This window comes from Rhodococcus sp. (in: high G+C Gram-positive bacteria) (assembly GCF_049299235.1).
Lineage (GTDB): Bacteria > Actinomycetota > Actinomycetes > Mycobacteriales > Mycobacteriaceae > Rhodococcus.
In genome coordinates this window covers 1-57,671 of sequence record NZ_JBAQXC010000387.1, presented here as the reverse complement: position 1 = coordinate 57,671, position 57,671 = coordinate 1, and the positions used below count along the sequence as shown (strand labels likewise).

47 protein-coding genes, 1 pseudogene and 1 CRISPR repeat array (1 of these 49 running past the window's edge) are annotated in these 57,671 nt (G+C 67.6%); of the genes and pseudogenes, 15 read left to right on the top strand and 33 right to left on the bottom strand.

The genetic code is table 11. From position 1 onward, the window contains the following. Window positions 1-3,969: direct repeats of the CRISPR family, unit length 29 nt; unit sequence GGGCTCATCCCCGCGTCCGCGGGGAGCAC (it extends 281 nt beyond the left edge of the window). 47 nt (window positions 3,970-4,016) lie between these two features. The 12 genes from cas2e to nadA all read right to left on the bottom strand — a co-directional run bounded on the left by cas2e (window position 4,017) and on the right by nadA (window position 17,179). Further along, a complete protein-coding gene (cas2e, locus tag WAX14_RS23850; protein ID WP_422630517.1) occupies window positions 4,017-4,379 on the bottom strand; it encodes a type I-E CRISPR-associated endoribonuclease Cas2e in 363 nt (120 codons plus the stop codon). A gap of 8 nt (window positions 4,380-4,387) precedes the next feature. Then, window positions 4,388-5,347 (bottom strand): type I-E CRISPR-associated endonuclease Cas1e, encoded by a 960-nt coding sequence (gene cas1e / locus WAX14_RS23845; RefSeq protein ID WP_422630513.1) that lies wholly within the window; start codon window positions 5,345-5,347, stop codon window positions 4,388-4,390. 1 nt (window position 5,348) lies between these two features. Then, on the bottom strand, window positions 5,349-6,023 hold the full coding sequence (gene cas6e, locus WAX14_RS23840; RefSeq protein WP_422630512.1) for a type I-E CRISPR-associated protein Cas6/Cse3/CasE: 675 nt from the start codon (window positions 6,021-6,023) through the stop codon (window positions 5,349-5,351). Between the two features lie 3 nt (window positions 6,024-6,026). After that, the gene (gene cas5e, locus WAX14_RS23835; RefSeq protein ID WP_422630511.1) at window positions 6,027-6,719 is read right to left on the bottom strand and encodes a type I-E CRISPR-associated protein Cas5/CasD; all 693 of its coding nucleotides are present in this window, start codon (window positions 6,717-6,719) and stop codon (window positions 6,027-6,029) included. Next, complete coding sequence (gene cas7e, locus WAX14_RS23830) at window positions 6,716-7,849, bottom strand: type I-E CRISPR-associated protein Cas7/Cse4/CasC (RefSeq protein ID WP_422630510.1); 1,134 nt, start codon at window positions 7,847-7,849, stop codon at window positions 6,716-6,718. Before cas7e ends, cas5e begins: the two co-directional genes overlap by 4 nt. Then, window positions 7,846-8,403, bottom strand: coding sequence for a type I-E CRISPR-associated protein Cse2/CasB (casB, locus tag WAX14_RS23825; RefSeq protein ID WP_422630509.1), 558 nt, complete (start codon window positions 8,401-8,403; stop codon window positions 7,846-7,848). The genes cas7e and casB overlap by 4 nt, the downstream gene beginning before the upstream one ends. Before the next feature lie 113 nt (window positions 8,404-8,516). Beyond that, window positions 8,517-10,142, bottom strand: coding sequence for a type I-E CRISPR-associated protein Cse1/CasA (casA, locus tag WAX14_RS23820; protein WP_422630508.1), 1,626 nt, complete (start codon window positions 10,140-10,142; stop codon window positions 8,517-8,519). Next, window positions 10,139-12,856, bottom strand: a complete 2,718-nt coding sequence (gene cas3, locus WAX14_RS23815; RefSeq protein ID WP_422630507.1) for a CRISPR-associated helicase Cas3' — start codon at window positions 12,854-12,856, stop codon at window positions 10,139-10,141. The genes casA and cas3 overlap by 4 nt, the downstream gene beginning before the upstream one ends. Before the next feature lie 424 nt (window positions 12,857-13,280). Further along, window positions 13,281-13,562, bottom strand: coding sequence for a hypothetical protein (locus WAX14_RS23810; RefSeq protein ID WP_422630506.1), 282 nt, complete (start codon window positions 13,560-13,562; stop codon window positions 13,281-13,283). A 117-nt stretch (window positions 13,563-13,679) separates the two neighbouring features. Then, window positions 13,680-14,546 carry a carboxylating nicotinate-nucleotide diphosphorylase gene (nadC, locus tag WAX14_RS23805; protein WP_422630505.1) on the bottom strand — a complete coding sequence of 289 codons (867 nt, stop codon included), beginning with the start codon at window positions 14,544-14,546 and terminating at the stop codon, window positions 13,680-13,682. Window positions 14,547-14,549: 3 nt separating this feature from the next. Next, complete coding sequence (locus WAX14_RS23800) at window positions 14,550-16,151, bottom strand: L-aspartate oxidase (RefSeq protein ID WP_422630504.1); 1,602 nt, start codon at window positions 16,149-16,151, stop codon at window positions 14,550-14,552. Further along, a complete protein-coding gene (gene nadA / locus WAX14_RS23795; protein WP_422630503.1) occupies window positions 16,148-17,179 on the bottom strand; it encodes a quinolinate synthase NadA in 1,032 nt (343 codons plus the stop codon). The genes WAX14_RS23800 and nadA overlap by 4 nt, the downstream gene beginning before the upstream one ends. A 78-nt stretch (window positions 17,180-17,257) precedes the next feature. Between nadA and WAX14_RS23790 the strand changes: the two genes are divergently transcribed. Next, window positions 17,258-17,974 (top strand): NUDIX hydrolase, encoded by a 717-nt coding sequence (locus WAX14_RS23790; RefSeq protein ID WP_422630502.1) that lies wholly within the window; start codon window positions 17,258-17,260, stop codon window positions 17,972-17,974. Window positions 17,975-17,979: 5 nt separating this feature from the next. Here the strand turns inward: WAX14_RS23790 and WAX14_RS23785 are convergent, their stop codons facing one another. Next, window positions 17,980-19,233 carry a patatin-like phospholipase family protein gene (locus tag WAX14_RS23785; protein ID WP_422630501.1) on the bottom strand — a complete coding sequence of 418 codons (1,254 nt, stop codon included), beginning with the start codon at window positions 19,231-19,233 and terminating at the stop codon, window positions 17,980-17,982. Between the two features lie 264 nt (window positions 19,234-19,497). Between WAX14_RS23785 and WAX14_RS23780 the strand changes: the two genes are divergently transcribed. After that, window positions 19,498-21,261, top strand: coding sequence for a cutinase family protein (locus WAX14_RS23780; protein WP_422630516.1), 1,764 nt, complete (start codon window positions 19,498-19,500; stop codon window positions 21,259-21,261). A gap of 54 nt (window positions 21,262-21,315) precedes the next feature. Here WAX14_RS23780 and WAX14_RS23775 read toward each other — a convergent pair whose 3' ends face one another. After that, on the bottom strand, window positions 21,316-21,576 hold the full coding sequence (locus WAX14_RS23775) for a hypothetical protein (protein ID WP_422630500.1): 261 nt from the start codon (window positions 21,574-21,576) through the stop codon (window positions 21,316-21,318). 1 nt (window position 21,577) lies between these two features. Then, a complete protein-coding gene (bioB, locus tag WAX14_RS23770) occupies window positions 21,578-22,591 on the bottom strand; it encodes a biotin synthase BioB (protein WP_422630499.1) in 1,014 nt (337 codons plus the stop codon). 160 nt (window positions 22,592-22,751) lie between these two features. Here bioB and WAX14_RS23765 point away from each other — a divergent pair, with 160 nt between their 5' ends. From WAX14_RS23765 to WAX14_RS23740, 6 genes are read left to right on the top strand one after another with little or no spacing between them, the layout of a single operon-like run. Then, window positions 22,752-23,378, top strand: a complete 627-nt coding sequence (locus WAX14_RS23765) for a TetR/AcrR family transcriptional regulator C-terminal domain-containing protein (RefSeq protein WP_422630498.1) — start codon at window positions 22,752-22,754, stop codon at window positions 23,376-23,378. A gap of 42 nt (window positions 23,379-23,420) precedes the next feature. Then, complete coding sequence (locus tag WAX14_RS23760; protein ID WP_422630497.1) at window positions 23,421-24,716, top strand: SWIM zinc finger family protein; 1,296 nt, start codon at window positions 23,421-23,423, stop codon at window positions 24,714-24,716. Beyond that, a complete protein-coding gene (locus WAX14_RS23755) occupies window positions 24,713-26,182 on the top strand; it encodes a DUF5691 domain-containing protein (RefSeq protein WP_422630496.1) in 1,470 nt (489 codons plus the stop codon). Before WAX14_RS23760 ends, WAX14_RS23755 begins: the two co-directional genes overlap by 4 nt. Beyond that, window positions 26,179-27,282 (top strand): ATP-binding protein, encoded by a 1,104-nt coding sequence (locus tag WAX14_RS23750; protein ID WP_422630495.1) that lies wholly within the window; start codon window positions 26,179-26,181, stop codon window positions 27,280-27,282. Before WAX14_RS23755 ends, WAX14_RS23750 begins: the two co-directional genes overlap by 4 nt. A 2-nt stretch (window positions 27,283-27,284) precedes the next feature. Further along, window positions 27,285-29,498 (top strand): DUF5682 family protein, encoded by a 2,214-nt coding sequence (locus WAX14_RS23745; protein ID WP_422630494.1) that lies wholly within the window; start codon window positions 27,285-27,287, stop codon window positions 29,496-29,498. Next, window positions 29,495-30,652, top strand: coding sequence for a VWA domain-containing protein (locus WAX14_RS23740; protein ID WP_422630493.1), 1,158 nt, complete (start codon window positions 29,495-29,497; stop codon window positions 30,650-30,652). Before WAX14_RS23745 ends, WAX14_RS23740 begins: the two co-directional genes overlap by 4 nt. 64 nt (window positions 30,653-30,716) lie before the next feature. Here WAX14_RS23740 and WAX14_RS23735 read toward each other — a convergent pair whose 3' ends face one another. Together WAX14_RS23735 and WAX14_RS23730 are read right to left on the bottom strand one after the other, a co-directional pair. Continuing rightward, on the bottom strand, window positions 30,717-31,283 hold the full coding sequence (locus tag WAX14_RS23735; protein WP_422630492.1) for a class I SAM-dependent methyltransferase: 567 nt from the start codon (window positions 31,281-31,283) through the stop codon (window positions 30,717-30,719). 152 nt (window positions 31,284-31,435) lie between these two features. Beyond that, window positions 31,436-32,383: an alpha/beta hydrolase gene (locus WAX14_RS23730; RefSeq protein WP_422630491.1), complete on the bottom strand. Its 948-nt coding sequence runs from the start codon at window positions 32,381-32,383 to the stop codon at window positions 31,436-31,438. Window positions 32,384-32,553: 170 nt separating this feature from the next. On the opposite strand from WAX14_RS23730, the gene WAX14_RS23725 reads away from it, so the two are divergent. The 4 genes from WAX14_RS23725 (at window position 32,554) to WAX14_RS23710 (ending at window position 36,088) form a co-directional block, all read left to right on the top strand. Further along, window positions 32,554-33,210 carry a TetR/AcrR family transcriptional regulator gene (locus WAX14_RS23725; protein WP_422630490.1) on the top strand — a complete coding sequence of 219 codons (657 nt, stop codon included), beginning with the start codon at window positions 32,554-32,556 and terminating at the stop codon, window positions 33,208-33,210. A 123-nt stretch (window positions 33,211-33,333) separates the two neighbouring features. Beyond that, a complete protein-coding gene (locus WAX14_RS23720; RefSeq protein ID WP_422630489.1) occupies window positions 33,334-34,191 on the top strand; it encodes an SDR family oxidoreductase in 858 nt (285 codons plus the stop codon). After that, a complete protein-coding gene (locus WAX14_RS23715) occupies window positions 34,188-35,324 on the top strand; it encodes a hypothetical protein (RefSeq protein WP_422630488.1) in 1,137 nt (378 codons plus the stop codon). Before WAX14_RS23720 ends, WAX14_RS23715 begins: the two co-directional genes overlap by 4 nt. Before the next feature lie 89 nt (window positions 35,325-35,413). Then, window positions 35,414-36,088, top strand: a complete 675-nt coding sequence (locus WAX14_RS23710) for a Pr6Pr family membrane protein (protein WP_422630487.1) — start codon at window positions 35,414-35,416, stop codon at window positions 36,086-36,088. Window positions 36,089-36,094: 6 nt separating this feature from the next. On the opposite strand, the gene WAX14_RS23705 is transcribed toward WAX14_RS23710, so the two are convergent. Then, the gene (locus tag WAX14_RS23705) at window positions 36,095-37,339 is read right to left on the bottom strand and encodes an alpha/beta hydrolase family protein (protein WP_422630486.1); all 1,245 of its coding nucleotides are present in this window, start codon (window positions 37,337-37,339) and stop codon (window positions 36,095-36,097) included. A gap of 53 nt (window positions 37,340-37,392) precedes the next feature. Beyond that, on the bottom strand, window positions 37,393-38,664 hold the full coding sequence (locus tag WAX14_RS23700) for a lipase family protein (RefSeq protein ID WP_422630515.1): 1,272 nt from the start codon (window positions 38,662-38,664) through the stop codon (window positions 37,393-37,395). A gap of 358 nt (window positions 38,665-39,022) precedes the next feature. Here WAX14_RS23700 and WAX14_RS23695 point away from each other — a divergent pair, with 358 nt between their 5' ends. Beyond that, a complete protein-coding gene (locus WAX14_RS23695; RefSeq protein ID WP_422630485.1) occupies window positions 39,023-41,758 on the top strand; it encodes a LuxR C-terminal-related transcriptional regulator in 2,736 nt (911 codons plus the stop codon). Here the strand turns inward: WAX14_RS23695 and WAX14_RS23690 are convergent. After that, the gene (locus WAX14_RS23690) at window positions 41,731-43,350 is read right to left on the bottom strand and encodes an MFS transporter (RefSeq protein WP_422630484.1); all 1,620 of its coding nucleotides are present in this window, start codon (window positions 43,348-43,350) and stop codon (window positions 41,731-41,733) included. The genes WAX14_RS23695 and WAX14_RS23690 overlap by 28 nt on opposite strands. A gap of 286 nt (window positions 43,351-43,636) precedes the next feature. Between WAX14_RS23690 and WAX14_RS23685 the strand changes: the two genes are divergently transcribed. After that, window positions 43,637-44,623 carry an ABC transporter substrate-binding protein gene (locus WAX14_RS23685; protein ID WP_422630483.1) on the top strand — a complete coding sequence of 329 codons (987 nt, stop codon included), beginning with the start codon at window positions 43,637-43,639 and terminating at the stop codon, window positions 44,621-44,623. An 8-nt stretch (window positions 44,624-44,631) separates the two neighbouring features. On the opposite strand, the gene WAX14_RS23680 is transcribed toward WAX14_RS23685, so the two are convergent. From WAX14_RS23680 to WAX14_RS23635, 10 genes and pseudogenes are all read right to left on the bottom strand, one after another. Then, entirely contained in the window at window positions 44,632-45,270 is a 639-nt protein-coding gene (locus WAX14_RS23680) for a pyridoxamine 5'-phosphate oxidase family protein (RefSeq protein ID WP_422630482.1), read from the bottom strand. Window positions 45,271-45,360: 90 nt separating this feature from the next. Then, a complete protein-coding gene (locus tag WAX14_RS23675) occupies window positions 45,361-46,101 on the bottom strand; it encodes a (2Fe-2S)-binding protein (protein ID WP_422630481.1) in 741 nt (246 codons plus the stop codon). Then, window positions 46,094-46,873, bottom strand: a complete 780-nt coding sequence (locus tag WAX14_RS23670; protein WP_422630480.1) for an ABC transporter ATP-binding protein — start codon at window positions 46,871-46,873, stop codon at window positions 46,094-46,096. Before WAX14_RS23670 ends, WAX14_RS23675 begins: the two co-directional genes overlap by 8 nt. Then, on the bottom strand, window positions 46,870-47,973 hold the full coding sequence (locus WAX14_RS23665; RefSeq protein ID WP_422630514.1) for a FecCD family ABC transporter permease: 1,104 nt from the start codon (window positions 47,971-47,973) through the stop codon (window positions 46,870-46,872). The genes WAX14_RS23670 and WAX14_RS23665 overlap by 4 nt, the downstream gene beginning before the upstream one ends. A gap of 5 nt (window positions 47,974-47,978) precedes the next feature. After that, entirely contained in the window at window positions 47,979-48,992 is a 1,014-nt protein-coding gene (locus WAX14_RS23660) for an ABC transporter substrate-binding protein (RefSeq protein ID WP_422630479.1), read from the bottom strand. A gap of 277 nt (window positions 48,993-49,269) precedes the next feature. Beyond that, window positions 49,270-50,025, bottom strand: coding sequence for a succinate dehydrogenase/fumarate reductase iron-sulfur subunit (locus WAX14_RS23655; protein WP_422630478.1), 756 nt, complete (start codon window positions 50,023-50,025; stop codon window positions 49,270-49,272). A gap of 1 nt (window position 50,026) precedes the next feature. After that, window positions 50,027-51,943 (bottom strand): fumarate reductase/succinate dehydrogenase flavoprotein subunit, encoded by a 1,917-nt coding sequence (locus WAX14_RS23650; protein ID WP_422630477.1) that lies wholly within the window; start codon window positions 51,941-51,943, stop codon window positions 50,027-50,029. Between the two features lie 39 nt (window positions 51,944-51,982). Further along, window positions 51,983-52,792, bottom strand: a complete 810-nt coding sequence (locus WAX14_RS23645; protein ID WP_422630476.1) for a hypothetical protein — start codon at window positions 52,790-52,792, stop codon at window positions 51,983-51,985. After that, the gene (locus tag WAX14_RS23640; RefSeq protein ID WP_422630475.1) at window positions 52,789-53,076 is read right to left on the bottom strand and encodes a hypothetical protein; all 288 of its coding nucleotides are present in this window, start codon (window positions 53,074-53,076) and stop codon (window positions 52,789-52,791) included. The genes WAX14_RS23645 and WAX14_RS23640 overlap by 4 nt, the downstream gene beginning before the upstream one ends. Window positions 53,077-53,301: 225 nt before the next feature. Continuing rightward, window positions 53,302-54,390: pseudogene (locus tag WAX14_RS23635) on the bottom strand (thioesterase domain-containing protein); the annotation flags it as partial. A gap of 675 nt (window positions 54,391-55,065) precedes the next feature. Between WAX14_RS23635 and WAX14_RS23630 the strand changes: the two are divergent. Beyond that, window positions 55,066-55,707 (top strand): class I SAM-dependent methyltransferase, encoded by a 642-nt coding sequence (locus tag WAX14_RS23630; protein ID WP_422630474.1) that lies wholly within the window; start codon window positions 55,066-55,068, stop codon window positions 55,705-55,707. 51 nt (window positions 55,708-55,758) lie between these two features. On the opposite strand, the gene WAX14_RS23625 is transcribed toward WAX14_RS23630, so the two are convergent. The 3 genes from WAX14_RS23625 to WAX14_RS23615 form a co-directional block, all read right to left on the bottom strand. Further along, window positions 55,759-56,298: an NADPH-dependent FMN reductase gene (locus WAX14_RS23625; RefSeq protein ID WP_422630473.1), complete on the bottom strand. Its 540-nt coding sequence runs from the start codon at window positions 56,296-56,298 to the stop codon at window positions 55,759-55,761. A gap of 35 nt (window positions 56,299-56,333) precedes the next feature. Continuing rightward, window positions 56,334-57,029 (bottom strand): dethiobiotin synthase, encoded by a 696-nt coding sequence (gene bioD / locus WAX14_RS23620; protein ID WP_422630472.1) that lies wholly within the window; start codon window positions 57,027-57,029, stop codon window positions 56,334-56,336. Further along, window positions 57,026-57,671: aminotransferase class I/II-fold pyridoxal phosphate-dependent enzyme (locus tag WAX14_RS23615; RefSeq protein WP_422630471.1), on the bottom strand; the 646-nt coding region annotated here is incomplete at its 5' end. The genes bioD and WAX14_RS23615, both read right to left, overlap by 4 nt.

Sequence of the window (57,671 nt, the reverse complement as noted above, 5' to 3'; positions counted from 1 at the left end):
GATCGCCGAGCATCCGTCGCTCGGGGGCTCATCCCCGCGTCCGCGGGGAGCACTCCACCGGATCGGCACCCGGATCGCCGTACGTGGGCTCATCCCCGCGTCCGCGGGGAGCACGTCAACCGGGTTGACATACTCGCGTCAACCTGGGGCTCATCCCCGCGTCCGCGGGGAGCACTTCGAGGCGGATATCCCGGCGACGAACGCGCCGGGCTCATCCCCGCGTCCGCGGGGAGCACTCGCTGCGGTACACGCCGTACAACTCGGGGATGGGCTCATCCCCGCGTCCGCGGGGAGCACGTACCGCTGCCGCTGCCCGTATTGCTGCCGTTGGGCTCATCCCCGCGTCCGCGGGGAGCACCAACTCTGTTGCCGTTGTAGTCGGACCGGGTGGGGCTCATCCCCGCGTCCGCGGGGAGCACTTATGCATCAAGTGTTTGCATTCCTACATACGGGGCTCATCCCCGCGTCCGCGGGGAGCACAGACCTCCGTTGCCGTCGAACGCAGGCAAGCCGGGCTCATCCCCGCGTCCGCGGGGAGCACCTGTTGTCGACGATGACGATTCTGGCGTGGTTGGGCTCATCCCCGCGTCCGCGGGGAGCACGCGCACGGCCGAGGCCTGGTGCCGTCGCCGACGGGCTCATCCCCGCGTCCGCGGGGAGCACATCACGATCCCGGACAGTGTGGATCCTGTGCAGGGCTCATCCCCGCGTCCGCGGGGAGCACTCGACGTCGGTGCGCCACCACCGCAGCGGCGAGGGCTCATCCCCGCGTCCGCGGGGAGCACTCAGGCAGAGCGAGCAGGAACTCCCGCACCTCGGGCTCATCCCCGCGTCCGCGGGGAGCACCTGTTCGACAACGTGCTATTCGCCTACCAGCAGGGCTCATCCCCGCGTCCGCGGGGAGCACCGCACCGATCCGACCGGACTCGAGGGCGCACCGGGCTCATCCCCGCGTCCGCGGGGAGCACCCTGTCGAAAAAACCGTCATTCGGGAAACGCGGGGCTCATCCCCGCGTCCGCGGGGAGCACGTCCCCACCGTCGACGTCGTGAAAGCACACCAGGGCTCATCCCCGCGTCCGCGGGGAGCACTCGATTGATATTTGGGAGGAGACGGGCCGCCGGGGCTCATCCCCGCGTCCGCGGGGAGCACTGATGCAGTTGTCGACGTCTTCGATGCCTCGGAGGCTCATCCCCGCGTCCGCGGGGAGCACGTACACGCGTTTCTCACCGGTCGGGGTGGTCAGGGCTCATCCCCGCGTCCGCGGGGAGCACGCCGCGGTCATTCTTGCCGTTGAGTCGTCGGCGGGCTCATCCCCGCGTCCGCGGGGAGCACGCGGGACTGTCCGCGACCGATATCGCGGACCGGGGCTCATCCCCGCGTCCGCGGGGAGCACACCTATGTTCCGGCCGAACGGCTGGTGGATCAGGGCTCATCCCCGCGTCCGCGGGGAGCACTACCGGCAGCTTTCCGGCGGTGGTGATGCCGAGGGCTCATCCCCGCGTCCGCGGGGAGCACCAGGCAACCGCACTCGCCGACGCCTACAAGCTGGGCTCATCCCCGCGTCCGCGGGGAGCACTCGAGCGCAGACCCGAGCACGGTGAGCATCTGGGGCTCATCCCCGCGTCCGCGGGGAGCACCGTGTCGACAGCGCATCGTGCGGGATGACGCAGGGCTCATCCCCGCGTCCGCGGGGAGCACGTTCGCGGACGGTGGCGACACCACCGTCGGCGGGGCTCATCCCCGCGTCCGCGGGGAGCACTCCGACCCGAGCACACCATCGGCCCGGTTGAAGGGCTCATCCCCGCGTCCGCGGGGAGCACCGGACCCTTCTGACGAACCCGACGAGATCGAGGGGCTCATCCCCGCGTCCGCGGGGAGCACCGCTTCGGCGCCTTCTTCTCGTACTTGACGACGGGCTCATCCCCGCGTCCGCGGGGAGCACTCGGTGTATGCGAACACCGGGCGGACCGTTCCGGGCTCATCCCCGCGTCCGCGGGGAGCACCGCCTCCGCTGCCTTCGTGACCTCTTCCTGCAGGGCTCATCCCCGCGTCCGCGGGGAGCACGTAGCGATGCTGCCTGTCAGGTACGGCGTCCAGGGCTCATCCCCGCGTCCGCGGGGAGCACGTCCCGGTTGATGGCACCGATCAACGCCGAATGGGCTCATCCCCGCGTCCGCGGGGAGCACTCGGCGGCGTCGGTCGATGCGGGCAACACCGAGGGCTCATCCCCGCGTCCGCGGGGAGCACGCGCGTAAGCGCGCCGGGATCAAGCCGCCGCCGGGCTCATCCCCGCGTCCGCGGGGAGCACCTGAACCTGGGGACGATCCTCGTCGGCGATCTGGGCTCATCCCCGCGTCCGCGGGGAGCACACCCACGCCAAGCGGGACATGCGCAAGATCCAGGGCTCATCCCCGCGTCCGCGGGGAGCACTGACGATGTCGCCGACCCGGTAGCGGCGGCCGGGGCTCATCCCCGCGTCCGCGGGGAGCACCGGCCATACGCCCAGCGGGACAGCTCGCCGTAGGGCTCATCCCCGCGTCCGCGGGGAGCACTCGGCGGCACCCGCACGTGGCATCGGCTCGCCGGGCTCATCCCCGCGTCCGCGGGGAGCACGACAGTGTTGCGATCGCCGGGGCGGTCGGGCTGGGCTCATCCCCGCGTCCGCGGGGAGCACTCGGCGGGCGGTGATACACGAGCACATGATCGGGGCTCATCCCCGCGTCCGCGGGGAGCACCTGTCGCCGATCGTGAGCGGCATGACACCGCCGGGCTCATCCCCGCGTCCGCGGGGAGCACGGTCTCAACTCGAGCTTCGGTGGCGTGAGCATGGGCTCATCCCCGCGTCCGCGGGGAGCACTTCCGCTTCGGACCACTGGGCGCCGGCGGGTTGGGCTCATCCCCGCGTCCGCGGGGAGCACCGCCAGCCGGAGCAACCGACGTCGGCGACAGTGGGCTCATCCCCGCGTCCGCGGGGAGCACGAGGACGAGCGCGACGGCCTCGAGGAGGGCGAGGGCTCATCCCCGCGTCCGCGGGGAGCACTCGTGGATTACGGACATGGAGACGGATGGGCCGGGCTCATCCCCGCGTCCGCGGGGAGCACCCGGAGCGACACCATCCACGCGGCGATGTGCGGGGCTCATCCCCGCGTCCGCGGGGAGCACGGCGCCGACCGCAAGCCCGGGACTGTCGACGGGGGCTCATCCCCGCGTCCGCGGGGAGCACACGCGGCCGTGCGCGGTGATGATGTCGGCGACGATGGCGGCGATGGGCTCATCCCCGCGTCCGCGGGGAGCACTGACGGCGACATGAACCTCCGCCACGTCCTGCGGGCTCATCCCCGCGTCCGCGGGGAGCACGGTGACCTCGCTGATCGTGGCATCACGTCGCCGGGCTCATCCCCGCGTCCGCGGGGAGCACTTGGCTCGGATGAAGATCTTCGCCAGTTCAGCGGGCTCATCCCCGCGTCCGCGGGGAGCACGCGTTGCGCCCGGCGCTGTTCGAGCTGGCTGCGGGCTCATCCCCGCGTCCGCGGGGAGCACTCCCGCGGAGCCGGGGTTCACGCCGCCGGTGGGGGCTCATCCCCGCGTCCGCGGGGAGCACTTCCCCCTCGACGATCCGGTACCCGCCCGCAAGGGCTCATCCCCGCGTCCGCGGGGAGCACCCCCCCACGCTGGCGTCGTCCCCCACGCTGGCGGGCTCATCCCCGCGTCCGCGGGGAGCACCCGGTGTCGGATCTGATGGTGATTCTGGGTCGGGGCTCATCCCCGCGTCCGCGGGGAGCACCGTCACAATCTGGGTCGTGTTCCGGTGGTGCAGGGCTCATCCCCGCGTCCGCGGGGAGCACCGCGGCGGGCACGGTGCTTGTCGGCGCGTTCGGGGCTCATCCCCGCGTCCGCGGGGAGCACCCTGCGACACGAGCGAACACGGCGATCGCGCTGGGCTCATCCCCGCGTCCGCGGGGAGCACCCTTCATGACCTGGGGTTCTTCCGAGCCGCACCCGATTCTACGTTCACTACTCTCCGGTGCGATCACCCCCCGATCGATTCCGCGACTTCCTGTAGCGACTTGCCTTACTCCAGCCAGCCCGGGGCGTCGCGGCAGAATCCAGCGCCTCACCGGTATGCGGCCGACGCACGAGGGCGATCCCATCGACATCGACAGGTTCCCAATCGTAGCGGTGCACAAGAAACTGAAGCCGCTGTTCGTTTTGAGCCGGAAACACCATGATCGCACGCCCATCCTTGACCAGGTCCTTCACACGCACCCATACGAGGTCGCGAACTCGTCGCGGCAGGACACCGACGAACACCCCTGGGCTGATCTCGAGAAGCCAGCGCGTCAAATGTCCACGCAGCCCCGCAGGGCAGGCCGTCACGATGAGCACTACCACGGGACATCTTCACTTGGGTCATCGAACGACTGTCCGCTCGCAACTGCTGGGCCTTTGTCGTCCCAGAGATACACAACGTCGGCTTCCCATTCCGATGCTTCCTCAGACTGGCCAGGAAGAAGAAGCGACTTGATGTCCTGTGCACACCGCGGCAGAAGCTTCTCCCTGTGTATGACATCGCGAACCGAACGTCGAGTCGCGCCCGGAATGTCGTCGACTCCGGCGGCGGCTATGTCGAACGCCACCGGGATCGCGACCTCGGCCTTGTACAAGTCCGCGATGTCGTAGACGAATGACCGGTCATGCCCCGTATGAACGAAGCCGAGGCCGGGCGAGCAGCCCATCGCGGCGATGACGGCGTGCGTCATTCCGTACAGACATGTCGTTGCCGCCGACAACGCCTGATTCACTGCATCACCGGCCGTGAAATCGTTCGGATCGTAGTCTCGCCGTACCCATTCGACACCGGTGCGATCGGCGTGTTCCCGATACGAATTTCGCACCCGTGCGCCTTCTCGGCCGCGCAACTGCTGCATCGTCAACCCCGACACATCTTCGCCCGGGAAGCGCATTGCATACATCGCCCGGGCGACCGCGAGCCGCGAGTCCCGGGCGGACACAGCTTTGGCTTGCGCTTCCAGCAGCCGACTGGTGCGCCCGAGAGGACGCCCGTGGGCGTAGTAGCGCACTCCCTGCTCTCCCACCCACACTGCGGTGGACCCGGACTCGGCCATCAGCACCATGGCTTGATGCGTGACGCGAGTACCCGGACCGAGTAGCAACGCACCGATCGTTGCGGTCGGAATATGTACGACACCGCGTTCGTCGGTTGCGGTGATCGCGTTCCCGTCGCGGTGGACCGTGCACCGTTCGAGGTAGAGGAACGAGACGCGGTCGGCGGCACGAACCAGCTCGCTGGGCCTTGTCGGCGGAGGACCGGGCGTGTTCTTCACGTCAATGTCCGCTCGCGAGGGGCGCAAGAGTGAGCAGTCCGCATCCGTATGCCTTCGCCCGCCCGAGCCCTTGGGTCAACGTGCGGGCCAGCGCTTCAGGATCGGATACCTCCAGGATTCCATCGAATGTCGCCGAGCTGACCACCACACGATGGCCGCCTTTCCCGAATCGGAGCATCGAGCGGTCGACGACTTGCAGAGCGGGCTCGCCATGGGAACCGTCGGGTACCCGAAATCCCGATCGTTCAGTACGATCCAGCAGCCATCTCTGCTGCTGTTCGACAGTGACATGTGCGAGTGGTTTTGTATCGGACCAGTCCCGTCCGGTCTTGTATCCGTTGAACACCGGGTTCGCGGTGAGACGGAACGCCCACCGCTGCCCCTGTTCGAGCCGGGTGAGAAGCGGGCGATAGTCACGGGTCTGCCACATCTCACCGGATTGCCATCCGGCTTGCTCCACAACGTGGCTCAGGTCGGGTTCGAGGGGGCTGACCAGATACAGCGACACTTCGTGGTCACCTGACCGGTCTACTCGCCACAGCGCACGCCCACCGGCCGATTCGAGGGAACCTGGCGGGAAAGCCGATTGGACGGCTGCGTGCATCGCCTGTGGTGACGACAGAAGTTTTGCGGCTCCACTGCGTCTGCCGTTGATCGGCATCTTCGTCAGATACATTGTCTACGCACCCCCCAATGCGGACATGGGATCATGTGCAACCAAACGGGATTCGAGGTTGTCGACCTCGACATACTGCTCCGTCACAGATCGCCATTCGTAGCGTCGATATCGAGGATCGAAACTAACCGGATGATCACGCACCAATTCATCGTGCACGGAATCCACACCGTCCATCACGATCCGCAACCGGACTCGGGATGCCTGCTTCTGCCGAAACCACGACGCCGCTTGCCACGGATACGATTCGAGAGCCGGGAGCAGTTGCTGGTCAGTCACCTCGAGCATCAGCGGCAGGCTGGGCGGGCACGACCGCCTCCCGAGATAGAGAGGAAACGTCGGCCGGCGGAGCGCCTCCGAAAGACCCTCGACGAGGGAATCATCACCCTCGACCGCCGCGACGAACACCGCATCGCCGAGGTAATAGCGATACGACAAAGGCATGGATTTCTTGCCGTCGAGGCTGCGCGCAACCTGAAAATCACGGACCAGCGACCCCGGTTGATCGACCCGGACACCGAACGACAGTTGGGCAAGTTCTTCGAGTTCATCGGTTCGCCGCATCCCTCGGGCCGCGGCCAGGAGGCCGACAACGCCGCTCTTGGTCGGTTCCTGTCGCGTCTCACGTCGGGTGAATCGGCTCGATGCACCCCACGCTTGCATCGGTCCGGCAAGCCGGATCAGTAGCGTGCTCATTCCGATTCGCCCAGGTGGTCGCCGACGTACTGCTCGATCTTCCCTACCAGGGCGTTCATGTCGGCGCGGTCGCCGAATCCGTCGAGCGCTACCGCGGCATCGCCGATACCGGTCACCCAGATCTCCGCTGGCGGTCCATATGCTCCGGAAATATCTTCGTGCCGTGCAACCAGTTTCGATGTTGCACTTCCGACAATGCTCTCGCTGTCCATGACGGTGACGGGAGTTTCGAATGCGCCCACCAGATTCACCGGTTGGTCGGAACGAACGCATACGACGACAGCGTCCGGGACGGTGCGGTTGGCGAAGGTGTTCTGCTTACCTGTCGGCATCGACAGTGCCAGCGACTCCACGAATGCCGCTGCTGCTCGGGCGGTCGCGGCGGCGTCGTTCAAGTTCGCGTGGAGTCCGTCGATGTTCAGGGTCGCGTAGCGATACAGCGTCGACGAATTGAATTCGATCGTGCCGATCATCCCGGCCCCCGATTGGTCGCGTTCCTGAAAATCGTCGACAGCCGTGAAGTAGTCGAACTCGGGATCGACGGCGTGAACACTGATCGCGTGTGCGACCTGTGCGGCCGCGTCGACGTTGAGTTCGGGATCATCGGCGACCATGCGACCGAACAAGGCGACGTCGAAGCTGTGGTCGGAGTTGATGGCTGCTTTCGCATCCTTACCCGCGATATTGGCCTCGGATCGGTGTGCTGCGATCGCCAGTTCGGCAAGCCGCGTATATTGCGCTGTACTGAGGAACAGCAGGTATCCGGATTGCTCGGCGGGCTTGGGCGTATCGTCGGAGGCCTTCTTCGGGGCTTTCGGACTCGCCAACTTGATTCCGGCCGCCGTCAACGCTTTCGCTGCGAGAGCCTGAGCCGTCGCCTCGTCGACGGATTCGTCGAGCCTTTCGATTTCGTCACCGAGCAGTTCGACGACTCGCTTTGTGCGCCGACCGATATCGCTCGCGTCGAGGGTCGCATTGAAACGCATTCGGGTGGCGCGCTTCCATGCCTGACTCGACACACGTGCCCGTCGGACCCCACCGAAGATTGCGGATTTGGGGCTTCCCGTGTCGTCGCGGTTGAGGTTGCTCGGGGGGACGGACTGCAGGATGTGAACGTCAATGTAGGTCACGCGTGGTCCTCGTTTCGTGTGTCGCTGGTCGATGTTTGATCGTGTTCGGCTGGCGTGTCGGTGTCTGCGGTGGTGGCTCGATGAAAGTCACGTCCCCACCGCAGTCGCACACGATCTGCGCTGGTGCGGCTGTGGAGTTGCCGGAGATCGACAGCCAACTGGCTGTAATCCAGGGGAATGTTCTCCGTACGGAGCAGCATGATGAGCGCACGAAGATGGTGGGAAACACCCGCTGCGGATCCTGCCGTCGCAACAGCCTGAAATCGGTTGCGTACCGCTTCGTCACGCCCCGTTGCTTTCACGAGTCGACGGGCCGCGGCACCCAATGAGATTCCCGGCTGATGGGCCGCTGTGGATTTCGACTGCTGATGCAGCGCATACAGCGTGATGGCTTCGTGTGCGGCGCGCTCGTAGTCGGTGGGGCTGTCGTCGCTCCATCGGCCCTGCGGGACCAGTTCGGGCGGTAGCGCCCCGAGGGTGTCCGCCCACACCTGCGGCACACTGCCAGGCTCCGCGGTAACCGCTCGACGAAGTCTGGCCAAGCACGCAGTCACTGTCGAATCATGATGATCTGCCAAGGCTCGTCCTTGCAGAGAGCCGACCGTCGAACGCACTGCCGTTCGAAGCAGCTCGTCGCGGGTCGCCGGCCGAGCGTCGGGTTGCGCGCTCACGGGGTACCACCCTTCTGAATGGTTGCAGAGTCGAATGCCGCAGGCAGAGCCTTGCGGAGTGCGGACCAGAAGAAGCCGGACGCCAACGACGAATCAAGCCACCGATCGCGCACCATCCGGCCCTTCCATGCCGGGTCGCCGGCTGCGGCGATCAGATCACTGCCGATATCCGACACGATCGCGCGCACCTGCGCTTGCCAGGCTTCCACATGTGCTTCCAGGCCGATCTCGTCGCCGAGTTCGGCTAGCCACGTGAGATACGGTTCGTCGAGAGCGAAGAACGCTTGTGCACGGGTGGATTGTCGCGTGGAGGTCGAATCGCCACCGGCCGCGTCGACCAGGTTTCCGGCGAGGTTGACCAGCGCAGCGACAGCATCGTCGGCGATCTGCACCGCTCGAGTCGCGTACACACGCAGTTCGCTGCCCCGCCCGATCACGGAGACTCGAATGCGGACTTCATCGTCGATGGATGCACCGATAATGCTGGAATTGTTGATGTATTCGAGCGCCAGCGCGTGTGGCCGCACGAACAGCGACCGATCCAGGATATCCTCTTCAACCAGGAAGTCGATCCAATTGGAGACTCCGGCGCCGAATCCGTGTTCGGACCCCGACACCTGGGTGTCGGCAAGGAGAGCGTCGAGACCACGCCACAGCGAACGATCCGGATCGAGCGATCGAGGAAAGTACCGTGGTTCGCCGAACTTCTTCGACTGCACTGGACTGAATCGCCATGCCGTCATGAATTCCACATGGTGTTGATTGAAGGACCTGATGGCATCCCCATTGCCTACCAATACCCCGACAACATGATTGTCGTTGTGCTGCAATCGAATTCGACGACTCTGCCAAGTGAGCGAATCGACGGGTCCTACCGGATCCGCATCCTCACGCTCCGCGATTCCGGGATGCTCCCGTTCCCACGGGGGCAGATCGTCGTCGTGAACAGTTGATCCGCTACTGGTGCGGAGAACTGTGTTGAGCATCAGGGTTTCGAACAGATTGCGCCCCTCGAACAGTACGCCGCCGAGCTGTCCACCCCAGGCAATGCCGATGGGATAGCCCTTCCCGCCCTTGGTTCGCGGATCACGCGGATCACCGGATTTGATACCTGACGGATCGAAACACTGGCAGTGCACGACCCAGCGCGCGGCTTCTGCGAAATCGAGCCGATCGGCGCCTGCCCCGGCCCGGGTCGTGAAGTACTTGGCACCGGAGGGAATGTCGCTGATCAGTAGCGACGGTGGCTTGAAACCGCCTGCTGCCGTTTCGAAGTCCGCGACCTGGTAGAATGGCCGGGTCGGATCCAATAGATCGAATCTGTCGTGGACGCGATCGAGATAGTCGCCGATCTCCTGCTGCGGGAGCGTACGTTCCTGCCATATCTGCTCCCACCTGGGCACCGGCTTTCGGCCCCAGTCGATCGCACGGCGCACGATGGCAAGGAGCAATCGCTGAATCGCGAATGCCTGAGTCGGAATATCGCCGGATACCACCCGAATCGACGACGACTCGCACAAGATCGATCGGATCGACCTTTCGCCAACGCCGCCGTCGCGGGTACGTACGGGAATCCATGGCTCATCGATCAGATTGAAGCGCACTGCTGTGCTCGCTGTCATGGTTGCTCGTCACCCTTGCTCACCACAAGCCCCTCGATGTCGTCGTAACGAATGTCATAGTCCATCAACTGTGTGCTCATATCGCCCTTCAATTCCAAGACGAGTTCGCCTGCCAGCCACTTCGATTCCTGCCATCCCGGATACACCCGTGCCTCGAGTTCCGAAATCGTACGGTCGACGATGCCCGGGTGCGTCAGCGCGAGCGGCAGTCGCACGGTCGCCGTCAAGACGCGGCGCGCGACCGCGTTGTCGGGACAGAAATCCGTTGTGACGACCCCACCTCCGCATTGCCGTGGAAGATGCACATCGCCGTCGATGCGACAGGTGAGGATGACATCGATTCCCTCGTCGGTGTCGCGGACACGAGCCTGACCGCGCGCATCGTCGACTTCGCCGACATTCTCGGCGAGCCAGTCCACCAGGGTCGCTGATTCGTCTGGTTCCCAGATGCGCCACGGGCGCGCCCGAGCTTCGAGTTCGCGGGTCCGCTTTCGGTGCGTGCGTTGGGCTTCGACGTGGTAGTCGTGCCACTCCGCGGGAGTATCGAGATCATCACCGTAGGCCACCTGCACCAGCGTCGCGATGTCGGCTGGAAGCTCTAGACGATCCCGCCGGTCGAGTACTGCGAGGGCGCGAAGTACCTGCAGATCGCCATATATCCTGCGTGTCGCCGCCACGACACGAGGCGGTTGGGCACACCAGTCTTCGACACCCGTGAGGACGAGGCGGGCATCGACCAGTCGCATCGGTCGATCTCGACGGTGCCGATGCAACCTGCCGATGCGCTGGAAGAGGAGGTCGATCGGCGCGAAATCACTGATCATCAGATCGAAATCCACATCCAGCGATTGTTCGATCACCTGTGTCCCCACGACGATTCGTCGGTGTGGCCGATTCCCGTCACGTCCCAGCTCGGAGACCAGAGCCGACTCCAGATCGGCCCGGTGCTGCGCGACGAACCGGGAGTGCAGCAGCACCACCTCACCGGGAAAGTGCTCGTCGAGTGTGCGGGCGGTTTCCTGCGCGCGAGCAACCGTATTGCGCACGATGCCGACGCATCCGCCGTCGTCCAGTGCCGTCCGGAGCAGTTCGACGAGCAGCTTCGGGTCGTCATCGATACGCTCGATCGCCACAGTTGTGCGCTGTCCATCGTGAGGCGGGGAGATCACCTCGCGGTGCCCGGCGGTGAGGGTGATCGCGGGGTAGCCGATATTTCCCGTCAGCACCGCGTCGTCACCGGTCCATCCACGGCCCGATTCGTAGGAGTGTACGAGCGCGATCCGCTGCGAGGCAGGCAGTGTCGCGGACATGAGGATCACGGGCACTCGGTACGCACCGAGCCATTCGAGGACGCGGACCAAGAATTGCATCATGTACGTGTCTGCCGCGTGGACCTCGTCGACGACGATCACCTTGTTGACAAGGCCCAGATGACGCAAGACCAGGTGCCGTGCCTTGAGGCCGGCGAAGAGCAGTTGGTCGATCGTCCCTACTGCGAAATCGGCGAGGAGTCCCTTCTTTCGTCCGGACAGCCAATGATGGGCGATCACCTCGGTGTGACACGCATGGGAGTGTGCGTCGGTGTCGCGACCGACATCGGTGAGGTTCTTGCCGGTGAGAAGACCCCGATACCGGTCTTCGAGGTGCGCTTTCCCGTGCGCCAGTACGGCACTCGCGACCGCATCCGAATCCTGGGATTCGATCCAGCTCAGCACGCGACGGAACATCGCGTTGGAGGTGGCCATCGTCGGCAACGCGACGAATACGCCGCCCTGTCCGAACCGTGCGGCCAGGTGTTCCGCCGCCGCGAGTGCTGCCTCTGTCTTACCGATACCCATGGGTGCCTCGATGAGGAGTATCCCCGGTTCCGTCATCGACGCCGCGGCATCGACAGCGGCGCGCTGAACCGAATTGGCTGTTGCGCCGGCAGGAAGTGTGAATCGCGAATGCATCAGTTCGTCGACGGTCGACGGTGGAGCGGCGCGCCAGGGTGGCGGCAGTTCGAGATCGAGCCACGCGTCGGACGCCGTGGTCACCGACTCGCGGCGGTCGCCGAGCGGGAAGTAGTCGCTGCTGGCGATCCAATCTGCCATGATCACGAATGCCGTCCACAGTGCTTGCTGCTGTGGTGTGAGGGGTGCTTGCGCCCAACGCGCGAGATGGGCATCGGCGCCGGTCAGTGCAGAGATGTGTTCGAGCAACTCGTTGCGAGTGTCGCGCCACTCGGGACCGCCGTACCGGCCGCTGTCTTCGCACGGCGACAATTGGCCGACGGTCGGCGGAACACCGTGGTGTCCGCCCGCAACGACCGCGTAGGTTTTGGCGACTGGACGGGCCCACCCGTGGCCGATCAAGAAGCCGACGACTGCCCGATGACTGACGAGGGAATGCGGAACGTCGCGCCGGCGCGCGATGGCCAGTGGCATCTCGAGTCCCGCATCGCGCATCGCACCCGCGAGCGGCCCGACCTGCGATGCGAAGGCAGGACTCAGCTTCCCGACGTCGTGGACACCCGCCAGCCACTGGGCTAGCACTCTGGCTTCGTTCGGTGTGCGCCCTTCCGTAAGAAGGCTTTTCGTGGAGCGTGGGACCCAGTCGTCCCAGATGTGCCCGGCTACCGCGACCGCATCCTCGCTGTGCCGAAGAAGGGACAGCGATTCGTCGGCCTTGCTGGATTTGGCCCACGCACTCCGCAGGCGGTCACTCGGTTCCATCGATGTCCCCGCGGCGACCGTGGCACACGGTCGAGCCGACAGCACCGGGTCGAGCCGGTTTGTCGGACCCGTGCAGTAGAACACCCCCATGAATTTCGATCACGATCGCATCCCCCTCCCGCTACGCGCTTCGGTGCAAACCAGCAGTTTTCCACCCCGCGAAGCGCTGATATGAGCAATAAGCTAGCTCATCCAACACTCTTCGTCTAGTGTTGCGATCGCGTCGACGATCCCCCCGAGACGGAGGGATGAGCCGAGTGTCGGGTGAGCTGATGCGCGGGCTTCTGCAATCTTCCCCACCGGTGTGGGGATGCAGGCTCGACGCGATGTGACACAGCCGGTGAAAGACAAGGAGGGCACGCGTCGGATCGACAAGGCGAGGACGGCCGTGCCCGACGAAGACGGGACGGGAACGGCCGTCGCGTCACCTCGGCGAATGGTCCAGACGCGCGATGTCGTCGCGAATCATGTTCGCCCAGCCGTCGATGTCCGCCCAGTCGCGCGCGTCACCGCATCTACCGCCCATGAGACGGAAGGCGAATCGACCGAGTCCCGGCCAATCCCCCGGCTTGATCGAACCGGCGAAAAACCGGTGGCCGTGCACATCGGCCTTCGACCGGAGGGTCTGCACCGCCCGTGGTTCCGGCATCATCCGGCGGATGCGGCGAGCGAGCCGTGGCGACAGGAAAGTACTGGTTGCACCCACCGTCTCCGCAGTCGTGCTGTCACGTCACCGTGGCGAAATCGGAAGTCATGCGAAATCGTGTCGGTTCCGTCGACTTCAAGTCTGCGTCCCTGCCGGTGCCCACGACAGGGACGAAGGTCACATGTCCAGGCCGAGATCGAGGACGGTCACCGAGTGGGTGAGCGCACCGACCGCAAGGTAGTCGACGCCGGTGCGTGCGTAGTCCGCGGCCACGTCGAGGGTCAGACCGCCGGACGATTCGAGGCGGGTCTGCGGCGCGTGAGTGTTGCGGCGCTGCACCGCGATCTGCGTCTGCCATACCGGAAAGTTGTCGAGCAGGATCAGTTCGGCCTTCTCGGCGAGTACCTCGTCGAACTGGTCGAGGCTGTCCACCTCCACCTCACACGGCACACCCGGAGCATGCTCGCGGACGGCCCGCAGGGCCGCGACGACCGATCCGGCCGCGGCGACGTGGTTGTCCTTGATGAGCGCTTCGTCGCCGAGGCCCATCCGGTGGTTGACGCCGCCGCCGATACGGACCGCGTACTTCTGCAATCCACGCATCCCGGGCAGGGTTTTGCGGCTGTCGCGGATCTTCGCTTCGGTCCCGGCGACCGCGTCGACCCAGTGGGCGGTCGCGGTGGCGATACCGGACAGGTGGCACAGCAGGTTCAGCATGGTGCGTTCCGCGGTGAGTAGCCCCCGGGTCGGCGCCTCGACGGTGAGGACCGGCTCACCGGCCTGCACTCGATGCCCGTCCGCGACCCGGTCGAGCACCGTGTAGCCGCCTTCACCGAGGACCTCGTCGAGCACGAGCAGGCCGACGTCGATGCCGGCGATCGTGCCCGGCGAGCGCGGCACCACCGCGGCGGTCGCGGCGGCGTCGGCGGGCACCGTCGCCTCGGAGGTCACGTCGGGGCCGTAGCGCAGGTCCTCGTCGAGTGCGACACGGATCAGAGTGCGGATCTCGTCGCGGTCGAGGCCGTCGGGCAACTCGGTGGCCATTGTCTACAGGACTCCTGTCAGGTCGGGTGTGGTCACGGTGGTGGTGTCGGTGCCGAGCATGCTCAGCACGAGCGAATCGTCGATGAGACGGACCTCGAGGCTGTGTGCCTGGGTCGGATCGGTGGCGGGGCGATCGCCGCGGGTGTGGCAGCCGCGGCTTTCGGTGCGGGCGCGGGCAGCGGCGAGCAGCGCATCAGCGGTGATGGTCAGCGCGGCATCTTCGAGGGTGGTGGTGTCGGTGCACGCACGGTGCCCGGCATCCGCGAGCGCGATCTGCGCTGCGGCGAGTCCGGTGTCGTCGCGTACGACGGGGGCGTGCCGTGTCATCAGGGCTTGCAGGGTCGCGCGGTCGGCACAGCGGTGGGTCGGCAGGGTCGCATCGGTCGCGTCGACGCGGAGCCCGGCGCGTTCCTCGGCGGCGGCATGCCCGGCGCGTTCACCGAGCACGAGTCCCTCGAGGAGACTGTTGGAGGCCAAGCGGTTCGCGCCGTGCAGGCCGGTCCGGGCGACCTCCCCCGCCGCATACAGGCCCGGCACCGAGGTACGGCCGTGCACGTCGGTGACGACACCGCCGCACGCATAATGCGCGGCAGGCGCGACCGGGATCAGGTCGCCGGCCGGGTCGAGGCCGACCGCCAGGCACGAGGCGGTGATCGTCGGGAATCGTTCGGCGAATCCGTCGAGGTGCCGTGCGTCGAGGAACACGTGGTCTTCCCCCAGCACGGCGAGCCGCTCGGCGATGGCGCGGGAGACCACGTCGCGCGGTGCCAGATCACCGAGCGGATGCACGCCCGCGGTGATCGCGGCACCGCGCGTGTCGACGAGTCGGGCGCCTTCTCCGCGGACCGCCTCGCTGATGAGCGGGCGTCTGCCTTCGCCGCCGCGCGCGAACAGCACGGTCGGATGGAACTGGACGAACTCGATGTCGGCGACGGCGGCACCGGCGTGCAACGCCAGTGCGATGCCGTCGGCGGTGGCGCCGGGCGGGTTGGTGCTGCACGCGTACAACTGGCCGAGACCACCGGTGGCGAGCAGCACGGCCGGGGTGTGGACGACGCCGAGGCCGCGTGCGTCGAGGACCAGCACCCCGGTGACGCCGTGCGTGTCGGTGAGGATGCGGGCGGCGGCCGCACCGAAGAGCACGGGCAGGCTCGCGGCGTTGAGGGCTCGCTGCACTTCCATGCCGGTGGCGTCGCCGCCGGCATGGATGATGCGCCGGGTGGAGTGTCCGCCTTCCCGGGTGCGGGCGACGTCGCCGTCGCGTCCGCGGTCGAATACGGCGCCGAGGTCGGTGAGCGCGGCGATCGCGTGCGGTCCCGCGCTGACGATGGAGCGGACCGCATCCTGGTCACACAGGCCGCCGCCGGCGGCGAGGGTGTCGGCGACGTGCGAGTCGACGCTGTCGCCAGTGGGTGCGACCACGGCGATGCCGCCTTGTGCGTATTGGGTGGAGGTGTCGGTCGGGCCGCCTTTGCTCAGGGTGAGCACGGTCAGTCCGCGCCGTGCGGCGGTGCGCGCCGCGGTCAGTCCCGCGACGCCACCGCCAACGACCACCAGGTCGGCGTGGGCTTCCCAGACCACGCCGGCACCGGTGGTGGTCGTCACTCGCCGCCGCCGGGGTTGCCGATGGCGATCATCCGCTGCACCGACAGCCGTGCCCGTTCGGCGACGACGGGGTCGACGTGCACCTCGTCCTTGCCTTCGCGGAGGCAGCGCAGCAGGGCGGCGGGGGTGATCATCTTCATGTACGGGCAGGATGCGCGGTCGTTGACCGGCTGGAAGTCGATGCCCGGTGCCGCCTTGCGGAGTTGGTGCAGCATGCCGACCTCGGTGGCGACGAGGACCTGCTTGGCGCCGGTTTCGCGGGCGGCGTCGATCATGCCGCCGGTCGAGAGGATCTTGACCTTGTCGTCGGGCACGAAGCCTTCCCCGGCCAGGTAGAGCGCGGAGGTCGCGCAGCCGCATTCGGGGTGGACGAACAGGTCGGCGTCGGGGTGCGATTTGGCTTGGGCGGCCAGTTCGTCGCCGTTGATGCCGGCGTGGACGTGGCATTCACCGGCCCAGATGTGCATGTTCGTGCGGCCGGTGACCCGTTTGACGTGGGCGCCGAGGAATTGGTCAGGCAGGAACAGCACCTCGCGGTCGGGGTCGATGGAGGCGACGACGTCGACGGCATTGGAGGACGTGCAGCAGATGTCGGTCAGGCCTTTGACCTCGGCGGTGGTGTTGACGTAGGAGACGACGACGGCGTCGGGGTACTCCGATTTCCATTCACGCAGTTGATCGGCGGTGATCGAGTCCGCGAGGGAGCACCCGGCGCGCTCGTCGGGGATCAGCACGGTCTTGTTCGGGCTGAGGATCTTTGCGGTCTCCGCCATGAAGTGCACGCCGCAGAAGACGATGGTGCCCTCTTCTGCTTCGGCGGCGATCCGGGACAGTGCGAGGGAGTCGCCGACGTGGTCGGCGATGTCCTGGATGGCGGGGAGCTGATAGTTGTGTGCCAGCAGCGTCGCGTTGCGCTCACGGGCCAGCCGCCGGATCTCGTCGGCCCATTCCGGCGTCGCGTCGATGCCCGTGTAGCCGCCGGGGCCGTCGACGATTGCGGCGGTGCCCGCCCACTCGGTCGTGGTCATGGCCTTGCTCCTTCGTGCGCTCCGGACGGGCTGCGTCCGAATTTCCGTCTTCGGGGTTTTCGACTTAGGATCGAAAACATGCCTCATGGTAACACTCGTCACGAAGTGCTCATCGTGGTGTTCCAGGTTCGCCACTTCGGTGACACCGACCGGACACCGCGAACCGAGCCGGAACTCGGCGTCCTCCTGTGGCAACGCGCCCTCGACCCCGAGGTCGGTACCTGGTCGCTGCCCGGCGGCCGGCTCCGCGACGACGAGGACCTCACGACCTCGGCTCGCCGCCAACTCGCCGAGAAGGTCGACGTGTGCGAGGTCGCCCATCTCGAACAGTTGTCGGTCTTCTCCGACCCGCACCGCGTGCCCGGCCCCCGAACCATCGCCGCGACGTTCCTCGGCCTCGTCCCCATCACGTCGGACCCGCAGCTTCCGGCCGACACCGCCTGGCATCCCGTCTCCGACCTGCCCCCGATGTCGTTCGACCACCGCGTGATGGTCGTCAACGCCCGCGCTCGCCTGGCCGCGAAACTGTCCTACACCAACATCGCGTACGCGCTCGCCCCCACCGAGTTCTCGATGTCGACCTTGCGCGACATCTATTGCACCGCACTCGGATACCAGGTCGACGCCACGAATCTGCAGCGCGTCCTCACCCGCCGCGGCGTGCTCTCCCGGACCGGGAACACCGCCGTGCCCGGGCGCGCGGGCGGACGCCCGCCCGCGCTCTACCGGTTCACCGATGCACGACTGCGCGTGACCGACGAGTTCGCGGCACTGCGCCCCCCTGGTCAGATGTAGCGCGATCAGCCGTAGCGCGCATCGTCCGGGTACTGCGCGAATCCGTCGCCGAGTTCACGCCACTGCGCCAACCAATCGTGTGCGATGCCGGCGCCCTCGGCCCGCAACGCCGTCAGATGCCGCGGATCACGGTCCAGTTTGGACGCGTGGTCGAGCGTCCACGCCGAATCCCGGCTCATCTTGATCGTCCGCACCGCGACCGTCTTACGGTCCGCCAGCGGCGGCACGGCCCCGCCGTACCGGGCCAGCCAGCGGTTGACGGTCAGGATGTGGTCGAGTTCCTGGTTCAGCGACAGGTTGCCCGCCAGGTCGTTTTCCCGATCGCGGATGTCGGCGAGGCCGACCCGCAGCGACTCCGGTGAGAACTCCTGCGGATTGATCCGCACGACCCAGATCTCGTCCGGCTTGTCGTCCCGGTCCGGGGTGTCGAGCAGATCCCGTACCGGCGGATTCTGTGAATACAGTCCGTCCCAGTAGTAGCCGGTGCGCCGGACCGTGCCGTCGCCGCCGCGGGTGGGGAATGCCAGATCCTCGATTGCCTGTGCGGGAAGCAGTTCCGGCAATGTCCCGGACGCGGCCACCCCGGCGAGCGACAGCGCACGACGCATCCGCCACCGCGTCTCGGAGTACTGATCGCGCTCCGGCGACGCGATGAGTCCGGCCTCCTCGAGATTCTTGTCCGAATCGAAGGTCTCGAAGTTCCCGCTCAACACCTCGATGGCACCCACGACGGCGCGAATATTGTTCTGTTCGACCAGTTTCCAGTCGACGGAATCGAAGTCCGGACACAGCGACTCGAGCAGGCCCGAGAATCCGAGATACTCGGGCCTGGCACCGAGCAGTCCCAGCCACTGCAAGGCGAGGCTGCCCGACGCGTCGTAGGGGCTCGATTCGGGCATCGCGACACCTTGCGCTTTCATGCGCAGCAGCATCTGGGCACCGAGATTGTGCGCGGACTCGACCGGATTGTTCGCGGCGAACACCGTCCACAGGTGATCGAGCCGTTCGACGGCCTTGTCGAGGGTGCCGCAGGCCGGATCGGCACGGTTGGGTGCGAGTCCGTACCACGCGGCGAGCGCACACATCGCGCCGGCGGACGTACCGCTGAATCCGACGAGGTCGAAGGTTCCGCCACCGTCGGTGTCCCAGGAGCGCTTCGTCTCGAGGATCGTGGTGAGCACGCCCCAGGTGAAGGCGACGTGTGTGCCACCACCCTGGCATGCGATTGCGACTTTCGTGCGGCGGGTGGGCTCGGGCACGGGAACCTCTTCCTGACTTCTCGATCGTGCGGCAGCCGTCGCCGCCCGGCCGATTCTGACGCACCCGCGTGGCGCTGTCGCGGCGAATCGTGCGAGGTCGCACCGCCCGACGGGCGCCGAGCACCACCCGGGCAACCGCCACGCCCCCACCACCATCAGAAGCCGTTGTGTAACACCGCCGCTGCCACTCCCGACATGACCAGTGACTCGGGGGCCACCTCACGCGGGCAGTGGGGGCCACGACCACAACCGGATTGGACGGATATGGCAGAGCAGTCGACGTCACAGCAGTCGGCGTCACAGCACGCAGCGTCACGGCGGTCGACGTCACGGAGGCGCATCGCAGCAGGCTTGGCAGCACCGGCGGTGCTGGGGGTGGCCGCTCTCGTAGCGGTCGCCGTCACCGGAACCGACACACCGGTCAGAACCGACACCACGCTGGTGGCGATGACCAATGAATGCCACGACATGGTGAGCATCGCCGTCGGCGGCCGAGGCGACAGCCCCCGCGACGGCGAGCACGCGATGCTCACCACCCCGGACGGAAAGACACTGCCCGCGGCGATGTCCGGGGACTACAACAGCCATTGGGTCGACCCGGTCGTGAATGCTCCGAGCGACGCAGGCAAGGACTACGCAGCGTTCTACATCGAGTATCCCGCGCACATGGCGTCCTATGAGGACGCGGTCGAGGCCGGCGTCGACAACACCCAGTCGGTGATGCAGGCGATCCGCGCCGAATGCCCCGACACGAAGTTCGCGATCGTCGGATACAGCGAAGGCGCCGACGTGGCCCGTCGGGCCGCAATGGAAATCGGCAACCAGACCCCGAACGCGGACGGCTCCTACGGCATCATCGACCCGAACTCGGTGGTCGGCGTCGTCATCCTCGCCGACGCCGGACGCACCGCAGGGGAAGGCCAGTTCCCCGGCGCGAAGAACCCGTACGGCAACCCCGACGGCTACGACCGTGAATACCAGTCCGGGGACGTCAGTGCCGACGGCAGCGGCATCGCGCCGGACACCGCCGGCGGGTTCGGCGCTCTGAACGGCAAGGTCGCCTCGTTCTGTTCCGACGGCGACTTCACCTGCGACGTCCCCGAGAACATCGCGCTGATCCAACTCGGCGCGAACGTCGGCAGGCAACTCAACGTCGACGCGCTGCAGGACGAAGGACTCACCCTCGCGACCGGGCAGGATCTCGCGGTCACGATCGGCCGAGTCGCGATGCTCGCGTTCGCCGACATCGAAGCGCAGGGCAACTGGATGCAGTCCGAGGAAACGTTCCTCGACGTGCTGATCAAGGTGTCCGATCCGAGTTACACGCCGACCGCGCCGACGGACGTCGCCGCCGACACCGAACTGAACCTCAGTGCCGCGGAAAACCTGGTGTATCTGCCCGCCAAGGTGCGCAACGAGATCATCGGGTTCATCACGAACAACGCGAACACCATCCCGGTCGCGCTGAGCGACCCCTACCAGCAGACTCTCGGCGAGGTCACCGGCCACCACTTCGACTACTGGCGCGACGCGGACACCGGCAACGGTAAGCCGCTGAGCTCGGCCGAGTATGCCGCAGAGTGGCTCACCCACCTCGCCGAGCAGGCCGACAAGGGCGAACTGCCCAAGTCCACCGCGAAGGATGCGCTCGCGGTGAGCGCGGGCACCACCTCGGAGACCGCGACGAGCACCACCGCGACACCGGCGAACGGTACCGCGACGGAAGCCGGGACCACCGGGCCCGGAGCCACCGACATCGCCGACACGGGGGCCGGGGGCACCGGCGCCACGGAGAACACGATCGTCCCGTCGGCTCCCGGTACCGGAGTGTCCGAGACCGCGACCGTTCCGGCACCGGTCACCGGCGCGGTCGTCGCGCCGGTGGTGACCGAACCGGCGACGGCCACCCCCACCGCAACCCCGGACGCAGTGGTACAGACGACCACGACGGACACCGCACCGTCGACCCCGTCGACGACCACCACGGTCGTTCCCACGACGACCACCCCGGTTCCGCCGCAGGGCTGAGCGGAGCGGAGCAGAAGTGAGGCCCGGAGGTTCCCTCCGGGCCTCACCGCATGTTCAGCGCTGTTCGTTCAGCGCCGAATCGATCGTGCCATGCCGTGAGCATCGCGCCCACCATCCGTCGGGTGCGATCTGCACGATCATCCGGCGACCGCACTGCGCGCAGAAGCGCGGCGGTTCGAGACCGAGTTGCGCGGCCCGCGACCGGGCCGGATCGGCGCCCCCGTCGTGTGGTGCCCTGTCGTGTGGTGCGCCGCCGTGTGGTGCCCTGCCGTGTGGTGCGCCGTCGAGCGCGACGCCCGTGTACGGATCGAACATCTCAGAAACTCTCGCTCAGGGCCTTGATCGGCATCTTGAGTTCGCCGAGCAGGTCCAGGTCGGATTCGGCCGGACGACCCAGCGTGGTGAGGTAATTGCCGACGATGACGGCGTTGATGCCACCGAGGATGCCTTGCTTGGCCCCCAGGTCACCGAGGGTGAGCTCACGTCCGCCGGCGAACCGCAGGATGGTGCGGGGCAGTGCGAGCCGGAATGCGGCGACGGCACGCAGTGCGTCGGATGCGGGCAGCACCTCGAGGTCGCCGAAGGGGGTGCCCGGGCGCGGGTTGAGGAAGTTGAGCGGCACCTCGTCGGGGTCGAGTTCGGCGAGTTCCGCGGCGAACTCGGCGCGCTGCTCGAGGGTCTCCCCCATCCCGAGGATGCCGCCGCAGCACACCTCCATGCCGGCTTCGCGGACCATGCGCAGCGTCTCCCACCGCTCGTCCCACGTGTGGGTGGTGACGACGTTCGGGAAGTAGGAGCTGGCTGTTTCGAGGTTGTGGTTGTAACGGTGCACGCCCATCGCGGCGAGCTGATCGACCTGGTCCTGGGTGAGCATGCCCAGCGAGCATGCGACCTGGATGTCGACTTCGTTGCGGATCGCTTCGACACCCGCGGCGACCTGCGCCATCAGCCGGGCGTCGGGTCCGCGCACGGCCGCCACGATGCAGAACTCGGTGGCTCCGGACTTCGCGGTCTGCTTGGCGGCCTCGACGAGGCTGGGGATGTCGAGCCACGCGGAGCGCACCGGGGAGGCGAACAGTCCCGACTGCGAGCAGAAGTGGCAGTCCTCGGGGCAGCCGCCGGTCTTGAGGCTGATGATGCCCTCGACCTCGACCTCGGGTCCGCACCACTTCATGCGGACGTCGTGCGCGAGGGTGAGCAGGTCTTCGAGGTGCTCGTCGGGCAGTTGCAGCACGTCGAGGATCTGGTCGCGGCGCAGGCCTTCACCGCGGTCGAGCACCTGTTCGCGAGCTGCCGCGAGGATGTCGGTGGGGGCGAGTGCCTTGGTCACGGTGGATCTCCTGGAGTAGCGGGCGAAGCAAACTTGAACACCGTTCACTTGAACGCCGTTCAGGTTAGGTCGATGGGTCGACTACTGTCAAAGGAACGCGTCCACCGAACAGCAGTGCCCACCGAACAGCAGTGCCCACCGAACAGCAGGGAGCGAACACGTGCAGTTGCGACGAGGCGACGTCCTCGACGGCGCCATGGCGATCCTCGACGAGTACGGGCTCGGCGATCTGACCATGCGCAAACTCGCCGGATCGCTCGGCGTGCAACCCGGCGCACTGTACTGGCACTTCCCCAACAAGCAGACGCTGCTCGGTGCGATGGCCGACCACATCCTCACCGGTGTCGACGCACCGCCCGCCACCGACTCGTGGGACGAGGCGCTTGCCGAACTCGCCCACCGGTTCCGCGCGGCGTTGCTCGCCCATCGTGACGGCGCCGAACTCGTCGCCTCCAGCTACGCATCGCGGCTGACCACCTCCCGCGCCCGCGACAGCTTCGTCGCCGCCGCACAACACGCCGGATTGTCCCGCGCGCACGCCGAACTCGCCGGGTTCGCACTCCTGCACTATGTGCTCGGTCACACCGTCGACGAACAGTCGCGCATCCAACTCGCCGAGTTCGGTGCCCTGACACGCTCACCTGTCTCCCCCGACGTGACCACCGACAACCCCGGGACCTCCGACGAGGACCTGCTCGACGGCGACCCCGCGGTCCGGTTCGATTTCGGGCTGGATCTGTTCGTCGACGGCATTCGGCGCCGGCTCACCGAGCACGTGACGCACTGACGGTTGGCGCCCTGTCGGACCCCTCCCGTACGTTCCTCGGATGTGACGACACCCTGGTCCCCCACGCAGATCGCCGCGGCCGCCCCCGACCCCTCGTCGGTGACCGCCGCCCGCGGTCTGGCCTCGAAATGGACGGACACCGGACGCAACGACCGCGCCCTGTGGGGCATGTGCCGCGGTAGCGGTTCGAGCAACTACGTGGCCTCGGTCGACCTGACCGGGCCCGCCTACAAGTGCTCGTGCCCGAGCCGGAAGTTCCCCTGCAAACACGCGATCGGCCTGCTCATGCAGTGGTCCGGCGGGTCCGTCCCGGATGCCACCCCGCCCGATACCGTCGCCGCCTGGCTGAACGGCCGGGACGACAAAGCCGCGAAGGCCGCGGCGCCCGAGGCGGATACACCGAAGGAGTCCGACCCGGCGACCGCGCAGCGGCGCGCCGAACGGGCCGCAGCGGGACTCGAGGAACTCGATCGCTGGCTGACCGACCGCATCCACAGCGGGCTCGGTTCCGTCGACCACGGCTACGCCACCTACGACGAGATCGCCGGTCGCATGGTCGATGCCCAGATGCCGGGTGTTGCGGGAACGCTGCGGGCGCTGCCGCCCGTCGTCGCAGCCCAACAAGACTGGCCCGCACGGATACTCGGCGAGTATGCCCGTCTACACCTGCTGATCCGGGCATTCCGCACCCTGGCGGATCTGCCCGCTCCGCTCGCTCGATCGGTGCACACCCACCTCGGGCTGCCCACCAGGGCGGACGAGGTACGCCGGGAACCGGCGGTCCGCGACCACTGGCAGGCGATCGCGCACCGCACCACCGAGGACAATCGCGTCTTCACCCGCAAACTGTGGCTGCGCGGCCGCGAATCCGGCCGCTGGGCTACCGTGCTCGACTTCTCCCACGGCACAGCACGATTCGATACCGACGTACCCCTGATCGACACTCTCGTCGACGCCGATCTGCATTTCTATCCGGGTGCCGCGCCGCTGCGCGCGATGATCGGCACCCGCCACGGCGCACCGGAACCGTTCACGACCCTGACCGCCACCGACTTCGACACCGCGCTCGGCGACTACGCCACCGCGCTCGGGGCCGACCCGTGGATCCGGTCCTGGCCGGTACTGCTCGGCGCCGTGACGCCCGTCCTCCTCGACGACCGGTGGTTCCTCGTCGACCGGGCCGAACGCGCCCTGCCGCTGGGCGGCGACATCGACACCCGCTGGCGTCTGCTCGCGGCCTCGGGAGGCCACCCGGTGACGGTGTGCGGCGATTGGGACGGCCACGCGATCACCCCGGCTGCGGTGTTCGAACCCGGACAGGAGGCGGTGGCACTGTGAGTACCCACGGTCTGGAATCGCTCACGTCGGCGGCCCTGCTGGGCACCGCCCGCACCGAACCCGCCTTCCGGGTGCTGCACACCGCCGAGGCGGCCGGCGCGATCGACGACACGGCCGAACACCGCCTGCTCGGGGCGGCGGCGCTGGAATGCGCGTTCGTCACCGGAGGAACGGTTCCCGGCACATGCCCGCTTCCCGCGGCTGCTGCCGACGACGACCGGCCGCCGCTCCCCCCGGCCGCAGCCGAACGACTCCGCGCACTACTCGCCGTGAAGTCCGATCTGATCGGTGAATGGCTCGACACCGCACAGGGTTTCCGGGCTCCACACCGCATCGTCGTGGATATCCTCGAACGTGCGCCGTTCCTCGACGCGGAGCACCGGAGCAAGTCGCTGGTCCTGCTCGGACCGCGTGGCCGGTGGCTGGCCCAGCAGCATCCTCGATGGTCCGGCATGCTGCCTCCCGATACGACCGAGCTCTCGGTGTGGGCGCACGGGTCCGTGAGTGCCCGGCGCCGATGGTTCCGGACGGTGCGTGCGCAGGACCCGGCGGCCGCGACGGCGTTGCTCACCGCATCGTGGAAAACCGAGAACGTCGCGGACCGCCAGCATCTGCTGGAAGAACTCGCGGTGCGGTCGGGTCCGCACGACGTGGATCTGCTCGACACCGCACTGGGCGACCGCAGCCGCAAGGTCCGCGATGTCGCACTCGACCTGTTGCGCAGGCTTCCCGACTCCGCATTCGGCCGCCGCATGACGCAGCGGGTGCAGGACTGGACCCGGGTACACGACGGCATCCTCGACTTCGCGGTCCCGGACGCGCTCGACGCGGCCGCGGCGCGTGACGGCCTCGACCTTCCCCTGCCACGTTCCGCCGAGACGCCGCGCACCGATCGGGTGTTCACGGGCGACGAGGCCCGCGACCGGGCGCGAGTGTGGGCGCTGGCGGTGTCCGCTCCGCTGTCGGCGTGGCTCGCGCCCGGCGAGCAGATCGACGCCGTACTGGACCGGGGTGTGCCCGAGCACCTGCGCGACGTCCTGCGACTCGGCTGGGAAACCGCCGTCGACCAGCAACGCGACGGTGCGTGGGCGGCGGCGCTGCTGACCCGCGGCGACGGGGCCGGGTCGCGGATCGCCGAGCACGCGCCCCGAGGTGTGCTCGTCGAACACCTGCGGCGGATACCCGAGCAGGAACTACTGCACGGCGCGCACATCGCCGCGCTGCCCGCGCCGTGGCCCGTCGACATTGCGAAGAAGGCCCTCACCGCCCTCTACGGCACCGCCTCACCGAATTCCCCGAACTTCCGGGCCCTGACCGATCTGCTCGCACACCGGGCACCGTTCGACCTGGCCGACCTGTTCGACGACGCCGCCACCCGCACCGACGATCTCGTCCGGCTCAATCGCTTCGCGACCGCCGCCGACACCCTGAAACTTCGCCGAACCCTTCACGAGGAGTTGAGTTGACCGACACCGTCATCGACGAGCAGACCCTGCTGCGCCCGCACGCCGAGCAGCAGTACGCACACGAATTGGCTGCGCTCGCTCGCGTCGACGATCGGCCGCGGCCGCCGTCGTGGCAGTTGTCGCCGTGGGCGGTCGTGACCTACCTGCTCGGTGGGGAACTCTCCGACGGCACCGTCGTCAGCCCCAAGTACGTCGGGCCGCGCCGACTCATGGAGGTCGCGGTCGCGACGCTGGCCACCGATCGCGCCCTGCTGCTGCTCGGCGTGCCCGGCACCGCGAAGACGTGGGTGTCGGAGCACCTGGCGGCGGCGATCTCCGGAACATCGACACGTCTCGTGCAGGGCACCGCGGGCACCGCCGAGGAAGCGGTCCGCTACGGCTGGAACTATGCGCGACTGCTGGCCGAGGGTCCGACCCCGGCCGCGTTGGTGCCGTCACCGGTGATGACCGCGATGCGCGACGGCGCGGTCGCGCGTATCGAGGAACTGACCCGCATCCCGGCGGACGTGCAGGACGCGCTGATCACGATCCTTTCCGAGAAGACCCTGCCGGTCCCCGAACTCGGCATCGAGGTGCAGGCGACGAAGGGGTTCAACGTCATCGCCACCGCCAACGACCGCGACCGCGGTGTCAACGACCTGTCGTCGGCGTTGCGCCGCCGGTTCAACACCGTCGTGTTGCCGTTGCCCGCGAGCGAGGACGACGAGGTCGCGATCGTCGCGCGTCGCGTCGCTCAACTCGGGTCCGCGCTCGAACTGCCGCAGGTGCCGGCGGCGGCCGAGGAGATCCGGCGGGTGGTGACGGTGTTCCGGGAGTTGCGGCGCGGCGTGACCACCGACGGCCGTACCAAACTCAAGTCGCCGTCGGGCACCTTGTCGACCGCGGAGGCCATCTCGGTGGTCACCAACGGTATCGCCCTGTCCGCGCATTTCGGGGACGGTGTGCTGCGTTCGACGGACATCGCCGCCGGCATTCTCGGTGCGGTCGTCAAGGATCCGGTCGCCGACACGGTGGTGTGGGACGAATACCTCGAGGCCGTCGTGCGTGGCCGCCCGGAGTGGGCCGACTTCTACCGTGCGTGCCGCGAGATCGCCGGGTGAGCGTGACCGCGCAGATCCGGGTGCTGGGCATCCGGCATCACGGACCGGGCTCGGCTCGCGCAGTGGTACGTGCGCTCGCCGACCTCGAACCGGACACGGTGCTCATCGAGGGGCCGGCCGACGCCGATCCATTGGTGGCGTTGGCGGCGTCCGAACAGATGCGCCCGCCGGTCGCGCTGCTCGGATACGCGACCGGCGATCCCTCAACGGCGGCGTTCTGGCCGTTGGCCACGTTCTCCCCGGAATGGCAGGCGTTGCAGTGGGCGATCCTGCACGACGCCGATGTCCGATTCTGTGACTTGCCCGCCGCCTCGAGTCTCGCGGCGGACCGCCCGGCCGGTGACCGAGGGCCGGATCCGCTGATCGCGCTCGCCGAAGCCGGCGGCTACGACGACTTCGAACAATGGTGGGACGCGGTCGTCGAATCGGGCTCGCGAGTCGGTGCGGCAGCCGACGATTCCGAAACCGATTCCTACGCAGATTCTTTCGATGCGATCACCGAGGCGATGACCGCGTTGCGCGCCACGATGGACCTCGACGAGCACACGCTGCGTCGCGAGGCGCACATGCGGCAGGTGCTACGCACGACGATCAAGGCGGGTGCGCAGAAGATCGCGGTGGTGTGCGGGGCGATGCACGCCCCGGCCCTGTCCGGCGCACTCGGACCCGCCGCACCGGACGCACGCCTGCTCAAGGCCCTGCCGAAGGTCAAGACGTCGCTGACGTGGGTGCCGTGGACGCATTCGCGGTTGTCGTCGGTGTCCGGGTACGGCGCCGGTATCACCTCCCCCGGTTGGTATCACCACCTGTTCACCCATCACGAGCACACCATCGAACGCTGGTTCACCCGGGTCGCGCGGGAACTGCGTCGGGAAGACCTGCCCGTGTCGAGCGCGCACGTCATCGAGGCCACCCGGCTCGCCGACACCCTCGCAGCGTTGCGTGACCGTCCACTGGCGGGGCTCGCCGAGGTCACCGAGGCCACCCGGTCGGTGCTGTGTGACGGCGACGATCTCTTGCTCGATTTCGTGACGCGACAACTCGTGGTCGGAGAGTCGCTCGGCGAGATCCCGGACGACACCCCGACGGTCCCACTGGACGCGGACCTCCAGGGCCGGTCGAAGACGCTGCGGCTCAAGCGGTCCCCGGTCGACAAGAACCTCGACCTGGATCTGCGCAAGGACAACGATCTGCAGCGGTCGCACCTGCTGCACCGCCTCGCTCTGCTCGAGATCGATTGGGGGAAGGCCACGACCAGCGCGGTCCGCTCCACCGGCACGTTCCGTGAATCGTGGACGCTGCGATGGCAACCGGAACTGTCGGTGTCGATCGTCGAAGCATCACGGTGGGGCACCACCGTCGAATCGGCGGCACACGCGATCGTCCTCGATCGGGTGGGCCAACCCGACGTGTCGCTCGGTGCGGTCACCGCACTGCTCGAGCAGGCCCTGCTCGCCGATCTGCGCGCGGCGATCCCCGAACTGCTCACCGCGGTCGACGCTGCGGCGGCGCTCGATCGCGATGTGCTGCATCTGATGTCGGCGCTACCGCCATTGGTCCGCACGTTGCGATACGGCGACGTCCGAGGCACCGACCTGTCGTCGCTCGGGCACGTCGCCGACGCAGTGCTTGCCCGGATCTGCGCCGGCCTACCCGCCGCGTCGACCGGACTGGATTCCGATGCCGCGGACACACTGCGCAAGGCACTCGACGACGTGCACACCGCGATGTCCGTCCGGGACGATCCCGAGGCAACCGAGCGGTGGCTCGCGACGCTACACGTGATCGCGGACCGTGACGACGTCGACGGTATCCTCACCGGCCGCAGTGTGCGGTTGCTGCGCGACCTGGGCCGGATCGACGAAGACGAGACCGCGCTGCGGGTGTCGCGGGCGCTGTCGGTGGGCAGCGATCCCAGTGCGAAGGCACGCTGGATCGACGGTTTCGTCGGCGGCGGCGCGGTCCTGCTCATGCACGACCGGGGTCTGCTGCGCTTGATCGACGACTGGGTATCGGCGCTGTCGGGCCAGGATTTCGTGGACGTGCTGCCGGTGCTGCGCCGCACGTTCGGTGCGTTCGCGCCCGCCGAACGGCGTACGCTCGGCGCGGTGGTACGCGGCGGCGAGCGCACGCGTACCACCGTCACCGCCATCGACTCGGACCGCGGGGCCGACGCCGTTCGGGCCACCGCGATGATATTGGGAGTTCCTACATGACAACAACATCCGACGAATCGGAACGTTTGCGTCGGTGGCGACTGTTGCTCGGTGAGCCCGCCGAGGACTCCACCGGCGGCCTGCGCTGCACCGAGGACGAGGCGATGGACGGTGCGCTCGCCGCACTCTACGACCACAGCGATCCGGATCCGCGTGGCCGGCGCAGCGCGGGCCTGGGCGGTTCGGCGCCGCGGGTGGCGCGCTGGCTCGGCGATATCCGCACCTACTTTCCGACGTCGGTGGTGCAGGTGATGCAGCGCGACGCGATGGAGCGCCTCGGTTTGACCCAGTTGCTGCTCGAACCGGAACTGCTCGACGCCGTCGAACCGGACGTCCATCTCGTCGGCACGTTGCTCAGCTTGAACAAGGTGATGCCGGAGACGACCCGGGCGACCGCGCGGATGGTGGTGGAGAAGGTGGTGCGGGAGGTCGAGGCGCGGATCGCCCAGCACACCCGGTCCGCGGTGACAGGGGCGCTGAACCGGTCGGCACGGACGTCGAACCCGAAGTTGCGCGACATCGACTGGGATCGCACGATCCGTGCGAATCTCGCGCACTATCTGCCGGAGTACCGCACGGTGGTGCCGCAACGATTGATCGGATACGGAAGGCGATCGCAGGCCGTGCAGCGTGACGTGGTGCTGGCGATCGACCAGTCCGGGTCGATGGCGTCGAGTGTGGTGTACGCGTCGGTGTTCGGCGCGGTGCTCGCGTCGATGCGAGCGCTGCGCACGTCGCTGGTCGTGTTTGACACGGCGGTCGTGGATCTGACGGACAAACTGTCCGATCCGGTGGAGGTGCTGTTCGGCACCCAACTCGGCGGCGGCACCGACATCAACCGCGCAATCGCGTACAGCCAGTCGCTGATCTCCCGGCCCACCGAGTCGCTGTTCGTGTTGATCTCGGACCTGTACGAGGGTGGTATCCGCGCGGAGATGCTCAGCCGGATGGCGTCGATGCGGGACGCGGGCGTGCAGGTGGTGGTCCTGCTGGCACTGTCCGACGACGGCGCACCGGCATTCGACCGGGAGAATGCGGCCGCGCTCGGCGCGCTGGGAATTCCGGCGTTCGCGTGCACGCCGGACCGGTTCCCGGAACTGCTGGCACTCGCGCTCGAACGCGGGGATATCGGCAGGTGGGCGCAGACGTTGTGATCGCGGTGGGTGACTGTGCGGCGGTCAGGTCCTGCGGCTGAGGGCCGCACCCGATCGCGCACGGTCAGCCGCGCACCAACCGGTACCAGCGGGCCGAAAACCCTGTGCGCACCGGAACCTGCTCCACCACCTGCCATCCTGCGAAGCACTGCTCGATCTCGACCAGACCGGCGCCGCGCGGCAGTGGCCCCCGGAAGTGCGGTTCGAACGCGAACATCAGGAGCGTGGCGTCGGGCACGGACACACGGTCGAGTTGCCGACGATATGCTGCCCGCTCACTGTCCGAAAGACCGTGGAAACACCCGAAATCCACGATCAGCCCGTAGCCGGATCCCACTGCGTCGGCCATCGCGGCAACATCACCGTCGACGAATCGCACCGCGACCCCGGCATCGTCGGCTGCGGCGGCCGCCGACTCGATCGCGGCGGGCACATTGTCGATTCCGGTGACGTCCCAGCCGCGCCGCGCGAGCCGGATCGACAGTTCACCGCTGCCGCAACCGACATCCAGCGCCCGTCCGGGCCCCGGCACGGAGTCGAGGAGCGCATCGAAATGGGCGCCGCGCGCGACCGCCGCGCGTTCCCACGGCGTGAAGCCGACGCGATAGGCCAGACGATAGAACACGCTCATCCCACCACTTCCTCGGCATGCCCCGTTTCGACGGTAGACCGGCACAACCGACCGGCACAACCGACCGTTGCTCTGGACGACCGCACGGCGGCGACCGCCTGTGTCGCGCCGACCCCGACGAGCCGACGGGAACTACCGGGCGGGAAGGCTTCTCACGCGGCACCGCTTTCGCGCTCGGCTAGGACCTTCCGCAGGAATTCTCCGGTCGATCGGATCGCCGCACCGCTTTCCGGGAGCAGCCCGTCGAGCACCGGGAAGGCGTGTACCTGACGTCGCCACACGTGGGTTTCGACGGTGCGACCGCTGTCGGCGAGAATACGGGTGAAGTCCACGATGTCGGCTTCGAACATTTCGCCCTCCCCCGCGGTTAGGAACACCGGGGGGAACACGGCGGGGTCCACCTCGAGCATCGAGCGCGCGCCGCGCACCACGACCGGGCCTCGGGTCCACTTGCTCTTGACGCGCCGATAGGCGGAGACCGGCATCAGCGCATCGTTGCAGATCAGGTCGTGGTCTCGATGGTCGACGTCGAGGTTCAGGTGCGCCGAGTAGCCGACGTACGCGGCGGGCGTGTTCGTCCCGTCCTCCGCGGCGAGTTCGCAGATCTTGGCGGCGAGGAAGGCACCCGACGAATCGCCGGCGAGGACGACCCTGTCGGGGTCCGGGCAGATCTCGAGGAGTCCGCGATACGCGGCGTACGCGTCGTGCACCGCCGAGCCCACCCCACAGTCGGGCAGTTGTCGATAGAGAACGGAGTACACGGGCACGGACAGGGTCTGTGCGAGCCTGCCGGCGATCCGCCGGTGGGTGCCGATGCCGCAGAACGTGAAGCCACCGCCGTGCAGGTACAGCACGCTGGCTCCGGCCAGGCGGTCGGATGCGGTCGCCTCCGGAAGGTACCGTTCGACCTCGACCGAACCCAGTTCCATGTCCGAATGGTCGATGGAGCGAAGGGGCGGCAGCAGTCCCAGCATCGTGTCGAGCAGGGCCAGGGTGCGGATACCGCGGTCGCTCAGCGGCCAGATCCGGTACATCTGCTTGGCGATCAGCCGGGCCAGCCAGTAGACGACGAGCGCCTGCGGGCTGACATCTGTGTGCATGATGGGTGGAGCGCCTGTCGGACGTTGCTGCACTGACCCGCCGGGCGCGGTGGTACCGCCCACGACCTACCCCCTCGTACTGGACGAATGTATCTGACACGACGAATTGTCGGATGGTTGCTCGTGCGAGTATGGCACGGAGTACGCGACCGGAGGAAGGACTCGAAAGTATGACAACCGCACGGGAGCGTAGTGGTGGCCGACGCTATTCCGGTCTTGCCGCGGAAGATCGCACCCGCGCTCGACGGGTCGCGATCATCGACGCCGCACTGGAAGAGTTCGGCACCACCGGGTTCGCGGCCACCTCGGTCAAACAGATCTGCACCGCAGCAGGGCTGACCGAACGGTACTTCTACGAGTCGTTCCGCGACCGCCAGGCCTGTCTCACCGAACTGTACGGCACACTCGTGACCGAACTGCGGGCCGCGACGGCCGCGGCGATCGCGGCGGCTGACGACACCGAGAGTGCCATCCTGGGTGGGCTGACAGCCTTCGTCGAATATCTGACCGATGATCCGCGACGCGCCCGCGTCATCCTCATCGAGGTTGTCGGAGTCTCGCCCGAGGTCGAGGAGTTGCGCCACGCCGTACTGCGCGCGTTCAGCGACCTGATCCGCTCGGTGTGGTCAACCGAACAAGGCGTCGACGTCGACGACGAGAGGACACGCCTGACCGCGATCGCCCTGTCCGGCGCCGTGAACAATCTGCTGGTGGACTGGATGATGTCGGGCCGGCAGCAGCCGCCCCTGGTTCTCGCCGAGGTGTCCGCCACCCTGTTCGTCTCCGCACTTGCCGGACTTGTCCGGACCGTCCGACCGCCGGTCTGACCGATCACATCTTCCGTCCGTTCTTCTTTCGGTTTTCCTTTTACCGCCGCTCGGTCTGTGCCATACTTGAACACCTATCTGACATGAAGATATGTCAAACTTTGAGGGGCGAGGAGACACCGAGTGGGCTCGACGAACAATCGGACAGGTCAGGTCATCGCGGTCACCGGCGCCGCCAGAGGCATCGGCCTGGCGATCGCCGGACATCTTGCCGAATCGGGCGCTCGCGTCGCGATCGGCGACCTGGACGCGGCGACGGCGGAAGCCGCCGCGGCCGGGCTCAGCGGAACGGCAGCGGGATTCGAGCTGGACGTCACCGATCGGGCTTCGTTCACCCGATTCCTGGACGCGGTGGAAGAGCAGTGGGGACCCATCGACGTGCTGGTCAACAACGCCGGTGTGATGTGGGTCGGACGATTCGACGAAGAATCCGACCAGGCCACCCACCGACAGCTCGAGGTCAATCTGCACGGCGTCATCCGCGGTGTGCGTCTCGCCGCGCCCCGGATGCGGTCGCGTGGACGCGGGCACATCGTCACCGTCGCCTCCGCCGCATCGAAGCTGGCACCTCCCGGAGAGGCGACCTACGCGGCGACCAAGCACGGCGTGTACGGATACCTGAGTGCGGTTCGGGCAGAGCTGCGCGGCAGCGGTGTCGAGCTGTCGATCGTCATGCCGACGGTGGTCGACACCGAACTCGCAGCCGGTACATCGTCGGGGTCCGTTGCCATGCTCACCCCGCAGGATGTCGCCGCGGCCGTGGCCGGCGTCATCGACCGCCCCCGGTTCGAAGTGACCGTCCCGCGCTACGTGGGGCCGCTGGCTCGCGCGGTCAGCGTTCTCCCCGATGCGCTCCGCCAGTTCGTGTACCGGCAGATGGTGCCGAACCAGGTCGACGAACTCGACGGGAACCGTTCCGCCCGCGAAAAGTACGAGACCAGTGCGCTCACCGCCACCGAAAACTCAGGAGACGACAAATGACGACCACATCCGCCGGTCGATCCAAGACCGACCAGAACACCGGCCGGGCTGTACGTCCGATCCCCGAGTTCGAGGGTGTGCACGAGATCTGGCCTCGCGGCAAGCGACTCGAGGCGGTACGGGACGCAGCAGCCCGATACCGGGAGCGGTTCATCGCCCAGGGGCAGGTCAAGGCGATCAAGAGCATCGACATCGCCGCCGCGCCCTATCCCGCCCGATTCGCGTTCCAGGGTTACTCGCTGAATGTGAACCCGATGATCTCGATCATCAACCGCATGTTCGTCATCCAGTTCGAGGGTTTCGACGGCAAGCTCAAGACCCTGGTGTGGGAACCCACCGTCGCGGCGGGTTCCGCCGAGGCACCGTTCTACCACGAGCTGCAGAAGTTCTCCCAGAAGTTCGCCGCGGAAAAGCTTTTCGTCAAGTACTACAACGACCCGGACAAGGTGCTGCCCCGCCTCGGGTTGACCAACGACGACGTCGACTACGTCAGCTTCGATCACCTGCACGTCCAGGACGTGCGGATGATCATGGGCAGCACCGAGCCGATCGACGGCGAGTCCGAACCGCGCAAGGCGCTGTTCCCGAACGCGAAGTTGCTGGTGCACCGGCGTGAACTCGGCACCTTCGAATCCATGCACCCCATGCAGTGGGCCTGGTATGTCGACGGCGGCATGAGCGGTGTTCCCGAGGAACGACTCGAGGTCTTCGACGGCGACGTCGAACTCGGTGTCGGTGTCAGCCTCCTGTGGACGCCCGGACACACCGACGGCAACCACTCGCTGGTGGTCAATACCCCGGACGGGGTGTGGGTGTCCTCCGAGAACGGGATGGCCGCGGACAGTTGGCAACCCGAACTGTCGAAGATCCCCGGTGTCAAGCAGCAGGCCAAGTTCTACAATCGTGAGGTCGTCCTCAACGGCAACACCCTCGAGGACTCCCTCGACCAGTACGACTCGATGGTCAAGGAAAAGACGATGGCCTCCCGGTCGCCTCGCGACTCGCGATGGCTCCAGATCATCCCGTCCTCGGAATGCGCCGCGTGGAAACGACAGTGGCCGGTCGTCCCCACGTACACCCACGGGGGGCTGGACTACGGCACGATCGTCGTCCCGGACCGCACCGCTCCGTAGGAATTCGAAGCCGAACGCGGCGCCGCACCGGGACCGAAAATCCCGGCGCGGCGCCGCTTTCTGTCACGATGGTCCGCATGCCCCCAGTGGTGACGAGACCGAACACTCCCGAGATTCTCGCGTTCAGCAGAACTGCGTACTCGTCGATCGCGGCTGTCGTGCTCGTCGGGCTGATCATCGAACTCGCGCTCGCCGTCACCGGCGCCGCAGACGCGAATTCCGGCGAAGCGGGTGATGCCGTACCGATCGTCACCCGCCTGGTCCGGCTGTTCAGCTTCTTCACGATCCAGAGCAACGTCCTTGTCGGAGTCGTCGCAATCCTGTTGGTACTGCGACCACTCCGGGACGGACGCGGCTGGCGCGTCGCAGTTCTGGACGCCCTACTGGGCATCGTGATCACGGGACTGGTGTTCGCGATCGTCCTTGCACCGCAAGTACATCCGACCGGATGGGCGCTGGTCGCCACGATCTGCTTGCACTACATCTCACCGCCTCTGACGCTTGCCGCCTGGCTGCTGTTCGGCCCGCGACCACGCTTCGCCGTCTCCACCGCCCTGGCAGCGTTCCTCTGGCCCACGGCCTGGTTGCTCTACACCTTCGTCCACGGCGCGATCACGCACTGGTATCCCTACCCGTTCCTCGACGCGGGAACGCTCGGATTCGTCCACGCGATCACCAATGCGGTGCTCGTCGTCCTCGCCGCTGTTGTCGTCACCGCGGCCTTGCTGGCCGTCGACCGCTGCACCCCGACTCGGCCACGATGATCGACCTCACCGGCCGAGTGTGTCGTCGAGCCAGTCGAACATCCGCGCGTCGGTGAGTTGCCGGGCCATCGGCTGACAGTGGAAGTTCGCACCCTCGGACGCGGTAAAACGAGCGAGGTGCGCCGGGCCGCCGACGATATCGGCCAGTCGCCGGGACTGCCCCGGCCAGAACTGCTCGTCCTCCGGGTCGGTGAGGAACAACGGCGTGGTGATGCGCGCGGCCTCCTCGTCGTCGAGCGCGTACCGGTGGACCTCGGTGAGCGTGTCGAAGAAGCTGCTCTGCCGGTAGGGGCGGGCACGGAAGCGCCAGGTCCGTGCCGCGCCCGGCGAGAACTTCAGTCCGAGGGCCATGTCCCGGTCGAACGCCTCCTTCTTGCCGTCTCGGAACAACGTCATCAGTGCGGCCGGAATATTCGCGGTCCACGATGCTGCCACGTCGACGACACCCGGATCGGCGATGGCCGCGGCGAATCGGTGCTCACGGGTCAACGCCCGGGCAATCCAGTACCCGCCCTGACTGATTCCGTACAGCGCGAGACGCGTGGCGTCGACATCGGCACGACCCACGGCGACATCGACCACCGGCGTGAGCACCGCCTCCCAGTCCGGACGGAACCCGATGCCCCGCCCGAACAGCATCGACTGCTGTCCCGGCCCGTCGAACATCAGGACGTGGTAGCCGCGGGCCAGGGCCGCGCTCGCCCCGGAGCGCCACAGACCGCTGATCGCGCCGTCGCTGCCGTTCACCATGATCAGGGTGGGCCGCGCGGTCGCGGTACCGGGCGCGGCGAAGAAGTAGCCCGGTAGGGAACTGTGCTCGTACGGGATGTCGACACGTTCGACGAGGTAGTCGGTGGTGTCGACGAATCCGTCCCAGCTCGAGCGGTGCGCGCGGAACGTCGGCGGCAGCAACTCGTCCGAGCCGAGGCCACTGACCGCGTTGACCGCGACCGCGAAATACGTTGCGGCCCTGAGATAGCCCTGCGCCGCACTGGCCCGGTGCCCGGCGACGGCCGCGGCATCGGCGGCGGCCCGGACCTCGCTCGCGGTGTGATGCCAGGCCCGGAACCAGTGTTCGTGATCGTGGTTGCCGACCGAGTCGATCGTCGCCAGAACCTCGCCGGCTTCGGCGGCACCGTACGCGACGGCACCGAGCAGGCCGCGAACCTCGTAGTCGAAGTCGGCATCGGGATAGAACCCGGCGCTGAACGCGCGGTGCGGGCGCGGCGCGAAGGCAGGGAATTCGGGCACGGTCGGGTCCGTTCGTGTGGTTCGGTGCGGATACGGCGGAGCGAGCGCGGATCTCAGGGAACCGGCATCGGTTCGAGCGAGTTGCCCGGCCCGACGACCGCGCAGTTGCTCGTCGGCGCCGCCCCGGCGAAACGATCGGTGAAGAACTGGGCGGCCTGCGCCTGGAACGGCATGAACGCGGCACTGTGGGAGAGCCGGTCGTACCGGGCGTAGGTGACCGGCACACCCCGCGCGCAGTAGTCGTGGGCGAGTCCCTCGACGTCGGCGGTGACCATCACCTCGTCCCCGGTGCCGTCGACGTCCCCGACCGCGAGCAGCATCGGTACCTGCGGGGTTCCGGTGCTGCCCATGATGTTGTCGTTGATGGCCTCGACCACACCGGGCACGTCGAGCAGCGAATCGTACGGCGCACGGACCATTTCCGCGTCGGTCAGGCCGGGATAGTTGCCGGCGAAGTTGATGATGCACTGCGAGTCGACGGTCGCGACGAGTTGCCTGCCGTAGTCGGAGAGGAACGTGTCGGTGTCGAGATCGTAGGCGCGCTGATACGCGACGATCAGCGCGGGGATGACGCCCGCCCAGTGCGCGCTGCCGCTGACGTACGGCAGGTTGTGCGCGAGATACACGGGCAGACCACCGGCGGCCGCACCGACAATGTTCAATTCCGGCGCATAGGCGGGGGCGAGTTCGGCGCCCCACTGGGTGGGGACCGAACCACCGGAATATCCGGCGAGCCCGACCGGAGTCGACGGCGGAAGGTCGAGCACGTCCTCGGCGGCACGGATGCCGTCGAGTGCGGCGTAGGCGGACTGTCGGCCCACGGTCCACGCGAGGTCGGCACCTTCGTAGTTCGGGACCACGACGGCGAATCCGGAGGCGAGGTAGCCGCTGATGACGCCCTGCTCGAAGGTGCCGGCCTGACTGAAACCGCCGTTCCCGGTGAGGGTGTACGACGGATCGCATTCGGAACCGAGCGCGTCGTACGCCATGTGGTATGACATCAGCTTCGCCGGTCCCGGTGTGAGCGGGCGCAGGATCGTGGCGACGGTGGCCGTCGGACGGCCCTGCTGATCGGTCGTCCGGTACGACACCTGGGTGCTCGTGATCGGGGTCGGCAGGTTGTGGAAGCCGTAGGGCACCTGACGGCTGCGCAGGACCGCGCCGGGCGCGAACTCGCCGAGCGGTCCGTCGAAGGTGTAGAACGGGTCGGCGGCCGGCAGTGGAAGCACCTGGACCGGTTCCGCGCCGGCAGCGCCTGCGGTAACGCCGACGCCCGAACAGGCAAGGATCACGGCGACGGCCACGCGCACGGCCCGCTGCCGCATTGCACGGTACGCGGCCGGCCCCGCGGTCACCGGTGACGTCTCGACGGTGTCGGCGCCGGGTGCGTTCTTCTTCATGTATCCGCTCCGTTTCACGGTTCGCGACCGGCGGTGTGTGCCCGCTCGGCAATGAGAGCACAACGCGGCGTCGGTGACTCGGGGAATCGGCGCAATGCCGACATTCGCCGCGGGCACATCCCTCCTGTCGACTCACCGGTGACGGCCTGGGGAAGACCACCACTGTGCTACCCCATCCTGACTGCCACCTGCCGGCAGAACATCGGTCGCACCGCGTAGCTATAGCTGCCACACACCGGTCATTGCGGGTGCAACTGTTACCGCCGTGAACTACTGTTCCCCCATGCACCCGCCGCTCCGTGGTTCCCGACGAGCGGCGATAGACGACATCGCCGCGGCTCTGGCAGCCGCAGCCGACGGCGCCGGACCGCGCACTCTCGTCGTCACCGCAGGTCCGGGGGTGGGCAAGACACACACCCTGCGACACTTGGTGGGCGGTGTCGATCTCACGACCCGCTGGGCAACGGCCGACGAACTGTCCTGGCGTCAGCCGTACGCGGTGGCATCGACCCTGCTCGGCATCGAACTCCCCGTACCGGCACCGGCGGGCTCCGATGGTCTCCTCGACGCAGCCGTCGACACACTGTGCGCGCGGGAACCTCACCTGCTGGTGATCGACGACGGCCACAACGCCGACGCGGGCAGCCTGGAGTTCCTCGGCCGACTCGCCGCAGCGGCACGGGATCTCCCGGTCGTCGTCCTGATCGCCCGCAGACATCTGCCGGCCCGGGAACTGTTGACCAGGCTGATCGCGCGTCCCGCAGTGCGCGAATGGCTACTGCCTCCGATGGATGCCGACGACCTCGAGACACTCGCCCGGCAGGTGCTCGGAGGGTGGCCGGACCCACGGTTGTCCGACCTGCTGGCACAGTCGGCGGGCAATCCGATGCATGCCCGCACGATGCTCGAGGACCTCCGCGGTCACGGTGGCGTGGTCGTCGACGGGGAACGCGCCGTCCTCACCGCGACGGCAACTGCGGCGACGGCGCAGTCGACGTCACTGCACGCGGCGATCCGTCAGCAACTCGCGTTGCTCGACGACGGATCACGTGCGCTGGTCCACAAACTCGCGGTGTGGGGCGGACCGGCCACCCTGAGCGACCTGGCAGCCTTGGAGAACGCGGCACCGTCCGCACTGGTGAGCGCGGCACAGACGACCATCGACGCCGGTGTCGTCGCCTCGGCGCACACCGGAGCCCTCACCTTCACCCACGACGTGTACAGCGACGTCGCCTACGACAGCATGGATCCCGCACTGCGGGTCGTGCTGCACACCGCGATCGCCCGGCGCCACGACGGTGCCGGAAACCGCCAACTGGTGGCCCACCACCTGATGGCCGCCGGGAGCGGCGGCCCGACCGCGGTCACCGCGGTGGCGCGGGCACAGGAGGAGTTGTCGCATGTGCCCGCGGTGGCGGTCGATCTCCTCGACAGCGCGGCGCGGCACACGGTGAGCACCGACTCACCCGTCCGAACCCTCGAACTCGATCTGGCGACCGCGCTGGCCCGCTCGGGACAATTGGCCAGATCCGCTGAGGTGGCAACGCAGGGAATCCCGAAGGCCACCGACATCGCCACCGTCGCCCGGCTGCATCGCATCCTGCTGTTCACCCTGATCGCGCAGGGCAGATCGGATCGGGTACTCGAGCTGATCTCGGAAACGATGCAACTCCCCGTCGATTCGGCGACCCGTGCCGCATTGCTGGACGTCCAGCGGTATGTCGGCCTGCTGCGCGGTTCGACGCCGGTGTCCCGCCTGCCGTTCGGCTTCGACGGTCGCGGATCGGTGAGCGAGCTGGTGACCGAGGCACTGCGCCGATTCCTCACCGGCGACGGCACCGGGGGCCTCGAGCTCGCCCTGGAGGCGTCCCGCCGTGAGGGTGCGACCGGTCCGGACCCGGAACTGAGCACCTCCGCCGACATCTGGCCGCCGTTCATCGAACAGTACGTCCACGGTCCCGCCGCGGCGGAGGCACTGCTCGACCGCGCGACCGCGCTGCGCACGGACCGGGGTGCCGCGTGGATGACGGCCTATCAGGACTTCACCCGAGGTGGAATCGCTATGGCGCGGGGCCGCCTGGACGATGCCGCCGCGACTCTCGATGCCGGCCTCGAACGAGCGGCGGCAGCGGACATGGGGTGGACGTCGCTGGCCGAGGGCTCACGGGCGATGATCGATGTATTCCATAGCGATTTCTCCTCCGCGGCAACACGGTTGGATCGAATCGCCGATGCCGGGATTCCGGACCAGTTCGGACTTCCGGTTCCCGGTCAGGCCAGGATGCTGCTCCTCGAGGCGCAACGCAAGTTGCGGCCCGCCGCCGCAACAGCATCCGAATGCTGGTCGAACACAGCATCTTTGGGTCTCCACGGCTGGCTTCCCTCCCTTGCCGTCGACTGCGCTCGCATCGCCCATCGCTCCGGCGACACCGCCCTCGCCGACGCGATCACCGACGCTCTGGACGACATTCCGGCACCGGTCCCCGATGCCCGACTCGGACCGATCGGCCTTGCGCGTGCACTGTGCGCCGGTGAGCCGGTGACGATCGCCGCGGCCGCGGTGAACAGCGCACTCGACGCCCGCGACCGGGGTGATGTGATCGTCGAAGCGGAAGGCTGGGAGGAGGCCGCGTGCGCTGCCGCCGCCATCGGGGACAAGCCCGCAGCCCGCGAGTACGCGCGATCGGCTCTGCTCCTCACCCAGAACATCAGCGCGACCGCACTGTCGGCGCGCATCACCTCACGCTTGCGGGCACACGGACTACGGTTGGACGCCCGCGCGGTGAAAGACCGCCCCCGGACCGGCTGGGACAGTCTCACCCGCACCGAGGTGACCATCACGGAGCTGATCGCGGCCGGCCTCAACGGCGCGGAAATCGCTCAGAAGCTCTACATTTCGCAGCGCACGGTGCAGACGCACGTGTCCCACGTGTTGGCCAAACTGGGGTTGCGGACCAGGGTCGAACTCGCTGCCGCCGCGGTGGCGCGCAGTCACGCGGGCGTCGCAGGCGGCGAATGACCCGTCGCCGTCGCATCCTCGGCCGCGTACTGTTCCAGCAGTGCGACTTCCGCGGCCCGCTTCGGGAATACGAAGAACACCAGTGCCGCACCGATCAGCACGATCCCGATGGCCGCCGCGTACGCGCGACTGTCGCCGTCGAGGAACGCCTCCCGCGCCGCCGCGATGATCTGCGATGCGTACTGCGGGTACCGGTCCGCGATGTCCACCGCACCCGCGAACGACTTCTCCAGCGCGGCCTGCGTCTGCTCACCGACCGAACTCGCCTGCGGACTCGCCGCGACGGTGGCTGCCAACGATGCGGCATATCCGGCGGTGAGCAACGCACCCAGGATCGACTGCACGATGGCGCCACCGAGGTCGCGCTGCAGATCGGCCGTGCCCGATGCCATCCCGGCCCGCGCCACCGGCACCGAACCGGTCAGTGAATGCGAGGCCGGAGTTCCGGCCAGGCCGACACCCGCACCCAGAAACATGAATCCGAGCGCGACAACCCAGTAGTGGGCATTCTCGTCCCACCACACCAGGGCGACGACGAGACCCGCCACGATCGCCACATACCCGGAGAGCAGGGTGAATCGGGACCCGCGCGATTCGACGAGTTTCGCCGAGTGCGGCGCGACCACCACCATCACCAGCGCCGCCGGCAACGCCGCCGACCCGGCCGCCAACGTCGAATATCCGAGCACATTCTGCAAATACTGCTGGCTGATGTACATCGTGCCCATCAACGTGCCGAACACGATGATGCCCGCGACCGCGGCGACCCAGAAGATGCGCCGCCGCGCCACCGTCAGATCGAACAGCGGGTTGCGTGCCCGCAACTGGCGGATCACGAACACGATGCCCGCGGCGAGCGCGATCACCAGCGCAGACCACGCGACGGTCTTCATTCCGTCGACCGGAACGAAGTTGATGCCCAGCACCAGCGACCCGACCAGAACCACCGACACCATCCCACCGAGATGGTCGACCGGATCGGTGGATTCGTTGACGTGGGCGGGCACGAGCACCCACGTCAGCGCCAGCGCCACGAGCGCCAAAGGGATCGTCACCAGGAACACCGATCCCCAGAAGAAGCCTTCCAGCAGTGCGCCGGCGACGAGCGGTCCGAGGGCGGTGAGACCGCCGCCGATCGACGACCACAGGGCGATCGCGCGGGTGCGGGCGGGACCCGACCACAGTGCGGTGATGAGCGCCAACGTGGTGGGGTAGGCGAGACCGGCCGACACACCACCGAGCAGTCGCGCCACGAACAGCACCTCGACGTTCGGTGCGAATCCGGCCACCAGGGACGCCGGAACCGACAGCACCATCCCCAGGATCAGCATGGTCTTGCGGCCGTACCGGTCGCCGATCGCGCCGAGATAGAGCACCGATGCCGCCAGCCCCACCGAATACCCGACCGCGATCAGGTTCAGGTCAGTTTGGCTCGCGTCGAATGCCTTCCCGATGTCGGGCAGTGCCACGTTCGCGACGGCGAGGTTCAGATTCGCAACCGCCGCAACGAGGATCAGTGATGCGAGGATCAGTGGTGCCCGAGTCGGGCGGTCCGCATCAGGTGTGGTCACGCAACAATGGTGCGCGATCATGTCTGTCCTCCGCTCGGATTTCGCGCGGATCGCCGACGACGTGCGATCTCGAAACCCAGTGTTCAAGTCGGCGCCACGCCCGGAGACGCGGCGTCAGAACACTGGACGTCACCGTGAGGCGACGCACCGGAGGGTTCAGTCATGGCTGAGATCGCAATGGTCGCGGGGATGGCGGGCGCAGGAACGGTCTCCGCCGTCGCGGGCACCGCATCGGCACTACGTTCACAGTGGATCCCGAACTCCTATTAGGATTGCCTCACCTGATGTACGACAGAGTTGAGGTCCCATGAAACGTCGATCCGCCGCGCTGGTCACCACCGTCGCCACCACCGCTCTCCTCCTGACCGCGTGCGGTTCGAACGACACCGCATCCGAATCCGGGGCCGCGTCGAGCGGCGGCGCCTTCCCCGCGACCGTCGCCACGAAGTTCGGGGACGTCACCGTCGAATCCGCACCCGAACGGGTCGCCGCGCTCGGCTGGGGTGACGCGGAAACCGCGCTCGCCCTCGGCGTGCAACCGGTCGGCGCCAGCGACTGGCTCGCGTTCGGCGGCGACGGTGTCGGACCGTGGGCGCAGGGCCTGTACACGTCGTCACCGGAGATCATCGCCACGATGGACCCGTCCTACGAGATGCTCGCCGCGCTGACCCCGGATCTGATCCTGGACACGAAGAGCTCCGGCGACGCGGCCCGCTTCGAATCACTGTCGAACATCACCACGACCGTCGGGATCCCGGAGGGCAGCGACGCCTACCTCACCTCGCTCGACGACCAGGTCACCTCGGTCGCGGCGGCGCTGGGCATACCGGAGAAGGGCGAGGAGTTGCTGTCGACGATCGATGCGGACTTCGCGGCCGCCAGCGCCGACAATCCCGCGTTCGCGGGCAAGACCGTCACCGTCGCCGCCTACACGTCCGACGGCTGGGGCGCCTACGTGATCGGCGATTCCCGCGTCGACTTCGTCACCGCACTCGGATTCGTGAACAATCCGCAGGTGCAGGCCATCGAGACCGACAACTTCTTCATCCCGGTCTCCGAGGAGAACCTGAACCTGCTCGACGCGGACCTGCTGATCGTACTGCCGATCTACCTGCCGACCGGTGACGTGACGAACAACGTGTTGTTCCAACAGATTCCGGCCGTGCAGGACGGACGGTTCCTGGTGCTCGACAGCGACTCCGACATCGCCGCCGCGTTCTCGATGAACTCGGCGCTGTCGGTTCCGTTCGCGCTCGACCAACTCGTTCCGCTGCTCGCCGAACGCGTGCGCTGACCCGATCCTCAGTAGAGTTCGGCCCGGTAGGACTCCTGCCGGGCCGGCTCGAGGTCTTCGAGCTTCAGATTGTGCTGCTCGGCGAGAATGTCACGCAACGACGGCACCGTCTCGGGGTCGGCCCAGGTTTCCGGCTCCCACAGCTTGGCGCGCAGAATCGCCCGCGCGCAATGCAGGTACGCCTCGTCGACCCGCACGATCACCGCGAGCTGCGCGGGCTTCCCGGACATCGCCAACTCCGCCAACAATTCCGGGTCGGTGGACAGGGACGCGGTGCCGTTGACGCGCACCACCTCGTCGACGCCGGGAACGACGAACAGGATTCCGACGCGCGGATTCTCCAGGAGATTGCGATACGAATCGGCTCGCCGGTTTCCGGGGCGGTCCGGCAGGATCAGAGTCTTCTCGTCGGGGAACAGCACCCGGCTGTGCAGGTCGCCGCGCGGTGAGCAATCGCAGTTCCCCACCGCATCGGACGTTGCGAGCACGAAAAACCGCGCCTGCGTGATGTATTCGCGCATCAGCGGCGTCGTGAACGCCGTGTGCTTGTCGAGAATCGCCGGTGTGGGTACACCCACGGCCGCTTCGAGCTGTTCGGTCGTCGTAATCCTCGACCGGACGAGTTCACCGATCCTGCTTGACTCCACTGGGCCACCTCCGCCCGCGACCGTATCAAACGGGCGCGGTGCCCCGACCACGCGTCGAGACGTGAGCCGATACCCGAGTCGCGACCCGGCTCACGATGCGTCGACGTGCCGGCGCAGCCGCGCATGACGATCAGCGGGTGTCCGCCGGGGACAACTCGTGCACTTGTCGCTGTCCGCGGTGAGATAGATGAGGCAGCAGGATCCGCGTCGAGTGAATCGGTCGGTGCGCGACGCCGTCTCGACGTCGACGAACCTGGGTGTGAGCAGCGGCGGGCGGGCCAGCTCGACGGCCAGTGCGCAGGCGTCATCGACGCGACCCAGTGTGCGGCCCACCGCGAGCGCACGGTTGGCCACCGAGTCGGTGGCGATCGCCCACAGTGCGCGCGGCGCGGCACCGGACACGGCGGCGAGCGGCTCGATCAGCGACCCGTACGCGGCCACCAACCGCTCGGCGTACCGGGAGGGGCTGCGCACGAGTCGACGCGAGCGCACCGCGCCGAGATACCCGTAGTCGCGGAGGGTGCACACCCACTGCGCCGGATCCGGGTCGGGGGCGACACCGTCGGAGGCCAGCATGGCGATCGGCGCCGCCACCACGGTCGAACTCGCCGAATACCACCACAGGGTGCCGTTGATCCGCGGATCGTCGCACCCCCACCGCACACCGGTGTCGGCGACGCGCGCGGCGAGCCAGTCGCGGTCGGTCATCCGCTCGCCCGGGAACGTGGCGCCCGCGAGATCGACGGTGTGCGCGAAGTCCCCGAGCACCGGCACCACCCGGCGGTAGGCGGCGTCGATGTCCGACGGGTCGTCGACGCCGGCGTCAGCCATCGACAAGTCCGAACAAATCCAGCACCCGGCGGCCCGCAACGGTCCGGATACTCCCCCGCACCCCGAACACCGTGTCGAGGAGTTCGGTGGTGAGGACCTCGTCGGGGGTGCCGACATCGACCACCTGCCCGGCGTCGAGCACGGCGATCCGGTCGCAGTACTCGGCCGCCAGACGCAGGTCGTGGAGGGTGACGAGAACGGCGAGTCCGCGAGCGGCGAGTTCACGCAGTAGTTCGAGCACCCCGAGTTGGTGGCGGAGATCGAGATGGTTCGTCGGCTCGTCGAGCAGAATCACCTGCGGTTGCTGCGCGAGCGCCCGCGCGATCGAGACCCGTTGGCGTTCACCGCCGGACAGTGCCGCGACGTCGCGGTCCGCGTGCGCGGTGAGGGAAACCCGGTCGAGTACGCGGGCAACGATGTCGTCGTCCTCACCGGTGAACGGTTCGAGCCAGCCGCGTTCCGCGGTGCGGCCGAGCCGCACCGATTCGCGGACGGTGACCCCGCCGAACGCGGAGGGTTCCTGGGTGCTCACTCCGATCGTGCGCGCGACCTGCCGACGGCGCAGCGTGTGGATGCTGTCGTCGTCGAGCAGGATCGCACCGGCGGTCACCGCCAGTGCCCGATAGCAGGTGCGCAGCAGGGTCGTCTTGCCGCTGCCGTTGGGGCCGACGAGGGCAACCACCTCGCCGGGGGCGACGTCGAGGTCGACACCGCGCAGAACGGTGCGGCCCCCGAGCCGAGCGGTGACGCCGGCGGCACGCAGTCGGGTCATCGGGCGGCCTGCCGGTAGCGCCGCCACAACATGACGATGAACACGGGGCCTCCGACGAGTCCGGTGATGACGCCGATCGGGAGTTCGGCGGTGTTGCTCAGGGAGCGGGCGAGGATATCGGCGGCGACGAGGGCGACGGCACCGAGCAGAGCCGCGGTCGGAACGAGCCGTGCGGCGTTGCGGCCGACGAGGAATGCGGCCAGGTGAGGAACGAGCAGGCCGACGAAACCGATCGTTCCCGACACGGCGACCGCCGCTGCCGCCAGCAACGACACTGTCAGCAGGATCAGGATGCGGAAGCGCGGCACGTTCATGCCGAGCGCGGTCGCGCCGTCGTCACCGGTGAGGAGCAGGTTGAGTTGCCTGCCGCACACCATGGTGGCGGTGCCGACGACGATCAGAACCACCGTGGGTGCGATCAAGGACGTCCAGGTCGCGTCACCGAAACCGCCTGCGAGCCATTGCATCACGGTGCCGAGTTGGTGCACGTCGCCCAGGACGAGCAGGACGAAGGTGACCAGGGAGGAGAACATCATCGTCAGGGCGACACCGACCAGCACGATCGCGGTGGCCGAATTCGCGTGCACGCTCACCACGACGATCACGGCGAGTGGGAGCAGCGCACCGAGGAACGCGGCGAGCGGCAACGTGAAGATCCCGAGGATGCCGGTGCCGAGCCCGAGGACGGTGACGACGGCGACACCGAAGCCCGCGCCCGACGACACCCCGAGAAGGTAAGGGTCGGCGAGTGGATTGCGGGTCGCCGCCTGTGCGGCGACACCGGCGACGGCGAGTGCGGCCCCGACGACCGCAGCGGTCAGCGCGCGGGGAAGACGCGATTCGAACACGATCGCTTCGCGGGTCGCGCTCCACCACGGCTCACCCCACACCGCGTCGAGCGGTATCGGAGACACGCGGTGCGCCACGATGGCCCACACGTCGCCGAGCGGAATGGTGATCGTGCCCAGCGACACCGCGACCGCCACCGCGAAAACGAGGGCCGCTGCCAGGGGTGCGAGCACCGCCGCGAGGGGCCGGCGGCGGTGTCGCGGCTCCGCGTCGTCGACGGTCAGGGCGCTGTGCGGGGCGGACTCGGCGATCGTGCTCACTCGACGAATGCCTCCGGATGGAGGGCGCGGGCGAGGGTTTCCGCGGAGGTGACCATGCGTGAGCTTTCAAAGAAGTCGTCGAGCGGAACGACGACGAACCGATCGTTGCGTACCGCCGGCGTGGTGGCCATGACGGGGTGGTTCTTCAGGTAGGCAATCTTGTCGTCCGCGCTGGTCTTGCCGTAGTCGAGGACGACGATCGCGTCGGGCTGGCGTTCGCCGACGACCTCCCAACTGGTTGTGAAGTAGGGCTTGGGACCATCGGCGGTGATGTTCTCGAGGCCGGCGTAGTCGCCGATGAGGTTGCCGATTCCGACGCCACCGACCGACATCGGTTCGGCCTCACCGGAGTCGTAGAAGAAGGTGCGGATCGGTCCCGCACCGGCTGCGTCGAGCCGGGCGCCGACGGCGTCGAGACCCGACACGATCTGCTCGGTCAGTGCGCCGGCCTGGTCGTCGACGCCGAGGATCGCACCGAGTTGCGCGAAATCGTTTTCGAGCAGACCGATGTCGGGGAAGCCCTGACCGCAATATTCGGAGAACAGGAAGGTGGCGATACCGGCGGCTTCGAACGTGTCGCGGCCGAGCCCGTTCTTGTCGTCGAAGGCGCTGCGCATGCCGCCGACGATCAGATCGGGCTCGAGGTCGAGAATCTGCTCGGGCGTCGGATATTGCGGCGCGAGCGACGGGATCGCGCGGAACTGGTCCGCGGTCTCGGGCAGCGGATCGGTCTTGTCGCCGTATCCCATGCCGACGATGCGGTCGCCGACCCCCATCTGGATCAGCGTCTCGGTGACGTGGTCGTTCATCGTGACGATGCGCTGCGGGGCCGTATCGAAGGTGGCGGTGCGGTCGCAGTTCGTGATGGTCACCGGTTCGGCGAACGGCTCGGTGGCCTCTACGCCGACCGCGGTGGTGCCGCGCGAGCACCCGGTCAGGACCAGCGCGGCGGCTGTGACGGTGGACAGGGCCACGGCGAATCGGCGCGTGGGGCCGGGGTGGGCGAACATGTGACCTCGTGCTCTGCTTCGGGTGGCGCGAGCACAGCTCACCACGACAGCAGTCACCTGCGGTCGAGGTGCACGAACTGTCCTGCTGAACTCCGTCTCGCAGACCACGGCGATTTTCGGAGTCGCGGACCCCCAGGCAGGTATCGGGCTCACCGCCGGGATCGGCGGTCTACCGTTGCGGGTCAGCGCCGGAATTCGACCGGACTTCCCCTGCGATGGGTGTCAGCAACGTTCGCGTCATTATGCACACGTCGATCGTGAATGCCGCAACCGGCACTCACGATTCCCGACGGCGGAACAGCGCGTTGCCCAGCCAGGCGATCGGGTCGTAGCGGCGTCCGGCGACACGTTCCTTCATGGGGATCAGCGCGTTGTCGGTGATGTGGATGTTCTCCGGGCACACCTCGGTGCAGCACTTGGTGATGTTGCACAGGCCGAGGCCGTGCTGGTCCTGGGCGGCGTCGCGCCGGTCGGCGACGTCGAGTGGGTGCATGTCCAGTTCCGCGATGCGCATGAGGTAGCGGGGTCCGGCGAACGCGGTCTTGTTGTCCTCGTGGTCCCGCACGACGTGACACACGTTCTGGCACAGGAAACATTCGATGCACTTGCGGAACTCCTGCGAGCGTTCGACGTCGACCTGCTGCATCCGGTACTCGCCCGGTGCCAGACCGGGTGGCGGGGTGAACGACGGGATTTCGCGGGCCTTGTCGTAGTTGAACGACACGTCGGTGACGAGGTCGCGGATGATCGGGAAGGTGCGCAGGGGTGTGATGGTGATCGTCTCGTCCGGTGCGAACGTCGACATCCGGGTCATGCACAGCAGTCGGGGGCGGCCGTTGATTTCCGCCGAACACGAACCGCACTTGCCTGCCTTGCAGTTCCAGCGCACCGCCAGATCCGGCGCCTGGGTGGCTTGCAGTCGGTGGACGACGTCGAGCACCACTTCCCCGTCGTTGGCTTCGACGGTGTAGTCGCGCAGGTCTCCGCCGTCGATGTCGCCGCGCCACACCCGGAAGGCCGCCTGGTAGCCCATGTCAGGACCTCCGGCCCGGATGATCGGCGAGTTCTTCGTCGGTGAAGTATTTGCCCAGTTCGTCGATGTCGAACAACTCGAGGAGATCGGGCCGCATCGGCTGTTGCCCTTCCGCGGTCACCGTCACGTCGGGGATCGCGCGGTCGGTGCCGTCGGTGCGGCACACCAGCAGCGTCCGCCGCCACTGCGCATCCATCGTCGGATGGTCGTCTCGGGTGTGTCCACCGCGACTTTCGGTGCGCAGCAACGCCGCTCGCGCGACACATTCACACACCAGCAGCATGTTGCGCAGGTCGAGTGCGAGATGCCAACCCGGGTTGAACTGTCGGTTGCCTTCGACCGCGACGTTCCGGATGCGGGTGCGCAGCACGTCGAGTTCGGCCAGGGCACGTTCGATCTCGTCGGCGCGGCGGATGATGCCGACAAGGTCGTGCATCGACTGCTGCAGTTCCGCGTGCAGGGTGTACGGGTTTTCGGCGCGGTCGGGGATGTCCGGGTCGAACGGCGACAGCGCGGTCCGCGCCGCCGCGTCGATATCGGTGTCGGTCACCTGCGGCCGTTCGGTGAGTCCGTCCACATAGTCCGCGGCCCCGAGTCCGGCACGACGCCCGAACACCAGCAGGTCCGACAACGAGTTGCCGCCGAGCCGGTTCGATCCGTGCATGCCGCCGGAACATTCTCCGGCGGCGAACAGGCCGGGTATCGACGCGGCGGCGGTGTCCGGGTCGACCTCGATGCCGCCCATCACGTAGTGGCAGGTGGGTCCGACCTCCATCGGTTCCTTCGTGATGTCGACGTCGGCGAGTTCGAGAAATTGGTGGTGCATCGACGGCAACCGGCGCACGATCTCGGCGGCGGGCATGCGGGAGGCGATGTCGAGGAACACTCCGCCGTGCGGGCTGTGGCGACCTGCTTTGACCTCGGAGTTGATGGCGCGGGCCACCTCGTCGCGGGGCAACAGATCCGGGGTGCGTCGGTTGTTCTCCTGGTCCTCGTACCAGCGGTCGGCTTCTTCCTCGGTCTCGGCGTACTGCCCTTTGAACACCGACGGGACGTACGAGAACATGAACCGTTCGCCGTCGGAGTTCTCGAGCACCCCACCGTCGCCGCGCACTCCTTCGGTGACGAGGATGCCTTTGACGCTCGGCGGCCAGATCATGCCGGTGGGGTGGAACTGGATGAACTCCATGTTGATCAGGGCTGCACCGGCCCGCAGGGCGAGTGCGTGCCCGTCGCCGGTGTACTCCCACGAGTTCGACGTCACCTTGTACGACTTGCCGATGCCGCCGGTCGCGATGATGACGGCGGGGGCGTCGAACAGCACGAACCGGCCGGATTCACGCCAGTAGCCGAACGCTCCGGCGATGCGACCGGAGTCGTCGACGAGCAGTTCGGTGATGGTGCATTCGGCGAACACCTTGACCCGGGCCTCGTAGTCGCCGTGCGCGGCATGGTCTTCCTGCTGCAGCGACACGATCTTCTGTTGCATGGTGCGGATCAGTTCGAGTCCGGTGCGGTCACCGACGTGCGCGAGCCGCGGATAGGTGTGTCCACCGAAGTTGCGCTGACTGATCCGCCCGTCGGGCGTGCGATCGAACAACGCGCCGTATGTTTCCAGTTCCCACACCCGGTCCGGGGCCTCGCGGGCGTGCAGTTCGGCCATCCGCCAGTTGTTGAGGAACTTCCCGCCGCGCATGGTGTCCTGATAGTGCACCTGCCATGAGTCGTGCGGATTGGCGTTGCCCATCGCGGCGGCGCAGCCCCCTTCGGCCATGACGGTGTGGGCCTTGCCGAACAGCGACTTGCATACGACTGCGACGCGCAGGCCGCGCTGGCGTGCCTCGATGACCGCGCGCAGACCGGCCCCGCCCGCGCCGATCACCACGACGTCGTATTCGTGCCGTTCGACCTCCGGCATCGTTGCCCTCCCTGTCCCCTGGTGCCCCTCACGGTGTCGTCAGCCGACGAACCGCAGATCCGATATGGTGCCGCTCGCGACGAGCATGATGTAGCAGTCGGTGATCATCAACGTGCCCAAGGTGATCCACGCGAACTGCATGTGCCGGGTGTTGAGCTTCGACACGACCGTCCAGATGCGGTAGCGCACCGGATGTTTCGAAAAATGCTTGAGCCTGCCGCCGGTGACGTGCCGGCAGGAATGGCACGAGAGGGTATATCCCCACAGCAAAATCACGTTGATCACGAGGATCACGTTGCCGAGCCCGAACCCGAAGCCGCTCGGACTGTGGAACGCGAGGATCGCGTCGTACGTGTTGACCAGCGAAATCACGAATCCCGCATAGAAGAAGTAGCGGTGCGCGTTCTGCAGGATCAGCGGAAGCCGGGTCTCCCCGGTGTAGCGGGCACGGGGTTCGGCGACCGCGCAGGCCGGCGGCGACAGCCAGAACGACCGGTAGTAGGCCTTGCGGTAGTAGTAGCAGGTCAGCCGGAAACCCAGCAGGAACGGCAGCGACAGGAACGCGAGCGGGATCCACATGGGCAATTCGCCCACCCACACCCCGAAGTGACTCGAACCGGGGATACACGAGGCGCTGACGCACGGCGAGTAGAACGGCGTGAGGTAGTGGTAGTCGTCGACCCAGTAGGCGGTGCGGACGAACGATCGGATCGTGGCGTAGACGACGAAGATCGTCAGACCCACAACGGTGAGCAGCGGGGTGAGCCACCACATGTCGGTGCGCAGCGTCCGTTCCGCGATCCTCGCACGGGTCACGGACCGGACGCCGGTGGCCTCCGGGGCGCTCACCGCTCCCCGTGGTGCCCGCCGAGCCCTTCGTCGTCGGCGTCGACACCCCGGAACAGGCCTTCGTCGTACGGCGAGTCCGGCACCGGGATGCGCTCGGTGGAGCGCACCCGAACCTCGGCGGGCGGTGCGCCGTCGAGGTCCTTGGCGTCGATGTCGAGGCGGTCGAGGTCGTTGGCGAGGCGCTTGACGGCGGCGGCGTCGCCGTAACGGGAACGCAGCGATCCGACGCACTGCCGAAGATGACCGATGGTGCGTTGCAGTTCCTGCATTTCGGTGGTGGACATCCGAACCTCCGCACGGGACGGGTCGGCACGTCGGACCGGCCGACACGATGTGATGTCCTTCACAGTACGGCAATCCCCGGTGAGCCTCGGCGGGTTCCGCCAATCGCGCCTGTCAGACAGCCTCCGTCACGGTGCGCCTCGCATCGCTGACGGTTGAACTCCTCACCGCGCGCTCAAACCTACACTTCGATCAGTCCGTGCCGCAGTTCCGCGCACCGCTGCCTCTCAGCGTGTTGTCAATGCAGCGTCGATCGCGGCCAGCCTGGATGCCAGATCGGCCCCGACCCTTCCGATGTACGGCTCGTCGACAATCTGAACATGGTCACAACCGACGTGGACGACCTCCAGGTTTTCCACCGCGTCACCCCAGCCGCCGTCGGACTGACGGACCGCGAATGCCGGTTCGAGTGCGATCTGATCGTCGAGGTACGTCTCGGCCATGTACAGCACGACGTTGCCGTCGTAGGTCTCGCTCAGGTCGGTGGACGCGACGGCCCGATTGTCGAGCCACGAGGTGCGTTGGTGCTCGACGATACCGGCGGGAATCGTGGTGCCGCTGGCGTCGAGCAGGTCCATCAAAATCTTGATCTGCTCGTCGTCGCTGCCGGCCGCGGCCAGCCGGTCGTAGGGAAGTGGTGCATCGAGGTGGTAGGTCTTCTTCGCGAACGCCGCGTACCGCTGCCAACGCGCCCGGATCTCGTCCGGAGTGTTCTCGACCTTCACGCCCGGTAGGACGGTGTCGATCAGGCCGACAAGCCGAACGTCGGCTCCGTCACGGCGAAGTCGTTTGGCGACCGCGTAGGCGAGGGCACCACCGAAGGACCAGCCGCACAGCACGTACGGGCCGTCACCCTGGATCGCGCGCAGCAACGGAAGGTACGCCTCGGCTCGCTCGGCAAGGGGACCCTCGACCCGCTCGAGTCCGAACATCGGGGTGTGGGCGGGCAGCCGTTTGAGCAGAGGTTCGTACGCAACGGTCGAGCCGCCGGCCGGATGGAACACGAAAACCGGTACCGCAGTGGACCCCTCGGCGCGACCACGGAGGGTGCGCACGAGGCCGTCGATCTTCGATCCGTCTTCCAGATGCGGGCGAACGGTTTCGGCGAGTTGCTCGATGGTCTCGGCATCGAGGACGTCGTCGACGGTGATATCGCCGCCGACACGGTCGGTGAGGCGGGCAGCGACCTTCACGGCGCTGTCATGATCGAGGATCGGTAACGTCGCGAAGATGCCTTTCGCGGCGGTGCCGGTGACGACCGCCCAGGTCGCGAAGACGAGCCGTTCGGCTGCGTCGCGTGGCGGAACGTCGCTGCCGCCGGATTCGGTGGACACATCCGTCCCGGCCCGGACACTCTCGGGTTCCGCCTGCGGCGGCACTGCGAGCACCGCCGGCGCCGGCGCGATCAGGTCCGGAGCATCCTCGGACGATACGGCGGCATCGCACAACAGCACGAACCCTGCCGCGTTGACCACACCGGAAACTGCGTCTTCGGACGTGCAGTGAATCTGCGCCGATGCCCCACCGGGGTGTCGCAGCATCGTGACGATGAGTGTTCCGCGGGAAGGCATGTCGGCGTGGGTGATGACCGTGACGAGCGTGACCCGCGGAAGCACCTGCGCCGCCGCCGCCGCGACAAGGGATTCGAAGCTGGACACGGTCGATATCGGCAGCTCCCACGCGTGTCGTCCGTCCGGCAGAGCCACGCGCGCCCAGAAGCGCTCCTGCGGCTCTCGACTCTCCGCGCTGCGTTTCCTGTCCGTCACCATGTTCCCCCCCAGCGTTCTGCACCTCTACGCCGCGATATCGGCGCATGCGCGTTGCCGACACGATTCGGCCTTCATCGCCACCCGCGATTCGACGCGACGATCATGACACGCCGACACCGTATGCGCGGTGGTCGCACGACGAGCCTCAACTGGGCTCTCGGTTCAGGGTGCCCCAGCGTCGGTACAGTCGAAGGACATCGACACAGCAGAAGCGGGGGCACGATGCGGCAACCCGACAACGACACGGTGGGGCGAATCTTCGACACCATGTCGAGCCGATACGACAAGCAGATCGACTGGTGGGAACGTCGGGTGATGGGTCGGCCACGGCAGTGGGCGATCCCCCGCGCCGAAGGTCGCGTGCTCGAGATCGCGGTCGGCACCGGGCTGAACCTGCCACTGTACGGACCGCAGGTCACGAGCATCCTCGGAATCGACCTGTCCGACAAGATGCTCGACATCGCCCGGCACCGCATCACCGACGCGCAGTTGACCCGCGCGACGGTGCGTCGGGGCGACGCCCAGGCACTCGAACTGCCGGCCGTCAGCGTCGACACGGTGGTCTCGACACTGACGTTCTGCACCATCCCCGACCCGCTGGCGGCCAGCCGCGAAGCATTCCGGGTACTGGTACCCGGTGGCCGCTTCGTTCTCGCCGAGCACGGCCCGGCCACCAACCGTGTCGGTGCCGCGCTCATGCGGGCGGTCGAACCGCTCACCGTGCGGTTCGGCGCCGATCACCTCACTCGCGAGCCGGTCCCCTACCTCGAGGAGGCGGGTTTCGTCGTCGACGAGGTGCACCGGGTCGGTACCGGCGGCGTCGGAATCCGGGTGATCGCGCACAAGCCGGTGGACGCTCGGTGACCGACGCTCGATTATGTTCTCGCACAGTCACCGTCGCACGATCATAGATGGTCAACCGGCGAGTACCCGTCGGCGGAGCGCTTCGAGGGTGTCGGTGATACCGCGACGGACATCGACGTCGCGGATGAAGCCGTTCTCGTCGATCATCGCAGGCAACACCGGCAGGTGGGCGCACGCCTCGTCCACGATCGCCGCTCCGGTGTAGGCGAGAACCAGGCGCAGGGACGCGTGCGCGTTCGCTGCTCGGGTCGCGTTGGCGGAGACGTTGATCCACGCCGTGGGCTTGTCGCCGATCTCGGTTCCACCCACCGTCCAGTCCAGCAGATTCTTGAACGACCCGGGTAGGGCTCCGGCGTACTCGGGTGTGCAGATCAGCAGTGCGGCTGCGCGTTCGATCTGCTGCCGCAGGTCGACGACCGACTGCGGAAGAGGATCGTGGTCGTCGTCGGGATTGAAGTGCGGCAAGTCCCCCATCCCGCCGTATGCCACACCGCGGACGCCATCGGAGGCGAGTGCCCCCGCCGTGCGCAGCAAAGCCGAGTTGCTCGATGCGTCGCGCAGACTCCCCGATATCAGCAGGATCTCGAGCATCGGGCCCTCCTCGTCGTGGTGGTCCGGTGACGGTTCTACCGGTGGGAACAGACAGGCAGCCCGGCAGTGCTCAGCCACCGCTGCGCGCCTGCCGTGAACGCCACCGAATCGAGGTCACCGCTACCCGCCGGAACGCGGCCGAGCAGAGGCACACCGGTGACGTCGGGCAGATCGTCGAGGTTGCATCGGTGTGCGAGATCCGGTGCCTCGGGCCAGGATCCGATGACGACGCCGGCACAGTCGACACCTGCCGAACGCAACGCCGCCACGGTCAGGGCGCTGTGGTTGAGCGTGCCCAGCCCGGCGGCAGCGACGACCACCGTCGGTGCGTCGAGCGCGGCGGCGATGTCGGCGAGGGTGAACCCGTCGGCTCCGATCCGCACGAGCACTCCCCCGGCGCCCTCGACGAGGGTCAGATCGTGGGTGGCGTCGAGTCCGCGGATCGCGTCGACGACGTCGGCGAGGCGCAGCAGCGGCCGTCCGCTGCGGCGGGCCGCGGTGTCCGGGGCGAGCGGTTCCGGATAGCGGGCCAGTTCGATCGTGTCGATGCCCGGCCCGGCGAGCCGGGTGATCTCGGCGAGGTCGCCGGGTTCACCGTCCACGACACCTGTCTGCGCCGGTTTGCACACCGCGACGCGCAGACCGGCCGCCACCGCGACGGCCGCGACGGCCGCGGTGACAACGGTTTTACCGACGTCGGTGGAGGTGCCGGTGATGCAGAGAACGCTCACACCCGGGCCTCCGCGAGAACGTCGCCGAGTACCGATTCGATCAGTTCCAGATCCTCGGCGTCCAGGTTCGCGCGGGCGGTCAGGCGTAGCCGGGAGGTGCCCGCGGGAACGGACGGCGGGCGGAAGCAGCCGACGTGCAGGCCGCGTTCGCGGCACGCCGCGGCGGCACCGACGGCGACCATCGGATCACCGAGGATCACCGACACGACAGCCGATTCGGGGGCGTCGACACCGGAGATGCGGGCGAGATCGGCGGCCCGTTCCAGTACCGCGGTGGCGCGCTCCGGTTGCTCGCGCAGGATGCGCAGTGCGCTGCGGGCGGCACCGACGGCTGCGGGTGCGAGTCCGGTGTCGAAGATGAAGGTGCGGGCGGTGTCGATGAGGTGTTCTCGGATCCGGCCGTCCCCGAGCACGATTCCGCCCTGTGCGGCAAGTGATTTGGACAGTGTCGCCGTGACGACGACATCGGGCTCGCCGGCGAGGCCCACTTCGTGTACGAGTCCGCGACCCCCTACACCGCGGACGCCCACACCGTGGGCCTCGTCGACGAGCAGCAACGCGCCGTGCGCGCGGCACACCCGATGGAGTGCGTGCAGCGGCGCGAGGTCACCGTCGGCGCTGAACACCGAATCGGTGAGTACC

Coding starts and splice junctions, on each gene's coding strand:
- cas6e (WP_422630512.1), bottom strand. CDS start 6,023: ATGTATCTGACGAAGATGCCGATCAACGGCAGACGCAGTGGAGCCGCA.
- cas5e (WP_422630511.1), bottom strand. CDS start 6,719: ATGAGCACGCTACTGATCCGGCTTGCCGGACCGATGCAAGCGTGGGGT.
- casA (WP_422630508.1), bottom strand. CDS start 10,142: ATGACAGCGAGCACAGCAGTGCGCTTCAATCTGATCGATGAGCCATGG.
- cas3 (WP_422630507.1), bottom strand. CDS start 12,856: ATGGAACCGAGTGACCGCCTGCGGAGTGCGTGGGCCAAATCCAGCAAG.
- nadC (WP_422630505.1), bottom strand. CDS start 14,546: ATGGCCACCGAGTTGCCCGACGGCCTCGACCGCGACGAGATCCGCACT.
- nadA (WP_422630503.1), bottom strand. CDS start 17,179: ATGACCACGACCGAGTGGGCGGGCACCGCCGCAATCGTCGACGGCCCC.
- WAX14_RS23790 (WP_422630502.1), top strand. CDS start 17,258: ATGCCTCATGGTAACACTCGTCACGAAGTGCTCATCGTGGTGTTCCAG.
- WAX14_RS23780 (WP_422630516.1), top strand. CDS start 19,498: ATGGCAGAGCAGTCGACGTCACAGCAGTCGGCGTCACAGCACGCAGCG.
- WAX14_RS23775 (WP_422630500.1), bottom strand. CDS start 21,576: ATGTTCGATCCGTACACGGGCGTCGCGCTCGACGGCGCACCACACGGC.
- WAX14_RS23740 (WP_422630493.1), top strand. CDS start 29,495: ATGACAACAACATCCGACGAATCGGAACGTTTGCGTCGGTGGCGACTG.
- WAX14_RS23735 (WP_422630492.1), bottom strand. CDS start 31,283: ATGAGCGTGTTCTATCGTCTGGCCTATCGCGTCGGCTTCACGCCGTGG.
- WAX14_RS23730 (WP_422630491.1), bottom strand. CDS start 32,383: ATGCACACAGATGTCAGCCCGCAGGCGCTCGTCGTCTACTGGCTGGCC.
- WAX14_RS23725 (WP_422630490.1), top strand. CDS start 32,554: ATGACAACCGCACGGGAGCGTAGTGGTGGCCGACGCTATTCCGGTCTT.
- WAX14_RS23715 (WP_422630488.1), top strand. CDS start 34,188: ATGACGACCACATCCGCCGGTCGATCCAAGACCGACCAGAACACCGGC.
- WAX14_RS23700 (WP_422630515.1), bottom strand. CDS start 38,664: ATGCGGCAGCGGGCCGTGCGCGTGGCCGTCGCCGTGATCCTTGCCTGT.
- WAX14_RS23695 (WP_422630485.1), top strand. CDS start 39,023: ATGCACCCGCCGCTCCGTGGTTCCCGACGAGCGGCGATAGACGACATC.
- WAX14_RS23690 (WP_422630484.1), bottom strand. CDS start 43,350: ATGATCGCGCACCATTGTTGCGTGACCACACCTGATGCGGACCGCCCG.
- WAX14_RS23685 (WP_422630483.1), top strand. CDS start 43,637: ATGAAACGTCGATCCGCCGCGCTGGTCACCACCGTCGCCACCACCGCT.
- WAX14_RS23675 (WP_422630481.1), bottom strand. CDS start 46,101: ATGGCTGACGCCGGCGTCGACGACCCGTCGGACATCGACGCCGCCTAC.
- WAX14_RS23670 (WP_422630480.1), bottom strand. CDS start 46,873: ATGACCCGACTGCGTGCCGCCGGCGTCACCGCTCGGCTCGGGGGCCGC.
- WAX14_RS23660 (WP_422630479.1), bottom strand. CDS start 48,992: ATGTTCGCCCACCCCGGCCCCACGCGCCGATTCGCCGTGGCCCTGTCC.
- WAX14_RS23655 (WP_422630478.1), bottom strand. CDS start 50,025: ATGGGCTACCAGGCGGCCTTCCGGGTGTGGCGCGGCGACATCGACGGC.
- WAX14_RS23650 (WP_422630477.1), bottom strand. CDS start 51,943: ATGCCGGAGGTCGAACGGCACGAATACGACGTCGTGGTGATCGGCGCG.
- WAX14_RS23640 (WP_422630475.1), bottom strand. CDS start 53,076: ATGTCCACCACCGAAATGCAGGAACTGCAACGCACCATCGGTCATCTT.
- WAX14_RS23630 (WP_422630474.1), top strand. CDS start 55,066: ATGCGGCAACCCGACAACGACACGGTGGGGCGAATCTTCGACACCATG.
- WAX14_RS23625 (WP_422630473.1), bottom strand. CDS start 56,298: ATGCTCGAGATCCTGCTGATATCGGGGAGTCTGCGCGACGCATCGAGC.